The organism is Streptomyces sp. NPDC001204, assembly GCF_053598035.1.
This window is the reverse complement of the sequence record NZ_JBSFJL010000022.1, coordinates 57,406-114,859: the sequence shown is the minus strand read 5'-3', so window position 1 is coordinate 114,859 and position 57,454 is coordinate 57,406. Positions and strand designations below refer to the sequence as shown.

Here is a 57,454-nt window from a genome sequence, read left to right as displayed (position 1 = left end):
GGGCGTGCTCGACCCGGAGGACACTCTCGTGTACGACGGCGTCGACGACCCCCTGGACCGTGGCTGGTCGCCTCCGGAGCGGCCGTGGGCCGTGGAGCACACCGGCGTGACCGCCGCGGAGCGCCGGCAGGGCGAAACCCTGGACCAGCGCCTCGCCGAGGAGCTGCCCGAACCGCCCGTCTGGGACGGCGACGACATGGGCGACTGCGAGGACACCGACGGGGAACTCCTGGACAACGAGGTCGGCACCGCCCGCTCCGGCCGTCTCGTCGCCCCCGACGAGGGAGCGCACGAGGACGACGAGAGTGCCCTGGTCGCCACCGACGTGGGCATCGACGGCGCGGCCGCCTCCGCCGAGGAGGCCGCGATGCACGTCGTCGACGAGGAGACCCCGTAGGTCTGACCCGGCCGGCCGCGTGCCGTCGCCCTCTCCCCCGCCTCCCTCGCCGCACGAGGAGCACCCATGCAGCAGGACAAGCACCCCGACTACCACCCCGTCGTCTTCCGGGACCGCGCCGCCGGTTACGCCTTCCTCACCCGGTCCACCGCGACCAGTGAGCAGACCATCGAGTGGGACGACGGCGCGACCTACCCGGTCGTGGACGTGGAGATCTCCTCGGAGAGCCACCCGTTCTACACCGGCAAGGCCCGCACGGTGGACTCGGAGGGCCGCGTCGCCCGGTTCGAGCGGCGTTACGGCGGCGGGCAGGGCCCGGGAGGCGGCGGGGCCGCCTGACCGGCGACCGGCGGTGGACTGGGCTGCCCGCCCGGGGGCCGGGCGGGACCCGCGCGACGGACGGGACCGGAAGTCTGCCGACGCCCCCGGGTGCTGTGGACCGGGAGCGTTGCCGAACCGGTCCCTCAGTTGAAGTTCAGCGCGACCGCACAGCCCACTCCGCCGAGCACCATGAACGCCGGCATCAGCACCTTGAGCTCGACCCAGCTGCCCGCCCGGAACCGCATCGCCTTCGGCGGGCCGATGGGGTACCAGCGCTTGCGGCCCACCGGTATCGGCCACAGGATGGGGCACCCGGAGACGGTCAGCGCGTCGCCGATGTCGTGCATCAGCGCGCCCAGCACGATCGGCAGGCCCAGCCACAGGTACTCCTGGCCCGGAGCGGTGAACAGCCAGTCCGATCCGTTGCCGGGCTGGTCGAGGATGTCCGCCAGGATCCAGGCGCTGGTCGCGGCCAGCAGCCAGACCAGGACCGCGCTGCTGGAGCCGCGGGCCGCCCGCCACAGCAGGCCCTCGATGGCCAGCACCATGTGCACGAAGAGAATGGCCAGCACCGCCCAGCGGCCCCCGGTGATCGCCAGCACGGAGGTGCCCGCCCCGATCAGCACCGCCCACAGCCAGGTGTGCGTCAGCGTCCGGTGCCCACCGGAACGGCGCGGGTCGCCCTTCTTCCGCGTCGCCTTGTAGACGTTGTAGGACAGCTTGTCGACGATCTCGCACAGCGCGTGCGAGACCGGTCCGAAGGCCCTCGAGATGGTGGCGGCCTTGTGGTCCAGGTCCGGAGCGAGCGCGGCCCCGGCGCAGATCAGCGCACCGACCAGCAGCACCGGCCAGGGCATCGGGTGCCCGGCCGCGGCGACCGCGGCTCCGACGCCGAGCCAGGCCGCCGCCCCCGACAGTGAGTGTGCTGGTCCCATCATGGCCGTTGCCCGCCCCATTCCTCTTGCGCCGCTGTCCAGTTGACCCGGTGCGCCGATGTCCTGTCGGCGACACAGCGTAGCGGTCGTGATCTTCGGTCCGGCATCCGATTCCCGTCTCGGCCGGAGTGCCAGGCAAGATGGGGGCGTGACCCTCATCGATCAGCTCCCGCCGACCGCCGACCCCGACGCCCTGTACGAGGCCTTCGAATCCTGGGCGCGGGAGCGCGGTCTCACGCTCTATCCCCACCAGGAGGAGGCGCTGATCGAGGCGGTCTCCGGAGCCAACGTGATCGTGTCCACGCCCACCGGGTCCGGCAAGAGCATGATCGCCGCGGGCGCTCACTTCGCCGCGCTGGCCAGGGACGAGGTCACCTTCTACACGGCGCCGATCAAAGCGCTCGTGTCGGAGAAGTTCTTCGAGCTGTGCAAAATGTTCGGCACCGAGAACGTCGGCATGCTCACCGGCGACGCCTCCGTGAACGCCGACGCGCCCGTCATCTGCTGCACGGCGGAGGTCCTCGCGTCGATCGCGCTGCGCGACGGCAAGGACGCCGACGTCGGCCAGGTCGTCATGGACGAGTTCCACTTCTACGCGGAGCCCGACCGGGGCTGGGCCTGGCAGATTCCCCTGCTGGAACTTCCGCAGGCACAGTTCGTCCTGATGTCGGCCACGCTCGGCGACGTCTCCTTCTTCGAGAAGGACCTCACCCGTCGCACCGGGCGTCCCACCGCGGTGGTCCGTTCGGCGACCCGCCCGGTTCCCCTGTCCTACGAGTACCGGCGCACACCGCTCACCGAGACGCTCACCGACCTGTTGCAGACTCGCCAGGCGCCGGTGTACATCGTCCACTTCACCCAGGCCCAGGCCGTGGAGCGGGCGCAGGCGCTGATGAGCATCAACATGTGTTCGCGGGAGGAGAAGGATCGGATCGCCGAGCTGATCGGCAACTTCCGCTTCACCACCAGGTTCGGCCGCAACCTGTCCCGCTACGTCCGGCACGGCATCGGCGTCCACCACGCCGGCATGCTGCCCAAGTACCGGCGTCTGGTGGAGAAGCTGGCGCAGGCCGGTCTGCTGAAGGTGATCTGCGGTACGGACACGCTCGGCGTGGGCGTCAACGTGCCGATCCGTACGGTGCTGTTCACCGCGTTGACCAAGTACGACGGCAGCCGCGTGCGCACGCTGCGCGCCCGTGAGTTCCACCAGATCGCCGGCCGGGCCGGCCGCGCGGGCTTCGACACCGAGGGCTTCGTCGCCGCGCAGGCCCCCGAGCACGTCATCGAGAACGAGAAGGCCCTCGCCAAAGCGGGCGACGATCCGAAGAAGCGCCGCAAGGTCGTCCGCAAGAAGGCACCCGAGGGCTTCGTCGGCTGGACGGACAACACCTTCGACAAGCTCATCGACTCCGAGCCGGAGCCCCTGACCTCCCGTTTCCGCGTGACGCACACGATGCTGCTGTCGGTGATCGCACGGCCCGGCAACGCCTTCGAGGCGATGCGGCGCCTGCTGGAGGACAACCACGAGCCGCGCAAGCAGCAGCTGAGGCACATCCGGCGGGCGATCGCCATCTACCGCTCGCTGCTGGACGGCGGCATCGTGGAGAAGCTCGACCGGCCGGACGCCGAGGGCCGTATCGTCCGGCTCACGGTCGATCTCCAGCAGGACTTCGCGCTCAACCAGCCGCTGTCCACCTTCGCACTGGCCGCGTTCGAACTGCTGGACCCCGAGTCGCCGTCCTACGCACTGGACATGGTGTCCGTCGTGGAGTCCACGCTGGACGACCCGCGGCAGATCCTCGCCGCCCAGCAGAACAAGGCGCGTGGCGAGGCCGTGGCCGCGATGAAGGCGGACGGTGTCGAGTACGAGGAGCGCATGGAGCGTCTCCAGGAGGTCACGTACCCCAAGCCGCTGGAAGAGCTGCTCTTCCACGCGTACAACACCTACCGAAAGAGCCACCCCTGGGTGGGCGACCACCCGCTGTCGCCGAAGTCCGTGATCCGCGACATGTACGAACGGGCTCTGTCGTTCACGGAGTTGGTGTCCTACTACGAGCTGGCCCGCACCGAGGGCATTGTGCTGCGCTACCTGGCCAGCGCGTACAAGGCCCTGGAGCACACCGTCCCGGACGACCTGAAGTCCGAGGACCTTCAGGACCTGATCGCCTGGCTCGGCGAGATGGTGCGCCAGGTCGACTCCAGTCTGCTGGACGAGTGGGAGCAGCTGGCCAACCCGGAGGAGATGACCGCCGAGGAGGCCCAGGAGAAGGCCGACCAGGTCAAGCCGGTCACCTCCAACGCGCGCGCGTTCCGCGTGCTGGTCCGCAACGCCATGTTCCGCCGCGTCGAACTCGCCGCCCTCGACCAGGTCGGGGAGCTGGGCGAGATGGACGCGGATTCCGGGTGGGACGCCGAGGCCTGGGGCGAGGCCATGGACAAGTACTGGGACGAGTACGACGACCTCGGTACCGGTCCCGACGCCCGCGGCCCCAAGCTGCTGGTGATCAAGGAGGAGCCGCAGAACGGGCTGTGGCGCGTGCGGCAGATCTTCGACGACCCCTCCGACGACCACGACTGGGGCATCAGCGCCGAAGTCGATCTCGCCGCATCCGACGCCGAGGGCCGTGCGGTCGTCCGTGTGACCGACGTCGGTCAGCTGTGAGCCGACGTCGACCCGTTCTGAATCCAGGAGTCTCCCGCCCATGACGAACCCGGCCGAAAGGCTCGTCGACCTGCTCGACCTGGAGCAGATAGAAGTCAACATCTTCCGCGGCCGCAGTCCGCAGGAATCCCTCCAGAGGGTCTTCGGCGGCCAGGTGGCCGGCCAGGCGCTGGTCGCGGCGGGACGCACCACGGACGGCGAGCGCCCGGTCCATTCGCTGCACGCGTACTTCCTGCGGCCGGGCCGGCCAGGGGTGCCGATCGTGTACCAGGTGGAGCGGGTACGCGACGGGCGGTCCTTCACCACCCGCCGGGTCACCGCGGTGCAGCAGGGCCGGACGATCTTCAATCTGACCGCCTCCTTCCACAAGCCTGAACAAGGGAGCTTCGAGCACCAGCTGCCGCCGGCTCGCGAGATCCCGGAGCCGGAGTCCCTGCCGACGGTCGCGGACGAGATCCGGGAGCATCTGGGCACACTGCCGGAGCAGTTGGAGCGCATGGCACGGCGCCAGCCGTTCGACATCCGGTATGTGGACCGGCTGCGCTGGAGCACCGAGGACGTCAAGGAGGCCGAACCGCGCAGCGCCGTGTGGATGCGCGCGGTGGGGCCGCTCGGTGACGACCCGCTCGTGCACACCTGCGCGCTGACCTACGCCAGTGACATGACCTTGCTCGACGCGGTGCGCATCCCGGTCGAGCCGCTGTGGGGGCCTCGGGGCTTCGACATGGCGTCGCTGGACCACGCCATGTGGTTCCACCGGCCGTTCCGTGCGGACGAGTGGTTCCTGTACGACCAGGAGTCGCCGATCGCGGTGGGCGGCCGGGGCCTCGCCCGGGGCCGCATCTACAACCTCGAGGGGCAACTGATCGTGTCCGTGGTGCAGGAGGGGCTGTTCCGCAAGGTGGGCTGACCTGCGGTTTCACCAATCATCGGTCGGCCCGCGCCGCGTCGTCCGACGCTCCGCGGGCCGGCCGTTACGACGTTCTCGCCGAGAACGAAGCAGGGGCCGTGGCCCGAGGTGCACCCCACCGCGTCTCATCGCGTTTCGTTGCACCCCACAGCGATTGTGCCAATAGTGTGCCAGCGAAGACGCATGGTCTAGTCCACTTCGCCCGATGCCTCGCCCTCCCGATCGTCACTGAGGGCGTCGATGATGCGCTGCACCATCTGCTCCCGCTGGCCGTGGATGCACTTGTAGTACGTGTCCATCAGGATCGCCACGCTGTGGCCTGCCATCTCGGCCACCTCAGCGGCGGGGACACCAGAGTTCAGCCACAGGGAGACCGCGGCATGACGCAGGTCGTACGGCCTCCTGGCAAGGAGGGAGTCCACGAGATGTGGTGGGAAGGCAATGCGCCGCGCCTTGTGCCAGACATCGAGGTATCGCGTGGAGTCCAACCGGCCTCCGCTCGGGCTGCGGAAGAGCCGTCCGTCCTCCGCCGTCCCGAACTCGTCGACGTACGTCCGCAGTATCTGCACCAGTTCAGGGGACACCGGTACCAGACGTACGTCGCCGCGAGCCCGGTGCTTGAGCCCTCGCTGCTCGTGCTTTCGCCCGTCATCCGTCCACGCGGAGCCAGCGCGTGTGCTGGCCTGGTGCAGCGTGAGGAGGCCTGGCCCCTTCTTCGGGAGTTGGCAATCCTGAAGTCTCAACTCGACCGCCTCTTCAGGCCGCAGGGCCGCGAAGTACAGGGTCGCGAAGAACGGCATGAGGAGTCGCCCTCGCCCGTGAGCCCAGGTGCCGGCGTAGGTGACCGCGGTCAAGAGTTCTCTAGCCTGCCGTGGACTCACCACCACGCGTGGGTCCACCTGGCGAGTGAGTCGTGGAGTACGTCCACCAATCCTGCTGAGAGGGTTTTCCGGGAGGTCTCCCTTTTCCACCGCGTATTCGAGCGCGTTGTGAAACACAGCCCGAATCCGTTGTGAGTGGCTGGGACTCGCGGGCGCCCCGTCCAGACGGAAGCTGATGGACCGCAAGACATGACGTCCGACATCAAGGTCCTTCAAATCCGTCACGGGCCGCGAGTGTTGTGCGACCCATTCCAACGCGGCTGACACGTCGGCTTCCGGCGCTTCACTCTGCGCTGTCAGCCGGAAGGCCCAGTGAGTCAGGGCCCGACGCATTACTTGCGAGTCCGGCGCCACCACACCCTTTTTAGGCTCGACAAGCAGTTCAGTTGTTATGCGAGCCAGCGCGGAAGCCGTATTCTTACGCGTATTTGCCGCCGCACCCGGCCATTTCATTTCCGCGTAGGCGCGAGCGAACTGATACCAGGTCAGCGCCTCTGACTCCGGCTGCATCGACACAGGGAGGCCTGTTTCGCCGTCGAAGACCTCACCACGGTTCGCAGCAGCGACAAGGTTGACGCGGAAGAGCTCAGCGTGGGCGGAGGAGCGGTAGGAGGCGTAGAAGGCTTTCCCGTCAACAGCCCAACGGACCTGGTACGGCTTCGGTCGACCCTTCCTATTTTGGGTTTTCCAAAATTGGACGTTCGAGATTCGCAACTTCCACCATCAATTCAGAGGGATTGGATCCACAGGCATGAGCCCTATGTCCGCGCGAGGCGAGCGCTCAGCTCTCTAGGCTGTCGAACCAGTTCTTGAGGTCACTCCGCCGGATGCGAACTTGCCCGTTAGGAAGTCGCATCGTCTGCGGCCCCCGGCCGGTTGCCCGCCAGCGATGAAAACTCGATCGATGAATGTTTCCGCCCAGAAGTGCCAGGACTTCGGTGATGGTCAACAGGTCGTCAACGGGTTCGGCCACGTGCGGCATTCCTTCCACTGGTGCATGCAGCCGCGCGGTAGCACGCGGCACGATCCACTGCGTCCGCACGGCCCCACCGCCAAGCACAGCCGGGTGCGAACGACAACAATGGTCTGGAGGATCCCCGGTTTGGCTAACCGGTGATCGTCGTCTATGTTGCGCACCTCGACGGTGGCCAGGGTTCAAGCGGCCTCCGGGATGAACCAACGTCCTACAGCCCGTCAGCATGGCAAGGAGTCCCTCTCCCTCCGGTCGGGCAACCACCGAGACACGGCGCGGTGGCTAAGCGGGCGTGGGCCTAGCGTTGCTGAGCGTTGAGGGCCTGAGGGGTGAACCGGATCGGGACCGTGAGTTGTAGGACCGAAGCGTGCCGTTGGACAGGTGGGCTCCTTGCGTCGGAACCTCGGGGAGGCAGGGCTCGGTGCGCAGGCCAGGCAGCATCAGGACACGAGGCGACGGCTGCGTTCAGCCACTGGCCCGAATGCCCTTGCCTATTCGCTGACCAGGTTGGTTTTTGGGGACGTTGTACGTTGACATCGTCCCCGCAGTAAGTTCCAGTCCTTTGAGACCCTTGCTCGTCTGCTGTGGGCGAATCGGGCTGAGCGTCGGCGTCGGCTGTTACGTCAGGCAGCGTGTGGGTATCGACGAGTGTCGCCGACAGACGAGACCCGCGCGGCAGGTACCGCTGCCAGCAGTGGCCGATGGCGGCCAGTCAGCGTCCGCTGGCATACCATTTTGCTACCTCGGCTCGTAGTCACCCACGTCCGCGACGTCGCGGAGGTACCAGGCAGCCACGGCCCGCTTGTAGCCCTCGGGCATGTTGAGGTCCGGCACTTGGTCCGCGGCGAACATCCCGAGTTGTTTGTGCTCGTGACTGACGACGGGTGCTCGTTCGGGAGTGAGGACCGTGCAGCCGTAGGTGACGATCAGGACCCTGCGACCCGGGATGGGCTCGTAGATCCACACGCCACCGCCGATCAGTGGCCCGGCCTTCACCTCCCAGCCGGTCTCCTCCTGGATCTCCCGTTCAAGCGCCGACTCCGGGCTGCAATCGGCTGGTACGGCCCCGCCCGAACTGCCGGTCTCCAGGCGTCCACCGGGCAATTCCCACTCGTCGCGCTCGTTCTTCAGGAGCAGCACTCGGCGCTCTGCGTCCAGGGCGACGCCCTTCACGGAAACGGGCCAAAGGGGTGGCGTGTACGTCATCACGGTCCTCGTCCTGCGCTGTGCGTCCCCAGCCCAGGCCGGGGCCGAGCCGAGGAACAGGGAGTCCAGAAGCGCCACCGTGGCTGCCGGGTCGGTCGTGTGGTGCACGGTCTGGATGCTCAGTGCCTCGGCGGGAGAGGTTGCGCCTCTGCTCGCCGGGCCGCACCTCGATCACCTGAACTCTTCCGGCATCGCGTCCTGCCGTGGTTCAGGGCAGCCGTGGTCGACGTCCGACGCGGCGCATTGGTTGATCAGGCGGATTATGCGTTGTACGTCGGTTAGGTCAGGGACGACGTGGCAGGCCCCGGCGGCAGCCAGCCGGTCGACTGATGTGGTACCGGAAGCGACGCCAATCACGTGGGCGCCTCCTTCCCGTCCAGTGCGGACGTCCTCGAGAGAGTCGCCGATAATCACGGTCGTCTCCCGTGTGAAGGTACACCCATGGCGAGTGCCGGCTCGCTGCTGTGCCACGCGTACGAGGGCAGGGCGGTGGGAGTCATCGGAGGAGTATCCGCCGATGCCGAGGTCGAGATACTCGTCCAGGCCAAGAGCCTTGAGCTTGATCTCAGCGCTGCCCCGCAGATTGCCGGTGACGACAGTGGGAACCAGCCCGGGCTCTTGGTGCACGGCGGCAAGGGCGGCGGGTGCACCGGGCATGACCTGCCCGGTGCGAGAAAGATCGCCACGGTGACGCTCCAGTTGTGCAGGCATACGCTGCACGATGCGCTGCGCGAGTTCCTCGATCCGCTCGGGTTGCACTGCATTCGCGCGCAGCAGCTCCCGGACAGCGAGGGGCATCGTCACCCCGGTTCCCCGGGCGGGCAGACGCTCGGCAGGCCGGCCCACTACCTCCTCGAAGAGTTCCCGGTAGACCAGCCGGTCGGTGTCGCCGGTGTACAGGAGGGTGCGGTCAATGTCCCAGAGAACCAGAATCATGCGGCGGCTCGCTGACGCATAACGCCTTCCCCACGATCCAGCAGATCCCGGGCGATTGAGGAGGCACCGTAGGAACGCGCCTCATGGAGCATGGTGCGCAGGTGGTCGTCGAGGCGGGCGGATTGAATGCCTTCGGCGAGGGTCAGGACGTCATGGGCGGTGGCGCAGCCGGCGTCGGCGTCGCCGGCGCGCATCTGCGCGGTCGCGGCTCGGGAGAGGAACTGAGCGGTGGTTCGGGTCTCGTCCCGGCGGAGCACGTCGCGGGCCGCGGCAAAGGATTGGGCTGCCCGAGCCGGCTGTCCCAGGTCGAGGTAGCAGCTTCCGGTCTGTCCGAGGATCTCCCCTGGGCTGATCCAGTACAGCCAGTGGGGATCGTCCTCGCCCCGGCCGCGGGCACAGAGTTCTTCGGCTTCGGCAAGCGCGGCCAAGGCGTGGCGCTCTTCACGGAGCCGGGCGTGGCCGCGAGCCTGGCGGGTGAGGAGCATGGCGTTCAGGGCGGGGGCGTCGTGATCGGTGATTGCCTGGCGCGCTGTACGGGCGGCGGTGATGGCGTCGCGCGGGTCGCCGGCGGAGTAACCGTGGATAGCGAGGAAACCGAGAGCGCCGGCGCGCAGGCGGGAGTCGCCCGAAGCGTGGGCTGCGCGCAGAGCGCCAAGGAAGAGGTGCTGGGCGGTGTCGTGGTCACCGCTGTCGAAGGTGTACCAACCAGTCTGGGCTGCCGTGTCTGCGGTGACGGCAGCCAGGCGACGTCCGTAACTCTCTTTGTAGGAGCCCTGCTTGAGCAGGTGCAGGAGCATCCGCAGGTGAGTCTTCGCCGTGTGGGCGAGGTTTCCGCTACCGCTGGTGGCGTCCATCTGGCGGAGTGCGTCGGTGGTGCTTTGAAGCGAATCGATCAGGTCGTCGGTGACAGTCGTGGTACCGGAAGAAGCGGCCACGGCCTCTGCGGGAGCGATGGCGGACTGCAAGACGTACTGGGTGAGTGCGGCTCCGCTCAAGGCGGTCAGCACGCGGCGGCGCTTCATGGTGGTACCTCCGATGGCCACTTCAAGTGACGTCACCATACGATCCGCCGTCCAAGGCAGTACGGCCTCTGCGGAGAGGTTATGACCAGGTTTCGGCGCATCGCCGCGTAGGGGGGTCAGCAGCAAAGGCTGCAGGTCGGAAGGCAGGCCGAGGCCGTTGAGAAGGTCGAGAAGGGTGGCGGGGCTGCCGATCTGCTTCTGACCGCGTTCGAGGCCGGAAATGAACGACTGAGGTAGCGCCGTCAGTTCGCGCACGGCCATCTGAGATAAGCCGGATCGCTTGCGTACCAGGCGCAGCAGCTCGCCGAAATCCCAAGCGGCCAGGGCCCGGTAAACGGCTTCGTCGCGCCAGGCGCGATCGGGCACTCCCGGCGCCGTTCCTGCCTTTGCGCACAGGGCGCACAGGGTGTCGGGGTTGTACTGACTCAGCTCGGTTGCACATCTCTCGCATACGCGGCTCGGCGGTCTCATGGCGCGGCCCCCTGGGTCGAACTTCCCGACGGTCCACACGATATGCGGGATCCCGTATCTCTACAGAGATATCGCCGCAGGGATCAGTACGGGTGCGTCCTGGTCCCACACTCATGCCCACTGCGCCGACCACTCGGTCGGATGCGGTGATCACGTTGTCGCTGCGGAGAGGGGAAGGACGTGCGCGGCACCACGACGACGCGGTTTGGCCCATGCCCGTCCCGTCTTCGCCACGGCAGCGAGCGGACCACCCTCGTAGGGCGACATCCGTCGCCCGATCGGTCCTCCGTGCTCCAAGAGGACGTGATGACAACGACTGCCGAACGACCGCTTCGTTCTCCCATGACCGACGTTGCCCTATTGAGTCGTACCTTTCAGATCACTGAGCGCAGGCCAGGTCAACCCCTCGCACAGGTTGACACGTTGCAGGTCCGCAAAATGCGAAGCCTGACTCAGACTCGCCTGCACCAAAGCGGCCTGTCCCGCTTGGCGGACGACGCCGCGCTCGTCGTCTCTGAGTTGGTCACCAATGCGGTCCAGCACAGCCACGGTCGCAAGATCACTCTGACTCTCGCCCTCCGGGATGGCCACCTGGACATTCGCGTGCACGACGGGGTGCCCAGCCGCCTACCCATCGCTTCCAAGCCGGACGCTCACGCGGAGAACGGCCGCGGGCTGTGGCTCGTCGAGTCCATCGCCAGCCAGTGGCACGGCTCCTGGGGGATCAGCGACAAGGGAGCGACCACCTGGTGCGACCTGGCCCTGGAGGTGAGCTGATGGCCACCGCCTCCTTCTCCTATGGGGTTGATCGAGAGCGCCCTGCTGCTCACCGGCTGGGTGCGTCGCCACTCCCGACCCCTGCCGCCACTGCGGGCTCGCGCTTCTCGATCGGCTCCGCCGGGATCAGCGCTGTCGTGGGTGGAACCGTCTCCTCAATCCTCGCGAGGGCCTGATGACCGAACTGATACTGATCCTTATTGCTTTGATCGCCGGCCTCGCTGCGGCGGTGCACTTCGGACGCAAAGCCCGCCGCGAGCAGCGTCGTGCGGACGGTCTTCATGAGCGTGCCGAACGGCTCTCGCAGGAGCTGCGGGCGGCCGAGCAGTGCGTCGGATACGTGACGAGCACGGTGTTGCCAGCCGCCGCGACTGCGGCGCACAGCGGGCAGGAGCACCGTGTCGACTTCGTCCTCCCACCTCAGCTCGTGGGCACCCCGCTCGCAGGCGCACTCGGCACCATGGCTGATCACCTCCAGTCCGTCATCGTTCAGGTGGGGCAGCAGGCCCAAGCCGTCAGCATGCAGCAGGTCACGCAGGTCCGACTGGAAGCCGAGCGTCAGATTGCCCATTTACGGCAGGAGGCGGTGGATGTCGCCCGAGCAGCTGTGCGGGGATTCGCTTCCAGCACGGTGCAGCGGGCCTCGAAGCTGAGCAGCACGATCAGTGCCGGCGTGCGCCGCCATGTGTCGGACGAGGCGTACGCGACGCTGGTCGAGATCGATCACCTGGCCCAGCAGATGCTGCTCGCCGCCTCCGGGTACGCCGTCCTGGGCGGCGACAGGCTTTCCCGTCGCTGGCCGGTGACCACGCTGACCGACATCGTGCGTACGGCCATGGGCCGGGTCGAGGGCTATCAGCGCGTCCAGCACACCGACATGGAGTTCCTCGCGGTGGAAAGTCGGGCCGTGGAAGCGGTTGTCCACAGCCTGGCGGTGTTGCTGGACAACGCGCTGCGGTACTCACCGCCGAACGCTCGGGTGCACGTTTCCCTTGAGCACGGTGCGAACGCGGCGTTCCTGGTCGTGGACGACGCCGGGCTGCGGATGGAGGACGAGCGTCTGACCTGGGCGCGCGAGGTGATGTCGGGCAAGCAGCGCGACGACATCACCCAACTGGGCGCTTACCCCCAGACGGGGCTGCGCGTGGCGTCCGTCCTCGCCAACCAGTACGGCTTCCGCATCGAATTGGCAGCACCCAATCTGTATGGCGGGACCCGTGCGGTCATCGTGCTGCCGCAGGCCCTGTTGACGACGCCCAAGCCGCCTCAGCCGGCCCCCGCGCAGACGACGCCGTCAGCACGCCTGGCGCCTGCCCCGGAAGCCGTGCCGCTGGTGCCGACACCTTCCACGACGGCGAGTGGGCTCACCGTCCGCCAGCGCACTCCGCGCCCCGTCACCGCCTCCCCCGCGCATCCCGGCCTCGAGGTGGGACCGGGCAGCCCCGGGGTTGCCGCCGCCTGGATGGACGGCGCCCGCCGCGCCCGGGACAACCACAACACTCCCAGCACTAACGAAGGACGTTAATCATGTCGGACACGCGCTCGAACGCCTTGGGCTGGCTGCTGGACGAGCAGCTCGGTTCCGTGGAGGGCGTCAGGTACGCCGTGCTGATGAGCGGCGACGGCCTGCTCAAGGCCCGCACGAAGACCATTAGCCAGGACGATGGTGAGAAGCTGGCCGCCCTGACCGCCTCATTGCGGGCATCGGGGCGGGCTTGGGACGATTTCACCGGCGGTCAGGGCGTGCGTCAGCACCTGATCGAAAGTGTCACGAACATCGGCCTGACGACCGCGGCCGGACGGAACACGATGCTGTCGGTCGTCACGACGGGACCCCACGTCGACGTCGGCCTGATCAGCCACCACATGGCGCAGCTCGTGGTGCGCCTTGGCAAGCAGCTCGGCACCGAGGACCGCAAGCCCGCACCGCAGCCGGACGGAGGCACCGCGGCATGACCGGACCGCGGCATGACCCGGACATGGTCAGGCCCTACGTCCGCACGGGCGGGCAAATCCGCCCGGGCAGGGCTGTGCACCTGGAGAGTGTGGTCATCGCCGCGACCGGCCCCACCACCGATCTGGGTCCTGACACCCGGCGAGTGATGAGCCTGTTCTCCCCCGGCCGCGGCGGGTTGGCCGTTGCAGACATTGCCGCCGCTCTCCAACTGCCGCCCTCCACCGTCCGGATCCTCGTCTCCTCCCTCATGGACAGCGGCCACCTGGCCAGCCCAGCCGCCGTCTATTCCGACCAGCCCAAAACCGACCTCCTGCAGAAGGTGCTTGATGGACTGCGAGAACTGGTCTGACCCGCCCGCCGTCACTTATGTGCCGGTCTCGGTCACGCAGTCGGCCAAGATCGTGGTTGCGGGCGGCTTCGGGGTCGGAAAGACGACCTTCATCGGCAGCGTGTCGGAGGTCCAGCCGCTGCGGATGGAAGAACCCATCACTGAAGACAGCGTCGGAGTCGATGACCTGCGCGGCACACCGGAGAAGACCACGACGACCGTGGGCATGGACTTCGGCCGCATCCACATGGCCGGCGGCGCCCTTGCCCTCTACTTGTTCGGCCTTCCCGGCCAGATCCGCTTCCAGCCCATGTGGGAGGACCTCGCCGAAGGCGCGCTCGGCTGCCTCGTCCTGGCCGACACCCGCAACCTCGACGCCAGCCACGGCGCACTGAGCCTGCTGGAAGCCCAGGGCATCCCATACGCGGTCGCGGTCAATGCTTTTCCTAACGCTCCCGCCTACGAGGCCGCAGAACTTCGCCAAGCCCTCGCACTGGACCCGCTCACGCCGCTGACCACGTGCGACGCACGAGACCGTACCTCCTCGCTGTACGCCCTGATCACGCTCACGGAATACCTCACGGCCCACCGCGCAGCCATCCCTCTGGAGCCCACGCGATGATCCCCAACAGCCCCGTGCCTCCGGCCCCGCCGGGCCGGATCGCCCTGTATGAACCAGGCTTCGCCGCCGACCCGCACGCCGCTTATGAGCGGATGCGGAAGATGCACGGCGCCCTGGTACCCGTTGAACTCTCCCCTGGCATTCCGGCCACGCTGGTGATCGGCTACCTCCAGGCCCGTCGCATTCTCAATGACCCGATGCGCTTTCCCGCCGACCCACGCATCTGGCAACAGCAGGTGCCGGCCTCCTGCCCGGTCCGGCCGATGATGGAGTGGCGACCCAACGCCCTGCGCAGCAGTGGAGCCGAGCACGCCCGCTACCGGGCTGCCAACACCGCCAGCATCGATGCCGTCGACCAACACGAGCTGCGTGCCCTCGTGGAGAAGATCACCGCTGGGGCTGCCGCGGAGTTCCGCACCGTCGGCCGGGCAGACCTGCTCACCCAGTACGCCCGGCCCATCGCATTCCGGGTGCTGAGCGCGCTGCTGGGCTGTCCCGACGAAATCGGAGCGCGCATCGCCGACGGAATGGCGAAGGTCTTTGACGTCACCGACGCCGTTCGCGGCAACCAGATCCTCGGCCAGGCCGTCGCCGAACTCGTCGCCCTACGCCAAGGCCGTCCAGCCGACGACATCACCTCACGGCTCCTCGCCCACCCCGCGCATCTGAGCAACGAGGAGATGGCCCACCAGCTCGTTACCTTCTATGGCGCCGGCATTGAACCCCTGACCAACCTCATCAGCAACACCTGTCTGAAGATCCTCACCGACGAGGACTTTTCCGCCGGCCTGCACGCAGGTTGGTCCGCGGTGCGAGACGCGCTCGACACCGTCCTGTACACCGACCCCCCATTGGCGAACTACTGCATCACCTATCCGCCTTATCCCACGGACATCGACGGCTTCCTGCTCCCGGCCCACCAGCCGGTCGTCATCAGCATGGCGGCCTGCAACAACGATCCGGAACTTACCCGCGGCTCGACCGATGTCGCCGGTAACCGCGCTCACTTGGCCTGGAGCATCGGCCCCCACACCTGCCCTGCGCGCTCTCACGCCTACCTCATCGCCGAAACCGCGATCAGCTACCTCCTCGACGCCTTCCCGGAGATAGACCTTGCTGTCCCCGCCGCTGACCTGCGTTGGCGGCCCGGCCCCTTCCACCGTGCCTTGGAAGCCCTTCCGGTCCTCTTCCCCGCCGCACACTGAGGAGCTCACACTCATGTCCGAGCAGCCGATACTCATCCTCGACCCCACCGGATCCGACCGCCACGGCGAGCACCGGGCCCTGCGCGCCCAAGGCTCGGCGGCACGGGTCGACATCCTCGGCGTCCAGGCATGGGCCGTCACCGATCCGGCCCTTCTCAAGCAGCTCCTGACCAGCCCGCAGGTCTCCAAAGACGGCCGCGCCCACTGGCCCGCCTTCACCGACACCGTCCCCACCTGGCCCCTCGCCCTGTGGATCGCGGTGGAGAACATGTTCACCGCCTACGGCCCCGACCACCGTCGGTTGCGCCGCATGATCGCCCCAGCCTTCAGCGCCCGGCGAATCGCCAATATGAAGGACGCCATCGACCGCATGGCGACCACCCTCATCGACCGCCTGGCCACGCTGCCCCCGCACAAACCGGTGGACTTACGCGAGCACCTGGCCTACCCGCTGCCCATCGCGGTGATCGGCCACCTGATGGGCGTACCCGAGAGCCAGCGCGACGCCTTCCGTCAGGTCGTCGACGGCGTCTTCGACACGACCCTCACCCCCGCCGAAGCCGAGGCCAACACCGCCACCCTGTACGAGCAGCTGGACCAACTCATCGACACCAAGCGCCGCACCCCCGGCGACGACCTGACCTCCCTGCTCATCGCGGCCCGCGACGACGAGGGCGACGGCGGCGGCTTCACGGACGAAGAGCTGCGCGACACGCTCCTGCTGATGATCAGCGCCGGGTACGAGACCACCGTCAACGTCATCGACCAGGCGATCACCGCCCTGCTGAGCGACCCCGAGCAGCTCGGCCACCTCCGGGCCGGCCGGGCCGACTGGAGCGACGTCGTCGAGGAGACCCTGCGGCAGGAACCCGCCGTCAAGCACCTGCCCCTGCGCTACGCCCTCACCGACCTCCCCCTGCCCGACGGACAGACCATCGCCGCGGGCGAGGCGATCCTCGCCTCCTACGCCGCCGCCAACCGCCACCCCGACTGGCACGGCGCGTCCGCCGACCGCTTCGACGTCACCCGGCCCACGAAGGACCACCTGGCCTTCGGCCACGGCGTGCACTTCTGCCTCGGCGCCCCACTCGCCCGCCTCGAGGTCGCCACCGCACTGCGCATGCTCTTCGACCGCTTCCCCGAGATCCGCCTCGCCGTCCCCGCCGGCGCACTGCGACCGCTCCCCACCCTGATCAGCAACGGACACCTGACCCTGCCCGTACACCTGCGGCCGGACGCCCGCTGATCACCACTTCGGCCTGGAAGACCGTCGTGACCACCATCCCGACCACACCGCTCTGCCGGAGCCGGCCCGCGGTCTGGGTCCTGACACCTCGTCCAGAGGCTGCTCCGTGCTGACGGACGAACCGGCGAGGGACGGGCGCGCGTCCCGCGTCGGCCACGGCAGCACCTGGAACGAAAGGAAACTGATGAAGACCTCCCATGCCATCCTCGTCGCCTCCGCAGTGGGGGCCGCAGGGATCTGGTTCGCCGAACGCCGGCACCGACAGCGGCTCACGATGCACGCGGCGGAGATCCATCAGCGCTTGCTCTCCGACATCGCGACGCACCCGGAGCAGCAGGCTCTCTGGGCGCCCGGCGGCATGTCCGCCGAAGAGTACGCGCGGCTGGTCCACTCCAACCGCGTGATCAGCTTCCTGTCGGCGAAGTACCGCGTGGGGCTGCTCGACAAGGTCGCCCTGCGCGTGCAGGCCCGCGCGGTGATGCAGCGCCCCGGGTGCCGGGCGTACTGGGCCCGCTTCGGCGCCTTCCGCGAGGAGGAGGCGGCGGACCGCGTTGACCGGTCGTTCAACGCGGTGCTCGACGACGAGTACACCGCTGCTACCGATGACGCGGAGCTCATCGCCTCCTAGGACTGGAGCCTCCTCCTTCCGGCCGTGAGGACCTCCGTGCCCGTGCACGGGAAGGCCCGAGCCCCAGCCCGGAGGAGACGGCATTGTGCGCGCTCCAGCCGCGCTCCATGCCTGAGTTGCGGGCGGCCCATTCAACTGTTCGCCCTCCCCCACCACATCTATGTCCACGGACGAAGGTCGCCCGTGATGTAGGCCGTCCGCTGCCTCGCAGGCCCCAAAAAATGACCACTCTCAGGAGATTCCGCCGTGTCATCGGACAGAATCCGACCAGTCTCGCCCCAGACCCTCGCGACCCCACGCGCTCTGCTTCTCGACCTTGACGGTGTGCTGCTCGACACCCGTCCCGTCATGAAGGAGGCGTGGAAAGAGGTCCAGAAGGCTCACGGTCTCGATATCCCGTTCGCCGCGTACGAACGTCAGTTGGGACGTGAGTTCAGCGACATCATGCAACGGCTCGGGGTCATCGACATCGACGCAGCCCGCCAGACGTATGAGACCGCGTCCATGGCCGCAGCGCACCTGGCACACGAGTTCCCCGGAGTCGTGGAAGTGCTCCACGCTTTCGTGGCCGCCGACTGGCTGCTGGGGGTCGTGACGTCCAAGCACCTCGACCGCGCCGCTCCGCTCCTCGCACGGCTCGGATGCCCCTTTGCCACCATTCGTACCCCGGCCGGAGTGGGCCGGGCGAAGCCGGCACCGGACCCGATACTCCTGGCTCTGGTCGACCTCGGGGTCGATCCAGCAGCAGCCGTGTACGTCGGGGACATGGCGGTCGACCAGGAAGCGGCAGCACGTGCTGGTGTCTCGTACGTGCACGCCTGCTGGGGGTACGGGCAGCCCACCGCGCCCGCTCCAAAGGTCGCCGAGTCACCGCAGGCCCTGCTCCGACTTCTTCACCACGCGCGCTCGTCCGAGCCCTACGTCCGAGGGAGCTTGGTGTGAACACCTCCCCAAGCGACGATCTGAACCTGGCTCGCGTCGACGACGGGGGCCAGCCGATGTGGGCGCTCGTAGGCTCCAGCCGCTTCGATCGCGTGCAGACCACGCGGAGCAGAACGGTGGAGCTGGAGGCCCTGCCGGTCGACGATCAGGAACTCGTCACTCCCGTCGGAGACGTCATGTCCGCGCTGGAGAAGTACAGCACTCGCCCGCGCACGCCCGGGGGTGCCGACTGGCTCCATGTGCAGCACGTGCCTGCCCGCCGCTTTGTTTCGCAGGTCCTGCGCAAGCTGTTGGCCCTGAGCGCATGGGAGCCGTTCGCGGCGGCACCCGGCCCCGTCGGCGTGGCACCACATGAAGGGCTCGTAGGGATACGTTCGAGCAGTTCACGGGAGTATCGGGCCTACACGGTCACCTGGTCGGGTATCGCCTACCTGCTCGGAGCCGCCGCGCCGTACAACCCGTCGCGTACAGCCCAGTTGGGCGCCCTGCTGCCAGCCGACGTGGCGACCACGGAGTCGAGCCTGCTATCCCCGGAGTTGCCGCGGAGCGGCGTCGTGGCGCTGTCGTGGTCCTCCCGCCACGCCGCCACCCTGCTGCCGGTTCTCACGGAGCTGGCGCGCGAGGGGCACCCCAGCGTGCTCGTCGACCTCACGACCGATCCGGAGCAGCGGTGCCTGCCCGGAAGGAACGAGCGCATACGCCTGTGCCCGGCTCCAACTGGGCTTCTCCACCTCTCGGGCACGGTGGACGAGCTGCAACTGCCGGATGACGGGCACGTCGTCGAGATCGGGGACCACACCGTTCGGCTGGCTCGTCTTGTCCGGCTGTTGTCCGTGTTGCTGGAGACCAGCGCCGGGTGTACCCAGCCGTCCTGGCGCTCCGTGGTCCGGGCCGAGACGTGGCTCGACGGGGTCCTTGCCGCAGTCCGGCCGCACACCGTTCTGGTCAGCAACGACACAAGTCCTCTCGGAGCACTGGCCGTTCACGCGGCAGAGCGACACGGCATGAACACGGTGCACGTCCAGCACGGAGCGTGGACCAAGGAGTCGGCCGCGTGGCCCGCACTCCACAGCCGCGACATCGTCGTCATGGGCGAACGTGACGTCCCGCTCGCACGAGCCTGGGCGCGTCACCCGAAGGCCGAGATCCACGTCCTGGGCCAGCCCCGCTTCGATGCCCTGGCCGGCCTCGGCCATGAGGTCCAGCGGCGGTATTTGGAGAAACTGCTGGCTCGTGGCACGCGGCACGGTCCCGCGCACATCGCCGTCTGGGCGTGCCAGCCGTTCCGGCCCGATCGGCTCAACGAGCAGGCCGACCTCCTCCTGGACGGTCTGCGCACGGCCGGCGGCAACTGGGGGCTGGTCATCGCTCCACATCCCGCGCAGAGCAACGGCGTCTTCGCTCCCCTTCTCCAGGGCGCGGGGAGTCTGCCCGTGGTGGTGGCTGATCCGCGGGTCGGTGCACGCGGCTGCCTGGCCGGCGCCGATGCGGTGGTGAGCGCCTATTCGACGTGCGGCATCGAAGCGACGCTGCTGGGCGTGCCGGTCCTCGAAATCGGCTCGCCGGGCAAACGCACGCTCGACCTCGCCAGCCACGGCCTCGCGCAGCGGTGCAGCAGCGCACACGAGGTCGCCACAGCCCTCGCCACGCTGCACGACTGGCCCCGGCCTTCGGCGCAGGCGGCGGACGCGGTGTGCCGGTGGCGCGGCGACAGCGCCATCCAGGTCGCCCGCCTCATCTCCCATCGGGCCGAAAACCATGACGCGCCCTTTGACCACAACCACCACGATGCCCGCGGCACGGACTCCGTGCTGGCGCAGGGCGAAGGAGCTCCTACACGATGACGCACCTGACCGCCGGCAGCGTGGGCGAGCTGTTCTCCGGCGCCGTCACGCTGGCCAAGTCCGGCGAGAAAGTCAGCCCCCGTGGCATGGCCACCCGGGAAGTCCGAGACGTCCACATGCTGCTCACCCAGCCACGGGCCCGCCTGCTCTACGCACCCCCCGCCAGGATCCTGAACCCGGCCTTCGCCGTGGCTGAGACCGTCTGGCACCTGTCCGGCTCGGACGCTGCGTGGATCTTCGACTACAACGCGCGGCTGCGGCAGTACGCCGACGACGGCGTACTGCGCGGGGCGTACGGGCCGAGGATGCGGAACTGGGCCGGCAAGGTGGACCAGCTGGGCCGTGTCGTGGAGATCCTGAAGGAGGACCCCGACTCCCGGCGGGCCCTGATCCAGCTCTACGACCCGGCCCGGGACGCCGCCGGGCACAAGGACGTGCCCTGCACCCTCGGCTTCCGCTTCCACCTGCGCGCCGGCCGCCTGCACATGGCGACCACGATGCGCGGACAGGACGTGTGGATCGGCATGCCGTACGACGTGTTCTTCTACACCGTCCTGCACGAGCTGGTCGCTGGATGGCTCGACGCGGAGCTGGGCGAGTTCCACCTGCACGTGGGGTCGCTGCACATGTACGAGAACCACCTCGTCCAGGCCGACCAGCTGACCTCGCTCGCGGCGAGTCAGGTCATGCCCGACCTGACCACACCGTGGAGGGGCTTCGACGGCCTGCTCGACCAGGTCGCAGCCCGCGACGTGACCGGCCACCCCGGCTGGGACACGATGGCCAGGACACTGCGCAGCTATCGGCTGTGGAAGGACGGCCAGCGAGAGCAAGCGTGGCGCGTGGCGGACGGGATCGACGGGCCCCTCGGCCAGGCCCTCACTGCCTGGTACGGCGAGCTGCACCGACGCGCCGTCAGCTCTGCCACGCCCGCGACGGCCGGGGCGAGGTGACGACCGCCATGAAGCGCACCCCCTCGGTCGTCCTCGGCCTGTGCTCCTACACTCACGACTCGTCGGCAGCCCTGCTGGTGGAGGGTGAGCTGATCGGCTTCGTTGAGGAGGAACGCCTCTCCGGGCAGAAGCACACGAAGAACTACCCGACCCGCGCGGTCGAGTGGCTCCTCGGCCGGGCCAAGCTCACCGCCGCCGACGTGGATGCCGTCGCCTACAACTTCCGGCCCGCCCGCTACCTCGCGGAGTCGCCCGCTGCCCTGCGCCTGGCGCTCTCCACGGCGACCCGCGACCGGGCCCTGGCGAGAGCCTGCGGGTTTGCCAAGGTGGCCGTGCGCACCCAGCGGCGCACCCGCCTCATCGGCCGGCAGTTCCCTGCCGCCCGTGTCGCGCCGATCCTGCATCACCGTGCCCACCAGCTGACAGCCTTCGCTGCCTCGGGCTGGAGCGAGGCCGCCGTGCTCGTGGTCGACAGCCTCGGCGAGCGGCAGACCACCACCATCGCCCGCGGCCACGACCCACGCCGCCCCCGCACCCACACCCTGGAGGCGATCAACGATCCCGCCTCCCTGGGGTACGTGTACGGCGCTGTCACGGAGCACCTGGGCTGGCGCCGGGGCGACGAGGAGGGCACCGTGATGGCGCTGGCCGCCCTCGGCGACCCCGCCCGGTTCCGCCGCCTGTTCGCCCGGGCCGTTCGCACGACGGCGACGGGCTTCGTCATCGACCCCGTCTATTTCCCCCCGCGTGCGTTGACCTCGGGTTACCCGCGAACATCCCTTCGCTTCGTCGCCGAGACCTGCTCCGAACGGGACCCGAGCGAGCCGCTGACGGATGTCCACCGGGACTTGGCGGCTGCCCTTCAGGAACGCACCGAGTTGGTGATGGTGCGCTTGGCCCGCCGGGCTCGGATGCTCACCGGTTCTCGTCGCCTGTGCGTAGGGGGCGGTGTCGCCACGAACTGCGTGAGCATCGGCCGGATCATCGAGGCCGGCATCTTCGACGAGGTCTTCGTACCGCCCGCTCCCGGCGACGCCGGCACCGCGATCGGTGCCGCCCTCGCCGTGCACACCGACAGTCGCGGCCGACCCGTGGCCGGCGTCGCCCGCTCCTGCTACCTCGGCCCGTCCTACGAGGACCAGCCCCTCGACCTCACGCCCTGGCCCGGCCTTCGCCAGAAGAGCCTGGGCATCGAGACCGCAGAGTTCCTCGCGGACCAGCTGGCTCACGGCACGATCGTCGGTCTCTTCCAGGGCCCCGTCGAGGCCGGCCCGCGCGCGCTGGGCAACCGCTCGATCCTCGCCTCCCCCCTGGAGCCCGGCGTCGTCGAGCGGCTGAACTCCACCGTGAAGTATCGGGAGCCGTTCCGACCCTTCGCGCCCATGGTCCTGGCCGAGCGAGCCTCGGAGTTCTTCGCCCTCGGCCAGCAGGCGCCGTACATGTCCATGGCCTCCGGCGTGACGGACAAGGCGCGCGAGCACATCCCGGCCATCGTGCACACCAATGGCACCTCCCGGCTCCAGACCGTCACCAAGGCGCAGAACCCGTTCATGCACGCGGTGCTGACTGCCTTCGCTCGCCGCACCGGCGTGCCCGTGCTGATCAACACCTCCCTCAACGTCAAGGGCAAGCCGATCTGCGGGACGCCGGAGATGGCCCTGGACTGCCTGGCCAACTCCGGGCTCGACGCCCTGCTCCTCGAAGGGCGGTGGATCACCAAGTGAAGATCGGATACAGCTTCTGGGGCTTTCTCGGCAACGGGATCACCGACACCCCGGACGGGGGCCGCAGCCACCGCCGCCCCTTCATCGACGCACTCCTCGACCACGGGCACGACATCGTCTTCCTGCAGGCCGACCGCGACCGGCGCGAAGCCGGGGACGACCTCGGCGGCGCCTACATCTTCGACAGTGGCTGTCCTGAGATCGACGTCCTGTTCCTGGAATGGCGCTGGGCGATCACCGGCCGCAACACGACCGTGTGTGGGACCGAAGGGCACACCTGCGACCTGCACCGCCAAGCCCAGCTCCTCAACCAGTACACCGTACGGCGCCAGACGCCCACCGTGATCTGGGACAAGGACCGCACCCTGCGCGCCGAAAGTGTGTGGCGCCGCACGGCACGCATCACCGTGTGCGAGGCCGCTCTCGAACCGACACCGGGCGCCCACCGCCTGCTCTTCCCCGTCGCCGACCGCCTCCTCGCCAAGACGGACCCCCTCTCGCTCGCCGCACAGCCCCGGGATCTCGTGCTCAGCTACGTCGGCAACCAGTACGACCGCGACGAGCCCTTCGACCGCTTCTTCGCCCCGGTCGCCGCCCGCTTCGAGCACCTGGTCGCCGGCAAGTGGACGAAGACCGACCGCTGGCCGCACGTACGCTTCCTCGGCCGGATCCCGTTCGAGGCCGCCGCCGGCATCTACGGCCGGTCCCTGGCCACCGTTCTCATGCTGCCCGAGCGGTACGCCGTCGTCGGACAGATGACGCAGCGCATCTTCGAGGCGGTGCTCGCCGGGTGCGTGCCCCTGGCCCCGGCGGACATCCGCTACGTCGACCGGTTCGTGCCCAACGAGCTGATCGTGCGTTCCGGCCGGGACGTGGTCGAACGGCTCTCCCACCTCCGCGAAATCGCCGGCACCCAGCAGCACGCGGACCTGATCGCCGCCTGCGTGGACCGCTTGGACCTGTTCCGTCTGAGCAAGCAGGTCGACACCCTGGAGACCGTGCTGCACGGGCTCGTCCAGCCGGCCGCCGAACAGAGAGCCGCCTGATGCAGACGACTCCACAGGCTGTGACGCCTGGATCATCCGAACGTGTCCCGGCAGCCGGTCCCGCCGGACACCCGAACGTCCCTACGCTGGAGCACCATGAAGAAGGTCGCCATCGTCGGCTGCGGAGGCAGCGGCAAATCGCACCTGGCCCGCGAACTGGGCAGGATCCTCGACGCCCCGGTGACGCACCTGGACGCCGCGTTTTACGACGACGAGTGGAACACGCTGCCCATGGACAAGTTCGCCGACCTGCAGCGCGAGCTTGTCTCGCAGCCGCGGTGGGTGATCGACGGCAATTACAACTCGACGCTGCAGATCCGGCTCGAAGCCTGCGACACGGTGGTCCTGATGGACGTGTCGACCATGGCCGCGCTCTACGGGATCTTCTCCCGGCAGATCCGGCACGGGGCCGGGCACAAGGGCAACGGGGTGCACAACCGCATCCACTGGGGCGTGATCAAGTACGTCGCGACGTACCGCCGCAAGATGCGCCCCCGCGTGATGGCCAAGATCGAGGAGTTCGCCGCGGGCCGTGCCGACGTGGTACTGCTGGCCAACCGGCGGCAGATGCGCCGCTGGCTGCGGAAGGTCACCGCCGAGCAGTCCTGAGCGCCCCGCGCCCCCGGAAGGAGGGCGCGGCATGAACGACCTCAACCCGTTCCTGGATCCCGCCCGACAGCAGGAGCTATACGGGCACGCCTCGCGGCTGGCCGGGCGGACCAGTGCCCTGATGCGGGCGAAGACATCCGGCCGTCCCGTGCCCGAAACGATCGTCAGCCTGGTGCAGGCCCACCATGCGCAGCCGGATCGCCTGAACCTGGCACTCGACATCGGCTGCGGTCGCGGCACGAGCAGCCTGGTCATCAGCAGACAGCTCCGGCCGCGGCGCGTCGTCGGCCTGGATGCCTCCCTCTCCCTGCTCGCGCAGGCCCGCGAACGCACCCAGAAGCTGCCCCGCACCCCGGTGCACTTCATCGAGGGGGACTTCCACGAAATCCCCCTGCTCGCCAAGTCGTGCGACGTCGCTGTCGCCGCGTTCTGCCTGTATCACTCGCCGCGGCCACAGGAGGTCATCGCGCAGATCGCCCGGGTTCTCGCTCCCGGTGGTCTGGCCGTACTCGTCACGAAGGGACTCGACAGCTACCGCGAGATGGACCAGCTGGTCGCTTCCTCCGGCCTCGATGCGCGGGCCGACAGGCACGAGAGCCTCTACGCCGCCGCGCACAGCGGCAACCTCACCGACCTGGCCACCTCCTCACTCGACGTGGTCGCCGTACAGGACGAGGAACACGCCTTCACCTTCGGCGGCCACGACCACCTGGCGCAGTACCTGGCCACCAACCCGAAATATGACCTGCCGCCCGGCCTGTACGGCAATCCCGGAGCACTGGCCGCGCCCCTGCACGAGTTCCTCCCGGACCAGCCGCTCACCACGCGGTCCCTCATCACCTTCGTCGTCGCCCGGCCGAAGGGAGGTCCGGCATGACCCGCCTTCCGTTCACCAAGCACTACGCGACGCCGGAACGCACCGCTGCGGCCGTCCGCCACTACAGGTGGATCGCCCAACACGCGAAGCCGCTACGGCAGCCGGGCCTCAGCGTCATAGGTCCCCTCAGCCTGACGTTCGAGCGGGTCGAGGGCCGCCCGGCCGGTCCGGAGGACCTGCCCCGCGTGGCCGCACTGCTGGGCGACGCACACGGAGCTGCCTGGACCAGCGACCTGGCCCTCGCCGTGTTGCGCACCCCTCACCGTTTCCAGGACGGCACGGTGTTCGAGGACTACCTCCGTCCCCGCCAAGTGGCTCTTCGACGACGGCTGGAGCAAGGGCACCTGCCCGGCAAGGCCGGCCTGCGGGCGATGTTGGAGTTGCTGGAAAAGAGCGCCGAGGGGCCCTCCTCCTTCTACAAGGACAGCAACCCGAGGAACTTCATCGTCACCGAGGCCGACGACATCGTCACGGTCGACATTGACGATCTCACGCTCGCGCCGATGGGGTACGACCTCGCGAAACTGATCGCGGCTCTCCTGCTGACGCACGGGGCCCTGCCCCGCGATGCGATCGACACCGCCCTGGCGGCCTACAACGAGGCCGCCCAGAGCCACGACACCCGGCTCGGCACCACGGACCGCGAACGCCTCGACGACTTCCTGGCCCTGCACGCCGTCCTCACCGCCCCCTACATCGGCCGGAACGGCTACCGCTACAGCTGGCCCGCCCACCTCCGTTCCCGAGGAACCTCGTGATCACAACTGAACTCGTCTTCGTGCGGCACGGCCAGGCCCAGTGCAATGCCGACGGCCTCGTCGGAGGCCCCCGCACCTGCACCGGGCTGACCGACCTCGGGTACGCCCAGGTCGAGCAGGCGGCACGCCGCCTGGCTGCCGAGCACCAAAAGCAGCCCTTCGACGTCGTCTACACCGGCCCGCGTATCCGCCTGATCCAGACCGGCGAGATCATCAGTCAGACCCTCCACATACCCATGTACACCGATGACCGTCTCGACGGCCCCGTCCACGGCAATGCCGACGGAAAGCCCTGGTCCACGGTGAAGACCGCCGCCGACGGCGGCCCGCACGCACACCCAAACACCCCGTGGGCCGCCGGCTCCGAAACATGGAACGGCTACCTCGAACGCGCCGGCCGCCTCCTGCGCGAACTCATCGACCAGCACAAGGGGCAACGCGTCGTGTTCGCCTCCCACGGCGAGACCGTGATCACCGCCCACACCCTGCTCCTGGGCATCCCCATCGGCTCCCCCTCAGGCTTCACGGTCAACCATGCCTCCATCACCCGCTGGCAGCACCAACGCAACCGGCTGAACCAGACCCGCTGGATGCTGGACCGACACAACGACACCGAGCACCTTGCCCTCCTCGCACCGGAGGCGTCCACGTGATCACAATGTCGGACGACCCCCGGATCCAACTGGCGCACGACGCCCTCGGAGCAGTCCAGACCGTGGGGGACCCGCGGCTCCCACCCCGGGTCATACGCGTGGCTGACGTGGACGGGCGCCAGTTCTTCGCCAAGCAGCACGACGAACGCGACCGGTACGCGCGCGAACTCCGCGCCTACCGATCGTGGGGCGCCCACCTGGACGGCCATGCTCCCCGGCTGGTCGGCCGACACGATGCCACCTGCACCCTCCTGCTGACCGCGCTTCCGGGCGAGCGGGTGGACACCGTGGCGCCGGGCTCGCCCGAGGAGGAGCTGGCGCATCACGAGGCCGGCCGTGTCCTCGGCAAGCTCCACCGTGCCACCTCGATGCCCCGAGGCGGCGCGATCGGCGCTGTCCTGGCCGAGCGCCTCCAGGGCTGGATCGAGCGTGCCGTTCACGCCGGTCTGATCACCGCGACCGAGCGGAATCGCCTGAGCCATCACGCGGACATCCTGGACACCAGCCGCATGGACAGCGCGGTCTGCCACCTCGACTACCAGCCGCGTAACTGGCTGATCGGCGACACCTTCGGCATCTGCGACTTCGAGCACATGCGACGCGACGCCCGCATCCGCGACTTCGCCCGGCTCGAGTTCCGACGTTGGCAAGCCGCACCCCATCTCAGAACCGCCTTCCTCGCCGGATACGGACGCCCCCTGAACGGCACCGAACAGCGTCTCCTGGAGTCCTTCGGCGCCATCGAGGCGACCACCGCCCTGGTCAAGGGCCACACAGAGAACGACCTCGCCCTGAGCACGCACGGCCGAACCGTCCTGTCCCGGCTCACCTGACCTCCGCCCACACTCCCTCTGGAGATCCCGTGCCACAGCACGCATCGCACCCGACCACCGCTGCCCCACGAAGGGCAGTGGTGACCGGATCCGCCGGCTTCATCGGCTCCCACCTCGCCCATGCCCTCGTGCAAGGCGGCACCACCGTCGTCGGCGTCGACCGCCGCGACCCGGCCACCGACCCCACGGCCGCCGCCAACCTCGCCACCCTGCTCGGTCTGCCGGGGTACGTGCACGTCACCGCTGACCTTCTCAGCTGCGCGATCGACCCCCTCCTGATCGACGCAGACGCGATCTTCCACCTCGCCGGCATCCCCGGCGTACGCCCCTCGTGGGGACCGCAGTTCGGCGACTACCTCGCCTCCAACGTCCTGGCCACTCACCGGGTCCTGGAAGCCTGCACCCGCATCGACGTCCCGCGGGTGATCGTCGCCTCGTCCTCCAGCGTCTACGGGCCCACCGACGGCGGAGCGAGCATTGAGACCGACCGCCCTCAGCCGGCCTCCCCGTACGCGGTCACCAAGCTGGCCGAGGAACAGCTCTGCCTCGCCTACGCCGCGCGCCCCAGCAGTCCCAGCGTCGTCGCCCTGCGGTACTTCACCGTCTACGGCCCCCGACAGCGCTCCGACATGTTCACCCACCGTGCCCTGCAGGCAGCCCTGACCGGCCAGCCACTGCGTCTGTACGGAGACGGCCACCAGCGCCGGGACTTCACGTTCATCGACGACGCGGTCACCGCCACCATCGCCGCAGCAACCGTGCCGACGGCACACGGTCCGATCAACGTGGGAGGCGGAGCGACCGCCTCCCTGCTGGAAGTGATCAACATCGCCAACAGCCTCGTCGGCCGCGACATCCAGCTCCACCATGACCACGCGCGCAGCGGTGACGTCCTTACCACCCGGGCCGACCCCGGCCGCGCCCGCGAGGTCCTCGGCTGGCAGCCCCGGGTCGACCTCCACAACGGGCTGCGCGCCCACATGCAGGCTCTGGCCGCCCAGGTCCCGACGTACGGCCGAGCCGCATGACCCAGCCGGCCCAAGCCCGAAAGGAGTAGCCATGGAGAGTCCCGAACGAGCGCGGCTGGACGCGTTCTTCCGACAGATCACGACGCAGTTCCCCGCCGGCGACGCGATCACCACGCTGGTCATCACGCACCTGCTCGCCGAGCGGCCTGCGTTCCTGCGCGCCATGGCCACGACGTCCACGATCGGCGCTGTGCTGCCGAAGCCCAAGTCGATCCATCAGCCCACCCTCGACGAGGTCCGCCGCACCTTCACGGTCCATGACCTGACCCGGGAGTTGTTCGCCGACACCACCCGGGCACTGGACTACCTGGAGGACACAGCCGGTGGCCGGGACGTCGTCCTGGTGGACATCGGCGGCTACTTCGCAGCGAGCCTCGACACCCTCCTGGGGAAATTCTCCGGCCGCATCCTCGGCGTCGTCGAGGACACCGAGAACGGACACCAGCGGTACGCGGCGCTCGACACCCTGCCGTGCCCGGTCATCTCCGTGGCCCGCTCCCCGCTCAAGGACTGCGAGGACCACCTCGTGGGCCGGTCGATCGTGTTCTCCACCGAGGCCCTCGTGCGCGCCCGGGGAGACATCCTGACCAGCCGCAACGCCTGCGTCATCGGCTTCGGCAAGGTCGGCCGCGCCATCGCCCAGACCCTGCGCGCCCAAGACCTGCGCGTCACCGTGTATGACAGCGATCCGGTCAAGAGGGTGCTGGCGCACTCCCAGGGCTTCTGCACGAGCGCCACCACCACGGAGGCGGTGCGTGACGCGGAACTTGTCCTGTGCGCCACCGGCAATCTCGCCCTGCGGCACTGCGACTTCGCCGCCCTGCGCAACGGCGCGTACCTCGGATCGGTGACCTCTTCCGAGGACGAACTCGAACTCGGGAGCCTTCACGACCTCTACCAGCGCACTCCCGTCAGCGCGCAACTGACGCGATACGAGATCACCGGCCACTACTTCTACGTGCTCGCCGACGGGGGCGCCGTCAACTTCGTGCACGGCGCCGCCGTCGGCACGTACATCCACCTCGTCCAGGCCGAGATACTCGCCGCCACGGCAGCACTCAGCCACACCCGCTTCCAGCCCGGACTGCACGACATGCCGGCGGCCGACCGCGACACCATCGCCAGAACCTGGCTCGACCACTTCGAAAGGTGACCCCCGTGCCACCCTCCACCGACCACATCCGCTCCGTCACCGAGGCGTACCTCTCCCGTCATCCACACGAACGCGGCGCCCTCGCGCCGCTGTTCGCCGCGCTCACCGGCACGGACGATCCCACGAGCCGCAAGACGTTCCCCGCCCATGTGACCTGCAGTGCCATCGTCATCGACAGCGACTGGCGTGTCCTGCACATCCAGCACAAGGCTTCGGGCAGACTCCTCGCGCCCGGCGGTCACAACGAAGCGGGCGACCGGGACCTGCTCGGAGCAGCGCTGCGTGAACTGCACGAGGAGACCGGCATCCCACCGCGCGCCGTGGTTCCCCTTCCGAGCTTCGAGGACGTTCCTCTCGACATCAACGTGCACGCCATCGACTCGAACCCCTCCAAGGACGAGCCGGCGCACTACCACGTGGACTTCCGCTGGCTCCTCCGGCTCCGCACTGAGCATGCGGTGACGCTCCAGGAAGAGGAGGTCGACGACTACGAATGGCGGCCCTTCGCACAGGGCGCTTCGCCCACCGTCCGCTCCAAGCTCGCACTCCTGACCTGACCGCACGCACCTACCCGACCTCCCGGAGAATGCCGTGGCCGCCACCACAGCCGCAACGTCCAATACCGCACCACGCCGGCACATAGCCGTCATCCCCTGCCGCTGGGGTGCTTCGCGCTTCCCCGGAAAACCCCTGGCCCAACTCGGGGACAAACCGCTGCTCTGGCACGTCCACCAGCGCTGCCTGGAGGCCAGGCGCCTCGACGGGGCCGTCGTGGCGACAGACGACGAACGCATCGAAGCAGCGTGCCACCAACTGGGCATCGAGTGCATACGAACCGGAGACCACCTCACCGGCACCGACCGCGTCGCAGAGGTCGCCGAGCGCCTGCCCGCCGAGGCGTACATCAACGTCCAGGGCGACGAGCCGTTCATCTCACCCGTGGCCATCGACTCCGTCTCCGAGGCCCTGGAACACCTGCCCGCAGGCACACTCGCAGTGAACGCATACACCGAACTGGCAGACGTCACAGCCGTCCTGGACCACAACGTGGTCAAGGTCGTCATCGCGACCGAGGGCAACGCCCTGATGTTCTCGCGACAGCCCATCCCCTACCCGAGAGGAGACCGCCCGAAGTACCTGCGCCAGCTGGGCCTCTACGGATTCACCGGCCCGGCTCTCAAACGCTTCCGGCAGCTCCAACAGGGGCCCCTGGAGCGCACGGAGTGCGTGGAGATGCTGCGCTTCGTTGAACACGGCTATGCCGTATGGATGCTCCCTGTTGTGGACAGCGGAGTAGCAGTCGACACACCCGAGGACCTCGCCCGGGCCAGCATCCTTCTGGCCCAGCACACAGGAACATGACCGCGCGACACGCCCACGACACCAAGCGGAGACCACCTTGATTCCCGTCGCTGACCCCGTCGGCCTGCGTGAAGCGCTGGTGAACCGCCTCATCGAGAGCGGCCACCTGCGCACCCCGGCCACAGTGGCCCACTCGCTACGCCTCTGTCTCGAGCAGCGGCACGGTACCCGCTCGAAAGAGACCCTCGCCTTCCGCCACAGCTTCTTGCAGTTGCTCGACGAGTCGGCGCAGGCTCGCGTCGAGGTCGACCTGGTCTCTCGTCTCCACGACGATCGCTTCACGCACGTCGTCGACGAACGGCTGCCAGGTGTCGCGAACGCGCTGCGTGCACTCAGTGACGACCTGTTGTCGCTTCTCGGCCGCCGCCTTGTCCTGGTTCAGGCGCGCGCGATCCGCTCTCTGCTCGTCGACGACTTTCGCCATGTAGACGGCAAGGGGAAGCGCGGCTTCGGCGATGCCGATGTGCCGTCCCAAGCCCCCAGCCGCCTTCGCCGAACCGGCCTTCCCGCCGGCGATCGGCCCGGGTGCGTTGTTCGCGGCCTTCAACATACCGATCAACATGGTCCCGACCGTCTCGACATGTTCTGCGGCACCGCCGGGCCCTGCCGGGGTCGTGGAGGCATCCTCCCCGGACCCGAGTGTCGCGACCAGCGAAGCAAAGCCGGCCCAGGAGGGTCGGGCGCGCTCTCGCTCCTTGGCCTTGCGGATCGACTGCTGCAACCGTTGGAGGCGGACCTCGTGCTTGGTGAACCACTCGTCGAGCGTGCGCTGAATCTCGGCCTGAAGTTCACCGGGGCCGGAACTGGGCTCCCACGACCGCCGCATCACCTCCTCGATGAGACCGTCGAGGCTGGCTTGGGCGGCCCGATCGAGAGTGTCGAGTTCGCTCTCCCATACGTCGCGGCGAGCGACGCCACTGGCAGCTACTTCGGCACGCGCCGTGTAATCCGACAGTTGCCTCCGCAGTTCGGTCACGGTTTCGTCCAGGACCGCTGTCCAGTACCGTTGCCCGGCCGCGTGCCGCCATCTGGGCAGCGCCGAAAGGGACACCGCCTCGAAAGCATCCGCGAGATCTCTCATGCCGTCCCAGTCACGGAAGTCATCCCAGGTCTCTCGACTGAGATCTGTGTCCGGCCCTGCCGTCTGGAACGGGTCCTGCGAGACAACGAATACCGGTATTCTGTCGTCCAATTCAAACAGTTCCCGCAACTCGTGAACCTTGCGATCACTCAGTTCCCGGTACTCCGCGAGATCGTACTCTGGGTCCACACCCGCCTCGTCGAACCGCGAGATGACGAACCACATCGACCCTACCGGCCATCCCTGCGTGAACAGCTTCTGAAGCATGTCGCGTTCGGCGGTCGCCAACTGCGGAGGCAGTACCGCGATGCCGACGTCCGTGAGTCCGACCGCCGCCATCGCTCGGCGCGAATTGTTCTGTGCACGAATGTCGGACGCACCGACCGCGAATCCGGGAGTATCGCGGATGATGCACCCACCGACCTCGGCATCGTTGACCTCGAAGGTTTCGTGGCGTGCGCTGATCGTGAGCCAGCCGGGAACATCGCCGCCCGAATCGACGAGCAAACGGCGGAGCAGGGAACTCTTGCCGGTGTCGTAGGACCCGAAGAGGGTTACGACCGGTCTGTCCAGCTTCTCGAACGCGTCCCAGTCGTCGACGTACTGCCCGACCAGCGATCCGCCTGGAAGTCGCCCCAGCCAGTCCCGTACTGCATCGATGTCGACCACTGTTACTCGTTCCTCTCTGGGGTGCCGATCAATTCGTCCGCAGCCGCGATCAAGGCCCCGACCACCTCGGCCTGCGCTTTCACCGAGTCCATCCGTTCCCTGGTCGACGATTCGAAATCGAGGTGCTCGTCGAGCAATGTTTCGAGTTCCTTGGTCCGCTGTTCGAGGTATCCGACGGGACCTTCCCCCTGCTCACCGTGCATGATCTTTTCGACGATCCCCGCAGCCGCTTCGTCAATCACCTGCAACGCCGACTCCTGCTGGTCCTTGTGTTTCCCAGCCTTTTGGATGTCATTGGCCATCGCCGCGGCATCCACGGCGGCAGCGACGACCCCGAGGACGAACCCGACCTTGGCAACCTTGGCGCCGCCCTTCACCGCACCCCACGGCTTGAACTTGTGGCCAAACCGCTTGCCGATCGCGTAGACCGCGTCCCGAGTTCCAAGGGCTTTCGCAAGCGGCGCTGCGGCTCCTGCGACGTTGCCGGCACCCTCGGTCAGATCCTCGTACCAGGCGTTTCCCTGAGCCTTGAATTCTGCCGCCAACTCGGGCGTCACCTGGAACTCGGCAGCGCGCATCTCGCGTCCGATTGCTGATATGTGGTCGCTGTACCACTCGTCCAGTTGGCGTGCCGCGTCGGCAAGGTACCGTTCGAGATCAGCTTCGAACTGCGGAGCCTTCCACCAGGAGTCGACGAGGTTCTCCAGCTTCTGACGGTCCTTCCGACCGAGTTTCGCGACTGCGGATTTCGCCGCTACCAAGTGGCGGTCCACCATACGGCGGGCGTCCTCTCGCAGTGAACCTTCGAGGACCACGGCGTCGTTCACTGCAGCCCGGAGGGTAGCGATCACCGGTTCCGAGCGACGCAGCTCTTTCGTGCCGTCGACCTGCACCTGGTGAAGCGTGTGCTGGTGACGCTTGAGGCCGGTGACCGCCGCATCGAAGGCGGCCGAAGACGCTGCAGCGGACAGCTGCTCGTCGGAGAGTCCTGATATGGCGCTCGTCAATGCGGTCACGCCGTCCCACAGCCGATTCTCGTCGAAATCACCGGGTTCTGCCGTTGCATCCCCTCCCACCAGGCCGAACGGATCGCCGGACAAGCAGTGGATCCTGTCGATCTCGACTTCGATGGAACGAACGGCGAAGGCTGCACGTAGTTCCTCGCGTTTGCGGTTCTGCAGGTTGAGGAATGCCTCGGGTGCAGTCAGCGGATCCACGCCCAGTTCGTCGCACCGATTGACGAGGAACACCATCCGCCCGCCTTTTGCGGCAATCATCTCCGAGCCGCGCGAGAGCTCTTCCAGTATCGAGGTGTTGCCCACCAGCAGATTGATGTGGACGACGACGAACACGAGAGCAGCCTCGGCGATCGCCTCGAATGCGGCGGTGTCGTGCTCGTCGTGTCCACTCTGCAAGCCCGGTGTGTCCACGAGATCGAACCGGGTGAACTGGTAGCGGATCGCGGCTGCGGTCGCGGGCACCGCCCGGATGTCGAACGCAGCGTGCGGTTGCCGGCCGCTGTCCACCATGATCCGACGGATCAACGACGACTTTCCCGAGTTGTAGTCACCGAGAACGGCAAGAGCTGGTCTTGCCCCAGCGACGCGCCAGAAGGTTCGTGCGATATCGAACAGCGCCGGGTCGCGTCGGGCCGCGTCCTCGAGGTCGCCTCGCCACGAGTGGATGTTTGCCGTCGACGGTGCGCTCCACGCCGCAGCTATTGCGCGCGTCAGCCGGCTGCGGTCCTCCTCCCGGCGACTCGAGTACGCCTCGTGGACGGCATGGTCGATCTGCGCCGACTGGTGGTCGACGCCAGACTCGAGCCAGTCCTCACCCAGCAATGCCCGGGTCACTTCGGTCGGGGATTCCCCCATCCGACGCTGCGCCCGCAGCAGGACGTCGGTCACAGCGGGTGCGGTCTTGATCGAACCGGCGTAGGTCTGCAGGCTGTCGATCAACCGCACGATCCGGCTGCGCGCCATGCGAAGCTCGATCGCAGCGCGGAGCGAATCACCGACCGCAGGAGCCAACAACGTCCACGCCGCTTCCCGGCTCTCGCGGACGAGGGCATCCTCGTAATCGACGAACGTCTGATCCACAGCGCGATGGCAGTCTGCAATTGCCTGGGCCTTCGCTTCTCGTGCTCGTTCCGACTCCTGCTGGCTCATCTTCTTGCCGAAATGCTGCTGGAGCTGTCCTGCGATCCCGACGCCCGCGGCAGCCACGCCCAGTACCCAACCCGCGGGGTTCCAGAAGAGGGCCAGCGCAGGTCCCGCAAGGGCGACCGCGATGCCCGCCCCCCTGGCGACATCACCCTTCACACCGCCGCCCTCGTCGCCGAGGATCATCGCGGCGTGCGATATCGCCGTCCCGTTGTCGAGGGACTTATGGTCCACCGCGGCTTCAAGCTCACGCTGCAGGAACGCCCGGCGATCCGCCCAAACGGCTTCCGCCGCAGCGGAAATGGCACCTTGATCGAACACAACCTTCGTGAACTCCGACTCGTCGATCGCTGTGTGCTCGTCGAATGCCCTCCGGATCAGATCATCCGCGTTGGCCTTCGCCTGTCGGCGGCATCCCGCAAGGTGCGAGGCAGCGAGGTGCCGGACGAAGCGGTCCAATGCCCCTTTGGCCGGCAACGTGTACGGGCGGCCCCGTGCCTGCTCGGACACTTGGAGCAGATCCGCGCTGAGAGCCACATCGTGCAGCCACATGGCACGTTCGGCGTCTTCCGGATAGCCCAACACGGCGAACAGTGACTCGACCTCGCGTTCGAGGGATTCCGCTTCCTGCTGGATCTCGACCGCCAAGTGCTCGAGTTCGCCGATCCCTCGGCGGCACCGTGATCGGATGTCCTCGCGCAGCGCGGTCAATCGGAGCTCGGCGCCGCCTTCCGCGATTGAGGTGGCTATCAGGCGCTCTAGTGTCCCGAAGTTCGACCAGCGATCGAGGTAGTCCTTCCCGAACTCCTCCCGTTCGTGGTGGAAGTTCTCCGGGGCTGGGCCGTGGAAGGGGGTCGTGGCGCGCGCGAACAAGGCCCGTCGGCTGTGGATCGCGACGACCGGCGTGTTGGGCAACCCAATCTGTACGAGCTGGGTCCGAATGTTGTCGGTGTGCTGGCGAACCGATTCGGACAGATTCCTGCGGCGAGCCTCGGGAACTTTCGCGGGGTGGCGCCAGCGCGAGTTGCGGACGTTGAGGACAGCCACCACCGGCTTTCCGTGGTCGCGGATCCAGGCCGCGATCTTCTCGAACTCCATCTCCTGCTGAGACTGGCTGTCGAAGCACAGAAGCACGATGTCGGCGATCTCGACGGCCTCGCGGGCCTTGGCCTCGAGATCCTCGCGGCTCTCGGTCCGTCCCCAGCCGTTAATCCCGGGTGTGTCGAACAGCCGGCAATCCCGCCACTCGATTGGACGCACCTCGGTGGTCCAATCACTGACACCCGGTGAGACATACTCCCCGTCGAGCTGGCCGAACGCCGACAGCAGGGTGCTCTTTCCGACGCCGGTGCGTCCGAAGAACGCGATGTTGAACGACCCGAGCGACTCGCGCTCACGGTCGAGGTGACGTCGCAGTTCCCCCGGAAACCCACGAGCGAAGTCGTCCAGTCGGATGATCAGGCCAGACGAGGACGACGCGACGCGCTGCCCTTGCGCAAATGCGCCGACCAGGTCGTCCGTGATGTCAGCCAGGCGCGTCAGTTCCGCGTGTCCCTGCTCGACGGCCGATCGAACGGCCTCCTCGAGCGACACCACCTCTGTCGTCAACTCGTCATCACTTTCCGCCGGCAGACCGGTCATGGCGCGACGGTGATGCTCGTCGAGCTGTCCAGGGCCTGGCGGGCGACCTTCACGGACTTGCTGGTGAAGTCGGGCATGGTCGATCCGGCGGCCTGTGGCGCGGCGCCTTCGTCCGTGGCGGGGCAGGTTTCCTCGAGCTTGACCGTGGCGAAGTCGACCTTGGTATCGGTCGGGTGTTCGCCCTGCATCGAGGTCTGCGAGCAGACCTTCCAGTTGCGGTCGAAGGCCTGCATGCCGCCGCGCCCGAGGGCGTCGTGCGAGGTCAGGCTGTAGAAGCCGGCGGCTTGAGCCTGGTCCTGCGCGGACTGCAGGCCCTTGCCGATCATGTCCGGCAGGGTGGCCGTCTTCTTGTCGTCCGTGGCAGGCGCGTTGCCGGCGGCCGGCGGCTGGTCGTTGGCGCTCTGCACACTACTGGGCTTGCTGCTAAAAGTGTCAGTGCCCTCGCAGGCGGTGAGCATGGGCGCGGCGGCCGCGGCGATGGTGCGGGTGTACATGATCCCCCCTGAGCGGTTTTGCTGCTGAGGGACATCATGCGACATGTGTGGCCTGAGTGAAGGCACTGTGAGGCGTTGTCACGTTGACGGCGGGGTGGCCGGTCGATAGTGCTTCGGAGCGTGCTGGGGCACGCTGCCAGGTCCTCACGGCGAGCTACGGGCCCAGCGCCCAGGTCGTGTGCCCGCATTGCCAGGCGATCGCGCGTCAGAGCCGCTAGCCTGTCCTCACCGGCCCGGACAGGGCGCGCGCAGACGACCAAGAGGCCCTACCCCAAGCGGGGTAGGGCCTCTTTGCGTTGGGAAGGCACTCCGACGCCCCCCTCATCCAACGCTCGGCTGACCTGCGGGAACTGCCCGGCCCCCTGCCGCCGGCACCGCGGGATGGGTCCTCTGGGAACGCTCTGGGAACGGAAGGACGGAGAAAGGCAGTGAACGATCAACAAGGCCCGGCACGGCACTCGGCCTCTGACCTGCACAGACGGGGAAAACGGAAGCAAGATCAGGAAACACGAGCGCACCGCTGGCAGGACTGAAAACCGAGCGCCACCAGTTCCTCCCCGGTGTCGACCTTCAGGCCGCGTGCGCCGAGGACGCGGTGCCCATCAAGTACGACGAGACGGGCGAGATGATCTCCTGCATCTCCGCGCCCTCGATCATCGTCACCCAGCTGGAGCAGCTGGGCGCCGAGCCCGGCCGTAAGGTCCTGGAGGCCGAGGCCGCCACCGGCTACAACGGCAGCCTGCTGGGCCAGCTTGTGGCCCCCGGCGGCCACGTGTGGACCGTAGACGTCGACCAGGACCTCGTCGACAACGCCCGGAAGAACCTCGCCCAGGCCGGTGTCTCCGGCGGCTAACTTCGGCCAGCTGCGCCGTCTCCTCCTGCGCGATCCCTGAAATGGACCTGCCCTCGAACACAGCCGTAAAGTCGGGAATGCCTGATGCATTACAGCGTTGGCGGGCTTGCCGCAGAATATAGGTGACGATCGGGATTTCCTCCGCACCTGCTTTTCATAACATTCAGATAACTGTCGAGAGTGGGATGCAGGTCACATTCCCGGTTCACGCGCCCCGCCCGGACCCCCCGCAGCGCGGATCAACTGCCCCACTTTTCCACGTAGTTGCTGACATGCGTGCGACCTCCGGGTATTGAGCATCCTTAGCCAGAAGAATGGGAACTGTCAGTTCTCACCGGCAGGATAACCACGGGCTTTGTGTTCCCCTGTCCCCCGCTTTTCCGTTTAAGGTCACCGGCATCACCGCGCCAGCGCATTTCCGTGCTGGCGAGTTCGGCTAGTTGACTCGCGTGAAGGTTCGTCATGTCTCGCTTCGTACTGATCACTGGTGGCGGCGGTCTTGGGAGCCAACCAGTCCGGCACGTTCCGGGTGGTCAAGCGGGCGATGCAGAGCATGCTGTGGGCCAAGTGCGGTCGGGTCGTGCCCATTTCGTCCGCAGTCGCGCTCACGGACGAGGCCAGGCGGGCGAGCTACGGGGCCTCGAAGGCCGGTGCAAGCGGCTTCGGCAAGTCGCTGGCCAAGGAGATCGACTCACGGGGCACCACGGTCAACATCGTGACGCCGAACCTCACCGACACGGGGGCACTGGTCATCGTGGGTGTACCGGCCCACGCCATAGCAGTTGGGCAGCGGGATAAGGCAAGGAGACTGTGACGCGCGATGTGGTCGAAGCTGCGCGACGGCCAGGGCAGGACTCCGTTCGTCCGGGAGTCGACGTGTTCGGGCCGCCAGGTGGTCAACCGGCGTGCGATCCGTCGGGAATGCCAGGAGCTGCTGGCTCAGATGCCAGTGCCGCAACCCTTCACCCTGGACGGTTTAATCGCTGGCATCGAGTCCGAGCGCGGTCGGCGGATCAAACTGGTGGCCATCCCCGACCACCTGCTGACGAACACCGACGTGTGCGGTCTGTGGCTCCAACTGGACGACGTTCCGGTCGACTTGATCCTGTATGTGGAAGGCACCACCGCCTTCCACCGCCAAAGGATCATCCTCCACGAGCTCGCCCACCTGTGGTGCGACGACCCGACTGAAGCCAGCTTTGAGCAACTCATCCGGCTCCTGCCGGACTTTCCGCCCCACGCCCTGCAGCGCCTCACCAAGCGAGGCCGGATCATGGCCCGGCACCGCTACGACTCCCACGCCGAGATACGCGCCGAGATGCTGGCCGATCTGCTCCACCACGAGGCGTACGACACCGACTACATCGAGGACTCCACGCTCCGGCACCTCGATGAGGACCTGTCCCGCCTGACCTTCCTCTCCCGCACCCGCCCCCACACTTCCCGGAAGAACCGTGTCCATCGCTGATGCGTTCGTCTCCCTGATCATCGGGCTCCTGCTGCTGCAGGCCGCCGTCCGTCTGCCCGCGGCGTTGCGCGGTCGGCGACGCGAGCGCTCCCTGTGGGGTGCTTTCGCCGCGTTCGCCGTCGCTTGGTGGTTACGCACCGACACCGGCCGCGCCGTGATCGATCCGCTCGGCGTCAACGACTTGCCTACCCTGCTCAAGCACGTGTTGGCCATCGCCGGGATCTGCGTCCTGCTGACCTACGTCACCGACGTCTACCAGGACGAGGACGCCACCGCCCGTCACATCAAGATCACCTCCGTGGTGCACCGCGCTGCTGCCCGCGCCTCGCTGGCGACCGTCCTGTGCCTGACTGCCGTGTTCTTCCTGGTCTTGGACCGCTCGAAGACCGGCGCCGACAGCCCACACTTCATGGGCCGACACATCGGCGAACCGGGCCTGGCCCTGTACCTGGGTCTGTTCAACATCTACACCGCCGCAGCCGCCGCCGTGTGCGCCTATCAGTGGGGTCGCGCCGCGCGCCTCGCCCGACGCCGGAGCCTGCGGACCGGGCTGACGATGATGGCCGTGGGCATGGCCCTGTTCGTCGTCTACGCCGTGCTGCGCTCCGTCTACCTCGCAGCGATCACCTTGCACCCGGCGACCGCCGCAGCCGGCACCGTCCAGGAGCATGTCACCGACATCGTGCTGTACGTAGGGTTCGCACTGTGGCTGCTCGGTTCCGTCACGCCCGCCGCTCATGCGCTCGCCACCCGGATTCGCGCCATCAAGGCCATCATCGGCCTGCATCAGCTGTGGCGTGATTTGGTCCTGGCCATCGACGGCATCGCACTGCACCAGCCGAGCTTGCTGTTGGGCGGCCACCGCGCCGCCGCGTTCATCAACGCGATGCGGGACATCTTCTCCCACGACGCCACTCCGCAGATCCGCCTCGGCCGCTATGTCACCGAGATCCGTGACGTCACCCACGAGCTGCGCCGCCGTGCTCCGTCCGATCTCTTCCAGCGCGCCCGCCGGCTCGCCGACGCCGAGGGTCATACCGGCCAGGATGCTGATGCCGCCGCTGAGGCGTACTGGCTCAAGGCCGCACTCACCACCGTAGACGCCCCTGCCGGAGCACCGGTCGCCTTCCACACCGTCGGTGACGACTTCGCCTCGGAGGTGTCCTGGCTTCTGCGGGTCGCCCGCGCGTACCGCAAGGCCAGCCCTCACACCGTAGCGATCCTGGAGGACCTGACTCCCTCCCCCGCAACCCACACCGCAAAAGGATGACTATGAACGCTCTGACCGCATCAGCTGCCGCCGTGTTCTTCAACCACGACGGCGAGGTCCTCATCGTCAATCCGACGTACAAGGACTACTGGAACCTGCCCGGCGGAGGCATCGACATCGACCAGGGCGAGACCCCGCACGACGCGGCCGTCCGCGAGGTCCGCGAAGAGCTGGGCATCACTCCTCCCATCGGCCGCCTGCTGGTCCATGCCTGGATCACGATCGCAGACAAGGGAGCCCAAGCGCTGTATATCTTCGACGGCGGCATCCTTACCTCCGACGACCAGGCGGCGATCACACTGCAGGAGAGCGAGTTGAGCGAGTACCGGTTCTGCCAGCCCCACGGCATGGAGGACGGTCTGATCCCGCCGCACCTGGCCGAGGTGTGGCAGCAGGTGCTCCTCGCACACGCCGAGAACCGGACCGCTTACGTCCCCGTGCGCCTATGACCAGCAGTTGGCCCAGCCACGCCGCCAAGAAGCGGCCGGCCGCACGGCACCGATTGCTGAAGCGTCGGCAGGTCTATCCGGAGGTGGGGTGGTCGCGGTGCGCGACGGCTTTCGCGCGAGCCTTGGCGACTTCCTTGTTGATGAACGCCAACAGCTCTCCCGACAGTCCTTCTTCCGCACCGCCGCGGGCAGCGATCGCGGCAACCTGGTTCCTAAGTACCAGGGTCTCCGCTATGACCCGCTGAACGCCGGCATCGCCGGATCTGAAGAAGAGAGGCGTGGTGTCGAGGGCCTCCGCGAGTGCGCCGAGGACCTCATCGGATGCCTCCGCCACCGTGCCCATCCTCAGCCCTCGCACCAGATCCTCCGTCAGGACCTGCGACCCGGCGCTGCTGTTCCCCCGATCCGCGACCTCGGCATCCGAAAGTGGCTTGGGCAACTGCTCCAGTAGGTACGCAATCTTTCCTTCGAGTGTGGTCGGCAACATCGTGCCACCACCTGGAACATCCTCTCCGGGCTCCAACTCGTCCGGCTCGGGCACGTCATGCCCGAAGGAACGCTCCTGTGCCCGCCGCAGCGCCGCCACGCTCACCCCATAAGCGCCCGCGAGGAGCTCCTCATACTCCTTCGCCAACCGCCGCTGCCCGTTCTCCGCGGCAGCCACCGGCCCGGGCGTCCTGGTCCTGGTCAACTCTCGGGTTGCGCTTTGGGAGTAGCCGGCATCGGCTCGCAGATCCGCAAGATCGGGGCGCCCCTCTCGCGGGAACAGCGCGTCCAAGTCCCGCTTCACGGCCTCGGCCAGCCGTGGCAGCTTCTCCGGGTCAGGCACGGACCGCCCCGTTTCCCAAGCGCTGACACGGGCAGCACTGACACCGACAGCCTGCGCGACAGCGCTCTGCTTGAGATTTTCTTCCCTGCGCGCAAGTAGCAGGCGCTGGGCGTCGAACCGGCGGACCGGCATCCAACATGTCCTTCCTGGTCCGATGAGGCGTGCGGCGGCACTCCACCCACTTGATCAATAAGTCAAACGAGGATAGTTTCGTTCCGTCGATCGAGGTGGGCTGTTAGCTTACCTCCGTTCAAGCCGCTGCGCGCATCGAGGCGAAACGTCTCTGCGCCCCACACCGAAAGTCGCCGCATGCCCTCCTTGGCCCACCCCGCTCGAGCGCCTCACCTTCCACGACTTCTACAGAGTTTGAGAACCAAGTCTGGATCTTGACGCAGGGTCGTGCGTATGTTCGTCGTCCCCGGGCCGACCGCCCGGCGCGACGAACGTGAGGAGCAGTGGCATGCGCACACTCCGGGCCACGTAGGCCCGCAAACAGCGGCGGCGCCCGAGAGCGGCAACTCCCGGACGCCGAACGCTTCAACGGCACTAACCGCCCCGGCAAGGGCGGAGATCGCCACCATCACCACGCTGATCCCTTCCACGGGGCGTCTCAGCGTGGCAACACCGAAGGAGATTCTTGCATGCGCTCCGCCCTGCGCAAAAGGCCCAACGGCCTGGCCTGCGCGGCAGCCGCCCACTTGCCCGCCTCCACACGCCGCCGATGTGAACACGTCCCGGCCGCCGGGCCGGCGCGGCGCTTCCACCTGATGGCCGGGAGCGGCCGATGAGCGTCGAGGCCCGCGAATGGGTGTGGGAGCACAGCTCCAGCCGCGGGACCGCGCGCCTGGTCCTGCTGTCGATCGCCGACCGCGTACCGGACGAGCAGTGCGCTGCCTGGGCCTCGCTCTCCAGCCTGGTCGAGCGCACGAACGCGAGCCGGACCGCAGTGCGCGACGCGCTCACGGCGCTTGTCCAGAGCGGCGAGCTGAAGGTGCTGGACCATCTGCAGGGCCCGCAGCGCGCCACGGCCTACCGCTTGCCGCGCGCCGCCGCGTGGCTGGCCAAGGTCGCGGCAGCCACGCGGGAGGACCCGGACGCGTACATCGAGCCGCCGACTGAGTCGGATCTGGTGCCCGAGCTGGACGAGAAGCGGCTTTGGCGGCACGGGATCTGGCCCAAGGAGGGCGCGGAGTCCGACCCCTCCCGCCGGAATCCGACCGGTGCGGAATCCGGCCCCTCGCGACGGAATCCGACCCCCCGACGTGCCGGAATCCGCACCCCGCAAGGTGCGGAATCCAACCCCCAGAACCGTAGAGAACCGAAGGTGAACCGTAAAGGCAGCAGTAGTGGTGCTGCCCTCACCTCGGCCGGCGAGTGGCAGGTCGACCCAGCCACCGAAGCCTGGGCCCACCAGCAGGGGCATCTCGCCCGCCTCGGCGAGGACGGCCTGCGCGCCGCCGACGCGAAGTGGCGTGCCCACCGGGCCGACTGGAAGCCCCGCTCGGCAAGCGCCTGGGCTGCCGACTGGCGCTCCTGGATCGCCCGGGAGCACGCCCCCGGCCGCCCGAACCTCTACGCCCTGCCCGGCAGCGGCCCAGCCCCCGCAGGCGGCATGACCCGCGCGGAGGCCCACACCGCCGCCCTTGCCGCCGCCCTCGACGAACTGACCGGAACGGAGTAGCCGTGGACCGCCGCGAAATCGCCGCCCTGCTGGCCTACATCGGCCGGCTCGACCCCCGCACCATCCGCACCGACCAGGGCGAGGCCCGCGACCAGCTCGCCCAGTGGCACGAGCTGCTCGCCGACGTGCCCCTGGCCACACCGCACGGCTGGGACGCCTGCATCGCCGCCCGCCGGCACATCCGCCTCTCGCCGTACCAGATCCTGCCCGCGGACATCGCCCGCCCGTGGGAGAGCTACCGGCGCGACCGCCTGGACCGGCACACCGACCCCACCCCGTCCGCCGACCCCGACGACCAGGCCGCCTGGACCGCCGAGCTGGTCGGCACCCGGCACGCCGTCGCCACCGGCACCGCGCAGCCCGCGCAGTACCGGCAGATCACCAGCCGCCGGATCGACCCGGAGCTGGAGGCGCGGCTGCGGCAGGTCGGCTCCTGCATCCCGCCGGAGGCCCGGGCCGCCCTCGCGCCCTACCGGCCCGCCCGAGCGGCACGCGAGGCGGCCATCGCCCAGGGTCAGCCGGACGCGCTCTCGGTCCGCTGCGAGTGGTGCCAGGCCCCGGCCGGCGAACCGTGCCGCCGCCGGCGCATCGGCCCGGACGGCGCTGCACGCGGCAACGTACCGCGCGCCACCCCGCACCACTGCCGCCTCGACCTCGCCGCACAGCAGGCACAGCAGCCCGCGGTGGCCTGACCGGCCCGCCTGGTGGTGCACCCCGTCCGGCGCACCCGCGCAGCACCACCGTCCCGCCCCTGTTGCGGCGCTCTGCCTCAGCGCCGCAACAGACACCCGACGCCGCGTCCGCCCACTGCCGGCTCCGACCGACCGACACGGCAGCACATCGGAGACCACCTTGCGCTACATCACCACCCACGCCGCGCCCGCCACCGGCCTGCGCGGCATCGGCGACACCAGCTGGCACGCCCGCGGCGTGTGCCACGGCATGGACCCCGAGGACGCCGACGCCACCTTCTTCCCGCTGCCCCGGGACTATGAGGCTATCGCCGAGGCGAAGGAGCTGTGCGGCCTGTGTCCGGTCCGCCGTGACTGCCTCAACTACGCCCTGGAGAACGCCCTCAGGGAAGGGATCTGGGGCGGGCTGACCGAGGCGGAGCGGCGCCCCTGGCACGACGGGCTGCCCCAGCGCCTCGATTACGGCCGCGTGATCGCCTTCTTCAACGGACGCGACGTGCACCTGACCGAGGCCGAGCGCCGGGTCGTCATCGACCACGCCTACGTCCGGGGCTGGCGCCCCGACCGGCTCGCCGCCGCCTTGCAGATCAGCCACAAGCACGCCCGTGACCTGCTGCGGCAGGCCGCCAACAAGGTCTTCGACCGCGACCGGACCCTTGGCGTACCGAGGCGCAAGAACAAGAAGAAGGGGACGCAGACCGCCCCGGCGACCAGCCGACCTGCGTCCGCCAAGTCCGGCACGAAGCAGCCGGTATGCCAGCCGGCGAAACCCACCTCGGCGCACGCCTCTCACGGAAAGGCAGCATGACCCACCCCACCGTTCTGTCCCTCGGTGCCGTCCCGGACCTGCCCCTCCTCCTCGCCATCGGCGTCCCCGTCACCACCCTGGCGCTGGCCCTGACTGCCTGGGTGATCCGGCACCGGGGCGTCCGTCCGCAGAAACGTCTCGGCAGCCCGGCGGTCAAGGTTGCCGCGCTCGCCGCGCTCGGCTGCACCGCCTACAGCGCGGACACGAGCTGGCGGTTCGCCGCCGACTACCTCGACATGGCCGGCACCGCCGAGCGCGTCGGCATGTTCGCCGCCGCCGAGCTCGCCCTCTTCGCCACCGCGCTGATGGCCCGGCAGAACCTGGCCACCCAGGGGGCGCCCGGACTGCCGGGCACCCTGGTGTGGGTCATCACCGGAGTGCAGGTGATCCCCGCCTACGCCGAGAGCGGCCCCGTCGGCGGCACCGTCCGTGCCTTCGTCGGGCCGGTCATGGCGGCGATGCTGTGGCACCTGGCCATGGGCATCGAACTGCGTCTGCGCACCCCCGGCGCCGCCTCCCACGGCCTGATCGCCACCCTCGGGCGTGAGGCACGCGAGCGGCTGCTGTCCCGCCTCGGTATCGCCGCCCGGGACCGCGACGCCGCGCAGATCACCCGCGACCGCGCCACCGCCCGCGCGGTCGCGCTCGCCGCCCGTCTCGCCGAGCGCACCCCCAAGCAGCAGCAGAGCCGGCGTGGCCGACGACTCACGCGACGGCTGTCGAAGGCGATCGGCCGGGCCTCGGTCGCAACGGACCCTGCCCAGCGCGCCGAGCTGCTCGACCAGCTCGCCGCCCGTCGGCACGCGCTCGCGCTCGCCACGGTCCCCCTGCCCTCCCCCTGGTCCCCGCACCACGACGACACGACGACCGTCACGGTCCCCGCCCCGACGGCCTGGAGCACCACGGTCCCCGCCGACGGTCCCCGCACCGCCTCCGGACTCACCGGAGACCGGGGACCGTACACGGAGAGGGGACCGGTCCCCGGAACCGGGGACCGTGACGCGGGGGCCGAGGCGGTCAAACCGGAGTCCGAGAAGGGACCCGTCAGCCGTGTGGGGACCGACCTCGCTGCGGCGAAAGCGCCTGCTCAGGCCCCTGAAGCGCGCCGGGGACCGAGTGACGCCGAGTCGGGGACCGACCCCACCGGGGACCGGGGACCGACCACCCCCGACACGGGGACCGACCCCACCGGGGACCGGGGACCGACCACCCCCGACACGGGGACCGACCCCACCGGGGACCGGGGACACAAGGTCCCCTTCCGACGGAAGCCGACAACGAAGCCCAAGGGCACGGGAAGGCGCAGCAGGTCACACGGCCAGCAGGCGCAGCGGCCCTCGCAGGAACAACAGGCGGCCGCGAACGACCTTGTACGACAGGTCCTTCCCCACGTCCCCGCTCTTCTGGAGCGGGACGGCAACGAGGCCATAACTCGGGTCCAGCTGCGGGAAATCCTACGGCGTGAGGGCCTCACGGGTGGTCGGAACGACCGACTGAGCCTCGTCCTGCAGCAACTGCGGAGCGAGGCGACCGCTACGAAGACGAGGAGCACCGCCCGATGAAGACCTGCCGCCGCTTCACTCTCATCCGCCGGGATTTCGAGCGGGAGATCGATTTCCTGAGCGCCCACTCGGAGCGGCATGCCGGCAGGCCGGCAGCGAAGGCCAGCGCGAAGCACGCTCTATCGGCCAAGCAGCAGATGGCCAAGGCCCTCAGTCGACACGTCGGGCACTGCCCCGAGTGCGGCTGACACGTACAAACCCACAGTTCAGGGCCCAATAGAACAGCCGGTGGCCCGGTCCAGCGCTGGGCCACCGTCCCCATCCAGGAGGCGCAGCCATCGACCGTCGCATAGCACGCTCATCTCCTCCGACCACTGCCGAGGCCAGTGCCTGGGCGGGCGTCTTGGTCCGCCGACGGCTCCTGCACGCGGCAATCCTCGCACCGAACGACCAATGGCTCGTCCAGCGCAGAGCCAACGGGCCCGTCCGCGTCCTTACGGGGCCGGACGACGTCGTCGAGCTGGCCGTCGCCATCCAGCACCGCACCCGCTCCACGGGGGCCGGAACCCGATGACGAACCCGAACGAGAACCGCACCGCCCCGAAACCCGCTGCCGACCTCAACTCGGTCTCGGCGCGAGCAAGTTGGGGCGGAAGCGTAGCTTCCACCGAGCCCGCCCCCGAGGGGGCGGGAGAGGACCTGCACCGGGGGGCGCAGGTCCTGGAGGCTTCGACCGAGGGCGGATCGAAGCCGGGGCAGGAGGAGAAGCCGTCGCAGCGCCGCAGCCGCCGCGAGCGCAGTGCCCACGCTCGCCAGCGTCCGCGTCAGCCGCGTGAGAAGAAGCGCCTACACCAGCCCAACACACGTTTCAATGACGAAGAGTTTGCCCTGATCAAGTCCGCCGCCGCCCGGTGCAATCTGTCCGTCGCCGGGTTCCTCGCCCGTGCCGCGCTCGCCGCAGCCCGTGACCTCGACCGCACCAGCGCCGAGATCGCCGATGAGCGTGAAGTAATCACGGCCTTGTTCGACAGCCGCCGCAGGCTCGGCTGGGCCGGCAGCAACCTCAACCAGGCAGTCAAGGCCCTCAACTCCGGTGCCGAAGCACCCCAGCTCGAAGCAGCGGTCGCCGCCGTCCAACGCGCCGCCGAGACGGTCCGTGAAGCCTCCGAGCGGTTGATCAAGCAGCGTGCCTCATGATCCCCAGCGTCAATAAGTCCGGCTCCAGGACGATCGGCTTGCTCGCCTACCTCTATGGCCCGGGCAAGCACGAGGAGCACACCGACCCTCACCTCGTGGCCTCGTTCGACGGCATGTCGCCCGACCCTGGACGCGACCCGAAGGCCACCCTCAAGGACCTCCAGCAGCTCCTCGACCAGCCGGTCCGGGCGCTGCCCAAACACGCCCGTCCGGCCAAGCACGTCTGGCACACCTCGGTGCGCGCGACCGCCGATGACCGGATCCTCACCGACGAGGAGTGGGGCGACATCGCCCGACGCATTGTGGCCGCCACCGGTATCGACCCCGGTGGCGGCCAACCCGGGTGTCGCTGGGCCGCCGTACGGCACGCCGACGACCACATCCACGTCGTCGCCACCTTGGTCTGCGAGGACGGCAGCCGCCCCGACGACTTCCGCTCCGGCAAGCGGGCGCAGGCCGAATGCCGTCTGATCGAGAAGGAACTCGGCCTGCACCAGGTCGCACCCGGTGACGGGACCGCCGCGCAGCGTCCGACCAGTGCCGAGCGCCACAAGGCCGAGCGCCAGGGCCGGGACCGCACCGCGCGGGAGGAGCTGCGTGAGACCGTGCGGCGCGCGGTGGCCGGCGCGACGAGCGAGGAGGAGTTCTTCGACCGGCTGGCCGCCGCCGGCCTGCTGATCCGCAAGCGCGCCGCTCCCTCCGGTGATCTGCTCGGCTACAAGGTCGCCCTGCCCGACGACCGCAACAAGGACGAGGGGCCGGTGTTCTACCCCGGCGCCCGCCTCGCACCGGACCTGTCCCTGCCACGCATCCGGGAGCGCTGGTCCGCAGGCAGGCCCGCGCAGGACGACCCACCAGCCGACCGGACCGGCTCGGCAGCCGCGACCAGCCCGGCCGTCGCGCGCCGAAGAGCGGCCTCGGCAGCATGGACCGCGTTGCTGGTGATCGAGCACGGTGAGGACGCGGTCGCCGCCGCGCACATCGCCGCCGCCGGCGAGGTCCTGGACGCACTCGCGAAGACGTCCGCCGCCCACACCCGACGCGAACTGCGAGAAGCTGCATGGGCGTTCGAGCGCGCCTCCCGGTCCCATGTCCGTGCCGAGCGTGGGCACGACCGGGCCCTGCGGCAGGCCGCCCGCGACCTCATCTACGGCGGCCCGGCCCTCGGCCGCGGCGAAGACGGAGCAGCCACGGCCATGGCGATCGACATGCTCTTCTTCCTCATCACCGCCACCGCCCACTGGCACGCCAAGAAGAACCACGCCCAGCAGGCTGCCGCAGCGCACCGGGCCGCCGAGCACCTGCGCGCCGCCTACCAGGCCGCAGCAGCAGCACCGCTTGGCGCCCTGTACCAGCGGGGACAGCGCCTCAACCGGACGCTACGGCAGCGGCAGACGACCATGCTGCGCGAAGCAGTGCCGGAGCTGGCCGAGCAGATCCTCGCCGAGCCAGGCTGGTACGCACTCGCTGCCACTCTCGCCGACGCAGAAGCCGCCGACCACGACCCTGCTGCTCTGCTCACCGAAGCGGCGGGACAACGCGAACTCGACACGGCCGCGTCGATCAGCGACGTTCTCGTGTGGCGCCTGCGCCGGGCCGCGGACCTGCCTGCTGACACGACCGGCATAGCGCACGACGAAAGCGCGGCAGAACATTTCACGCACCAGCCCAGGCAACGTGGTCCCCGTCCAGTGTCACGCTCCCACTCAGAAGCCGCGCCGACCAGGGATCGACGATAGGCCGAACCACGGCCTTGCGGCATCGAGACGCACCAGGCCGACTGCTGCCTGGTCACGACTGTGGACTTTGTGAATTGAAGCAGGCCCGGGGGTTAAGAAACGATCATGACGCGTGCAGAACGAGACGAGGGAGGACGTCAGGGTGTTTCACCGGATACGCCGCTGGCGAGCGGCGGAGACCAGCGAGCTGCAGCACCGCAGCTACGAGGCATACCAGCGGATGGCCGGCCAGGTTCCACCGGAGGTCGAACGGCTGCGGGCCACGCAGCAGCCCACTGAACCAGCACCAGCGGTGGACGACTTCCTTCCTCCCGAGCTGCGCGTGCCAAGCCACGACCAACTCGACGGCCGGATGATGCCCTGGACGCAGCCGATCGTCCTCGACAGCGAGGTCGTTGCCTGCGCCGAGTGCGGCGCGTACCGGGACTGGCTCATCCTCTCCACCCGCGACCAGATCTGGCTGCGCTGCCGCCAGGGGCACCAGCAGCGGGAGACCCGCCTCGACACCGCCTGGTACAACCGGCACGCTGGCCCCGCGGACGCGCACCACGAAACGTTCGAGGACTGCCTGCGGCACCTCGGCCACTGACCGCCACCCCTGCAATCCCACGGGCCCACGGGCCCGCGCTGCCCAACCGTTGCCCAGTAGCAAAGGGGTCAGCTCCGCCATGCACGTTCGCGTCGCCACCACCGCCCTCGGTCTCACCGCCGTCACCGTCCTCGCCCTGCCCGCCTGCTCCACCGACACCCTGGTACCTGTAACAAGCTCACAGAAGGCCGTCGCGTCGGATGATCCTGCGGTCAGCGGCTGGTCGCGGAGGCGATGGCACTGCGGATGGCCATGTCCACGGAGCGCTCGCTAGTCAGTTCGTCGTAGTAGCGCGCGCTTCCGGGGTGTTCCCGCAGTACAGCGGCGAGGATCTGAGCGGCCTGGCCGCGCAGTTGGCGCAGCCAGTCCCGGGTTGCGATCTGCTGGTCGAACTCGTTGGACGCCGCGTCCCAGGTGCACATGCCGCGGGCCGCATCCTCCAGCAGATCCCACTCCTCTTCACGGGCGGCGTGGCGTGCGACGCCGCGCAGCCACGCGATGGCCCGCTTGAATTCGTCCCACTTGGGCCAGCTGGTGCCGTCGCCGTGCACGTGCCCGGTCATCGCCTGGACCAGGGCGTGGGCTTGTTCGGTGTTGGCGAGCAGGAGTGGTGCGGCGATGTCCATGCCCAGGCGCGGCAGGGCGTCCAGGTACAGCTCGTAGTCGCCGCCGTGGTCGGCAACGAGCGCGAGCAGCCGGCGAGCTGCCTCGGCGTCCCCCTCCTCGGCTCCTTGCAGAAGCTGCTGCGCCCGCGCAATCGGCAGCTCCAGGGGCGAGGCCATCTCGCGCTCGGCCAGGTCGAGGAATTCGTCGATGGTCTGCGGGCGGTTCGATGGCTCACGGAAGGTGCACTGCCTCACGACCGCACGCCAGGGACTGCCGTGCGGCGGAAGCAGGGGCACGTTCGCCTCGGGTTTGGTGCCCGTCAGCAGCCAGCCGATGACCCTTCCCAGGCTGTAGATATCGCTGGAGGGACTCGCGTTGTGCGGATCGACGGACAACTCGGGGGCACCGAACTCGAGCGTGCCGATCTCCCGGCCGGTGCGCCCGGGGCTGGTTGTCTGACCGCGGGGTCGGCGCACGATGCCCCAGTCGCCGAGGACCCACCGGCCGTCGAGATGCAGGATGTTGGCCGGCTTGATGTCCCGGTGCAGGTAGCCGAGACGGTGGGCGTCGGCCAGGGCAGCCGCGACCGCGTCCACCAGGGCCCGCAGTTCGTCGCCGTCGTGCTGCAGTTCCTGCTGGCGTTGCTCGGCGGTGCCTTGGGCCAGCGGCATGACGAACCACTCGGCTCGCGAGCTGAAGTCGAGGACCGGCATGACGTGGCGGTTGCCGCCAAGCATCTGGGCGGCCTCGATCTCACGCCGCATCCGCGCGGTCAATTTCTCGCGCAGCGACTTCGACTTCTTGAACGCAACGACAGTGTTCGTCGGTTTGTGGACGGCCTCGTGGACGACGCCCATGCCGCCCTTGTCGCCGCCTGGAAGAGGGAACTTCTCCAAGGCGTAGTCGTTGCGCTCGCCGCGGGCCTCCTGGCGTACCGCGGCGTACGGATCGGCGGCGTGCGCCGGCGGCTGCTCCTCGACCGCGTGCGACCCGGCAGGGAAGTGGCCGGTGATTTTCATCAGGACGGGGTGGATGGCGCCGATGTCGTTCGTCGGCAGCGCGCCCAGCAGGTAGGCGGGCCCGCCCTCCGGGCTCTGGGCCAGGCCCAGCACCTCGCCGAGCTGTACCTCGGCGGTCGGCTCGCTCTTGCGGGCTGCCGCGTCGAGGGTGTGCAATTCCACGCCGATGCCGGAGCCAGCCCGCCCGGCCACCAGGACGGCATTGCTGCCGCCACGCGCCACGTGCCCCGGGTAGGACACCGGGGTCAGCATCCAGTCCTCCCGCCCGCCGGCGCTCGTGCTGACGGAGAGGTCAACGACGGCGCTGTGCCCGCCGGCAGCAAGGAGGAAGCGCCGCCCGTCCAGCCAAGCGGCCGACCGCACCGCCGCGTCGAAGGCGATGGAAAACCGCTGCTGATCGCCTACCTTGTCGCCGAGCCGGGTCAGCGCGAGAGTCGAGCCGGTGGCAGCGCCGAGCGTCGCCCCGGATCCGGACAGCACCCACACACCCCCATCGGGGCCGATCAGCAGGCTGGCGTTCGCCTCGAACCCACCGCCCACCACCCGCAGCACGCCGCCATGCCACATCACCACCGCCGGCCCGCACAGCACACATACGGCTCCATCCGGCAGCACGACGGCGGCACCGTGCACGTCGGGCAGCGGCAGCCGCCACCGAAGCCCGCCCCGCTGCAGATCCACCTCCGCAAGCCCGCACTCGGTGGTGACCAGCGCCCGCTCCGGCGACTCCCAGGCAAGGCCGCTCGGACGCAGCGGCCAGTCTTCCCTGGCCAGAACCACGGAGGCCACGATGCCCGGCGCCGTCCGGGACGGCACGGTGACCGGTCCGGACGGACGGGACGACAGGGACAGCAACGGAGCCGATACCTCCGGCTCCTTCAACAGGATCTCCTGCAGCGGCGTGTACGGCGGCCGCGGCGCGCGGAAGGCGGCACGGATCAGCGTTGCGAGCGGGGCAAGCCCGCACACGGCTGCCTCCAAGTAGTCCTGGTCCAAGAGCACGCCCTGCATGCCCAGGGCCGCGCGCAGGGCATCGTCCACCGCACGGCCGGGAGTCCGCGCGCACACAAGAACCCAGCGCACCCCCGGCCCAAGACCCCGCTGATCGCGAGCCCGCACTGCGGCCCGGGCGGCCTCGGGCACATCGGGTCCAGAAGCCGACAGCACGGTGATCGCGTAGTCGCGTCCGTCGAGTTCGAAAAACACGGCCGGTTCATCCGGCACGCGGTAATCCACCGTCGCTTCCTCGTCGGTGCGCCGGATCAGAGCCACAACCACGTCGCCAAGGAGTCGGTGCCTGTCCGACTCGGACAGTTCAGTGCTGTGGCACTGCCCGTACTCGGCCAGCAGCTCCCGTATATCCTCCATCGGTCCACCCCGTGCATCGTGCCCACCGGGCATCACGCCCCGAAGGACCGATTGTTGCGCACAGACAGAACACGACGCATGGTGATCACGGAGTTTCGTCCACCTGGGCGTCGGGGCCGGCGAGCATGACCGGTCCCGGCGGCCCCGACGGACGGAAGCACCAGACGAGCCCCGGAGAGGCGCCACGATCGCCTCGTCCTCGCCGATGGCCTGCCACGGCTGGCCGGGCGCCTTTGGAGGCTGGGCGACCATCCCGGTTCCCAGGCGGTGCTGAGCGGCCAGCGCGCGTTCTTACTGGTACACGCTTTCGTCGACCTCGTCGAAGATGCGCTGCAGGGCTTCGACAGCACGGTGGCATCCGTCTGCCGAGAGCTTGCTGGCCACAGCCGCGACGATGAATGCCGCGCCGGCATCGAGCGCTCTGCGGGCGAGGGCCATTCCGAGGACGATCGTGTCCGGCTGCTGCAGCCTATGCAAGAGAAGGAGCCGAAGCGGCTCCACAGTGCGGCCGGAGTAATTGTCAAGACCTGTGGATCGGTGGCTATCTGCCGGTCTGCCCTTGGTGTCGTTGTGGCCGCGCAGAAGTTCTCAAGTGAGGCCCTCGAGGAAGCCCGAGAGCGCGGTGTGCAGGATCTCGGGCTGTTCCAGGTGCAGGTCGTGGCCGGTGCCGGGGATGCTCATGGCCATGGTGGCGGGTCGCTGCCGGAGCATCTCGTCGGCTTCCTGCGCGGGGATGAAGCTGGATTGGGCCAGGACGACCAGGGTGGGGGCAGGCGACCTGCCCCCACCCGTGCCGGAAGGAACGCCGGGCGTTCTCCGCCAGCGAGCGGACCATCACGTCCCGGTCGAAGCGGGGCCACCATCCGCCCTCGCGTTCTTCCAGCCCGGCCGCCCAGCCCGCGCCGACCGGTCCGCCGCCGAGGAATGCGGCTACCGCTTCGCGTGAGGGAAACGGTGTCGGCCACGAGTCGAGCCATCTGCCGATGTCCGCGGGGCCGTTCGGGTTCGGACCGCCGGGGCCGGCCTCGACGAGCACGAGCGCGCGGACGCGCCCGGGATGTGCGGCGGCGGTGAGCATGGTGGTGTGTCCGCCCAGCGACTGGCCGACCAGGACGGGCCGCTGCAGCGCCAGCTGATCGACAACGGCGATGACGTCGGCGACGTAGGCGGCGCGGGAGGCGTCCTGCGGGTGGCGCTCGCTGGCGCCGTGCCCGCGCTGGTCGACCGCGACGACTCGATACCGGGAGCTCAAGCGCCCGGCCAGCACGTCCCATTCACCCGCGTGACCGGCCAGGCCGTGCAGCAACACGATGGGCTGTCCCGGCCCGCCCCAGTCCCGGCAGGCAAGCCGGACGCCGTCTCGCACCACCACGTGTTCAGACCATGTCACATTGGCCCCCAGGGAATCGGCTGGCCTCGATCATGCTGCAACCGCCTCGGGGCGTTTGACGAGCCGGCCGCGTTCAAAGCGGGCGCCTGCCCGGACGAGGGCGACGAGGTGGGGCGCGTTCACGGCCCGCCACCGGGCCTGGGCGGACTCGACGAGCTTGAAGACCATCGCCAGGGCTGCGGTGCGGGAGCCGGCGCCGCGAGTGACCTTGGTCCGCAGCCGGACGGTGGAGAACGTGGACTCGATGGGGTTCGTACCAAGTATGAAAGTCGTGGGTGCCGCTGTCCGTGTCCTGGTGACCGGGTTTCGGCCCGGTTGTACGGTGCGACCGTCAGGACAAGGGGTGCCCGGGGAATCAGCATGGGCAGGCCGATCTTGAACGATGGACTGCGAGCCCGCCTTTGTAGATGGCCGCCCCTGCGACTTGCCTGGCTGCGTCGTGAGCGCGATTCCGTAGGTGTCGTTTCGCCCAGCTGACTCCCGCATCAGGTTCAAGTCGGCACAGGGAGGCGGACAGTGGGGCGGTTCATCGGTTTGGACATCCACCGCGACTTCGCGGGTCGCGGCGGTCGGGGACGGGCGACCCGGCCCGCCATCTGCGGCACCACGACCACGCCCTGAGGCTGGACGCCCACGACGGCACCGCCACGTTCGGCCAGGACGCCACATTCCACCGGACCCCGGGACTGGCCGACCCCACCTGGTCCTCGTTTCGTGCGCACAACTCCCCGGACCGCTACATCCGGCACGCCGGTGACACCCTGCGGGTCGACCCGGTCGCCACGGCGGCGGAGCGTAATCAGGCCACGTTCCACGTCGGTCACTGACCCACGACCCCGTGTGTGGACCGCGTACTCGCTAATGTCCGCCCGGAACTGGGTATGCCAATCAGGAGCACACGCCATAGGGATACGCCGACCGGCCCCGGACCTCACGGGCCGGGCCGGCGCCGTTCGTGAGGAGAACACTTGCCGATGATCTGCCGAGCCTCTCACCGGTGCGAGACCTGATGTCCCAACCGAGCGGAGCGAGCCCCGAGACCGAGGAGAAGGCCGTGGAGACGGCCTGGCGGATTCACGGGGCGGTCGGGGAGTGGACAGCCCGGGTCGATGCCAAGGCCGCGTTCGCGCTCACCCTCGAATCGGCGGCCGCGGCCGGGATCATCGCACTCTCCGGAAACGGCAACATCTTCGGCGATCTGCGCGGGTGGGGACCCCGTTGCCTGCTGTGGGCCGGCAGCACGCTCATCCTAATCGGGGCTGTCTTCGCGGTACTCGTCGTCGTACCCCGTCTTCGTGCCCCCAGGATGCAGGCCGAGGCCTCCGACAACTTCGTCTACTTCGGCCACCTGATGCACCGTGAGGCGGCGGAGTTGGCGGAGTCACTGAGGCGCACCCACACCCTGCTCCCAGTCCTCAGCCGTCAGCTCATCGTCATGAGCAAGATCGCCTGGAGCAAGCACCGGCACGTCCAGATGTCGCTCGCCTTCTTCGCGCTCGGCTTGATGCTCGTGGTCATCGCCGCAGTACTCGCCTGATCGCCGGCGATGACCGCGCCACCCGGAGCACGACACAGCCAGCTCAGGCCCCGGTGTGCAGATGCGCCGCCCAGAGCGACGGCGCCCACGGGCGTTTCGCCCTCCCCTGGTGCAGGCCGAGGTGCAGCGCGTGCGCCGCGCTCTCCGTCCGCAGGCCCGCGCCGTCGTCTCCCGCCAGCCGGGTGTAGAAGTCGACGGCGATCTCTCCGGCCATCGTGTCGTCGACGGGCCAGAGGGTGCCGATCACGTGGCGGTAGCCGCAGAGCATGAATCCGGCCGTGATGTGAACGGACTCGTCCGCCAGCCTCTGGTTGGTCAGCGAGGTACTGCACGCCGAGAGATAGGCGAGTTCGGCACCCGCGATGTGCCGTGAGGAGATCGCGTCGACCGTGAGGCGCGCCGTGCCGCTGCCACCCCCGTCGCCGTACCCGTCGCGGTCGCTCAGCAGGAGTCCGCTGCGCCCCGGAGAGCCCCACTCGCTGACGGCGTGGCAAGCGAAGTGCACCACCGGGTGGGCGGGCAACGCGTCCAGCACGGTCCGCGGTGTGTTGTGCGGAGGCCCGATCCGGGTCGCGCCGGGCAGCAGGCCGACGATGTGTTCGGTCTCGGTCTCCACGTGCCGCAACGGGCGGGCCGTTCCGGCCGGCTGTGCCATCTCGACCAGCAGGGCGCCCTGTCCGCTCCTGGACGCGGCGGCGCCGGGCAGGCGCCTCGCGTGGGCCAGGGCCCGGACGGTCGGCGTCCAGGAGGAGACCGCGCGGTCCATGACGGTGCGCGCGGTCCCGCCCCGCGCTCCGCCCTCCTGGTGGTGGCCCGAAGCGTGCCAGGGCAGAAAGGCCGTGACACCGGCCGGGCACCACCAGATCCTCGGCCACTCACCGGGGTCGTCGTCCGGCCGAAGGGAGCGGGTGAGGCCGATCCGCTCCAGCACGGGCCCCGCGACATGGTCCCACTGCCACTCCAGCAGCTCGACCAGATCCCGCATGCGCCGCTTGGCCTGCGCGTAGTCGGTCACCGGCGGGGAGCCCGGCACTCGTCCCCCGAGGAGCCGGTCAGCCCAGTCGATCACTCGGTTCTCGGTCACTTCGGGGAGGCCGACGACGATGACAGGGGAGTGCGGATCCGAGGTGAGTACCAGGGCGTCCCCTCGG

Annotated in this window: 54 protein-coding genes and 2 pseudogenes (2 of these 56 running past the window's edge); 41 read left to right on the top strand and 15 right to left on the bottom strand. The window is 68.7% G+C overall.

Annotation, left to right across the window (positions count from 1 at the left end; all coding sequences use genetic code 11):
• Positions 1–397: the 3' portion of a DUF5709 domain-containing protein gene (locus ACWC91_RS27310; protein ID WP_225078462.1), read on the top strand. It extends 68 nt beyond the left edge of the window; only the last 397 of its 465 coding nucleotides appear in the window; the start codon falls outside the window, past its left edge; the stop codon is at positions 395–397.
• 66 nt (positions 398–463) lie between these two features.
• Positions 464–736 (top strand): type B 50S ribosomal protein L31, encoded by a 273-nt coding sequence (locus ACWC91_RS27305; RefSeq protein WP_450640052.1) that lies wholly within the window; start codon positions 464–466, stop codon positions 734–736.
• 125 nt (positions 737–861) lie between these two features.
• Here the strand turns inward: ACWC91_RS27305 and ACWC91_RS27300 are convergent, their stop codons facing one another.
• Positions 862–1,656 (bottom strand): metal-dependent hydrolase, encoded by a 795-nt coding sequence (locus tag ACWC91_RS27300; protein ID WP_225078460.1) that lies wholly within the window; start codon positions 1,654–1,656, stop codon positions 862–864.
• Between the two features lie 145 nt (positions 1,657–1,801).
• On the opposite strand from ACWC91_RS27300, the gene ACWC91_RS27295 reads away from it, so the two are divergent.
• Both ACWC91_RS27295 and ACWC91_RS27290 read left to right on the top strand, forming a co-directional pair.
• Positions 1,802–4,315, top strand: a complete 2,514-nt coding sequence (locus ACWC91_RS27295; protein WP_450640054.1) for a DEAD/DEAH box helicase — start codon at positions 1,802–1,804, stop codon at positions 4,313–4,315.
• Positions 4,316–4,355: 40 nt separating this feature from the next.
• A complete protein-coding gene (locus tag ACWC91_RS27290) occupies positions 4,356–5,225 on the top strand; it encodes an acyl-CoA thioesterase (RefSeq protein ID WP_450640056.1) in 870 nt (289 codons plus the stop codon).
• 188 nt (positions 5,226–5,413) lie between these two features.
• On the opposite strand, the gene ACWC91_RS27285 is transcribed toward ACWC91_RS27290, so the two are convergent.
• The 5 genes from ACWC91_RS27285 to ACWC91_RS27265 form a co-directional block, all read right to left on the bottom strand.
• Positions 5,414–6,025, bottom strand: a complete 612-nt coding sequence (locus ACWC91_RS27285) for a tyrosine-type recombinase/integrase (protein ID WP_450726074.1) — start codon at positions 6,023–6,025, stop codon at positions 5,414–5,416.
• Between the two features lie 862 nt (positions 6,026–6,887).
• On the bottom strand, positions 6,888–7,079 hold the full coding sequence (locus tag ACWC91_RS27280) for a helix-turn-helix transcriptional regulator (RefSeq protein ID WP_361416057.1): 192 nt from the start codon (positions 7,077–7,079) through the stop codon (positions 6,888–6,890).
• 738 nt (positions 7,080–7,817) lie between these two features.
• The gene (locus ACWC91_RS27275; protein WP_390876879.1) at positions 7,818–8,393 is read right to left on the bottom strand and encodes an NUDIX hydrolase; all 576 of its coding nucleotides are present in this window, start codon (positions 8,391–8,393) and stop codon (positions 7,818–7,820) included.
• Between the two features lie 63 nt (positions 8,394–8,456).
• Entirely contained in the window at positions 8,457–9,221 is a 765-nt protein-coding gene (locus ACWC91_RS27270; protein ID WP_390876878.1) for an HAD family hydrolase, read from the bottom strand.
• Positions 9,218–10,714 (bottom strand): helix-turn-helix domain-containing protein, encoded by a 1,497-nt coding sequence (locus ACWC91_RS27265; protein WP_390876877.1) that lies wholly within the window; start codon positions 10,712–10,714, stop codon positions 9,218–9,220. Before ACWC91_RS27265 ends, ACWC91_RS27270 begins: the two co-directional genes overlap by 4 nt.
• 438 nt (positions 10,715–11,152) lie before the next feature.
• On the opposite strand from ACWC91_RS27265, the gene ACWC91_RS27260 reads away from it, so the two are divergent.
• The 22 genes from ACWC91_RS27260 to ACWC91_RS27155 all read left to right on the top strand — a co-directional run bounded on the left by ACWC91_RS27260 (position 11,153) and on the right by ACWC91_RS27155 (position 31,259).
• Positions 11,153–11,491, top strand: a complete 339-nt coding sequence (locus ACWC91_RS27260; RefSeq protein ID WP_390876876.1) for an ATP-binding protein — start codon at positions 11,153–11,155, stop codon at positions 11,489–11,491.
• A 175-nt stretch (positions 11,492–11,666) separates the two neighbouring features.
• Positions 11,667–13,016, top strand: coding sequence for a histidine kinase (locus tag ACWC91_RS27255; protein ID WP_390876875.1), 1,350 nt, complete (start codon positions 11,667–11,669; stop codon positions 13,014–13,016).
• Positions 13,017–13,018: 2 nt separating this feature from the next.
• Positions 13,019–13,447: a roadblock/LC7 domain-containing protein gene (locus ACWC91_RS27250; RefSeq protein ID WP_361416045.1), complete on the top strand. Its 429-nt coding sequence runs from the start codon at positions 13,019–13,021 to the stop codon at positions 13,445–13,447.
• Positions 13,444–13,797 (top strand): DUF742 domain-containing protein, encoded by a 354-nt coding sequence (locus tag ACWC91_RS27245; protein WP_384439400.1) that lies wholly within the window; start codon positions 13,444–13,446, stop codon positions 13,795–13,797. Before ACWC91_RS27250 ends, ACWC91_RS27245 begins: the two co-directional genes overlap by 4 nt.
• The gene (locus ACWC91_RS27240) at positions 13,775–14,398 is read left to right on the top strand and encodes a GTP-binding protein (protein ID WP_390876874.1); all 624 of its coding nucleotides are present in this window, start codon (positions 13,775–13,777) and stop codon (positions 14,396–14,398) included. Before ACWC91_RS27245 ends, ACWC91_RS27240 begins: the two co-directional genes overlap by 23 nt.
• Complete coding sequence (locus tag ACWC91_RS27235) at positions 14,395–15,603, top strand: cytochrome P450 (protein ID WP_390876873.1); 1,209 nt, start codon at positions 14,395–14,397, stop codon at positions 15,601–15,603. Before ACWC91_RS27240 ends, ACWC91_RS27235 begins: the two co-directional genes overlap by 4 nt.
• Before the next feature lie 13 nt (positions 15,604–15,616).
• Complete coding sequence (locus tag ACWC91_RS27230) at positions 15,617–16,849, top strand: cytochrome P450 family protein (protein ID WP_390876872.1); 1,233 nt, start codon at positions 15,617–15,619, stop codon at positions 16,847–16,849.
• A gap of 184 nt (positions 16,850–17,033) precedes the next feature.
• Positions 17,034–17,477: a DUF6082 family protein gene (locus tag ACWC91_RS27225; protein WP_390876871.1), complete on the top strand. Its 444-nt coding sequence runs from the start codon at positions 17,034–17,036 to the stop codon at positions 17,475–17,477.
• 246 nt (positions 17,478–17,723) lie between these two features.
• The gene (locus ACWC91_RS27220; RefSeq protein ID WP_390876870.1) at positions 17,724–18,419 is read left to right on the top strand and encodes an HAD family hydrolase; all 696 of its coding nucleotides are present in this window, start codon (positions 17,724–17,726) and stop codon (positions 18,417–18,419) included.
• On the top strand, positions 18,416–20,263 hold the full coding sequence (locus tag ACWC91_RS27215) for a hypothetical protein (protein WP_390876869.1): 1,848 nt from the start codon (positions 18,416–18,418) through the stop codon (positions 20,261–20,263). The genes ACWC91_RS27220 and ACWC91_RS27215 overlap by 4 nt, the downstream gene beginning before the upstream one ends.
• Complete coding sequence (locus tag ACWC91_RS27210) at positions 20,260–21,216, top strand: thymidylate synthase (protein ID WP_390876868.1); 957 nt, start codon at positions 20,260–20,262, stop codon at positions 21,214–21,216. The genes ACWC91_RS27215 and ACWC91_RS27210 overlap by 4 nt, the downstream gene beginning before the upstream one ends.
• Positions 21,217–21,224: 8 nt before the next feature.
• Entirely contained in the window at positions 21,225–22,940 is a 1,716-nt protein-coding gene (locus ACWC91_RS27205) for a carbamoyltransferase family protein (protein WP_390876867.1), read from the top strand.
• A complete protein-coding gene (locus ACWC91_RS27200; protein ID WP_390876866.1) occupies positions 22,937–23,986 on the top strand; it encodes a glycosyltransferase family protein in 1,050 nt (349 codons plus the stop codon). The genes ACWC91_RS27205 and ACWC91_RS27200 overlap by 4 nt, the downstream gene beginning before the upstream one ends.
• Positions 23,987–24,082: 96 nt before the next feature.
• Complete coding sequence (locus tag ACWC91_RS27195) at positions 24,083–24,595, top strand: P-loop NTPase family protein (RefSeq protein WP_390876865.1); 513 nt, start codon at positions 24,083–24,085, stop codon at positions 24,593–24,595.
• Positions 24,596–24,626: 31 nt separating this feature from the next.
• Positions 24,627–25,472 carry a class I SAM-dependent methyltransferase gene (locus tag ACWC91_RS27190; RefSeq protein ID WP_390876864.1) on the top strand — a complete coding sequence of 282 codons (846 nt, stop codon included), beginning with the start codon at positions 24,627–24,629 and terminating at the stop codon, positions 25,470–25,472.
• Positions 25,469–26,230: a phosphotransferase gene (locus tag ACWC91_RS27185; RefSeq protein WP_390876863.1), complete on the top strand. Its 762-nt coding sequence runs from the start codon at positions 25,469–25,471 to the stop codon at positions 26,228–26,230. Before ACWC91_RS27190 ends, ACWC91_RS27185 begins: the two co-directional genes overlap by 4 nt.
• Positions 26,227–26,883, top strand: coding sequence for a histidine phosphatase family protein (locus tag ACWC91_RS27180; protein WP_390876862.1), 657 nt, complete (start codon positions 26,227–26,229; stop codon positions 26,881–26,883). Before ACWC91_RS27185 ends, ACWC91_RS27180 begins: the two co-directional genes overlap by 4 nt.
• Positions 26,884–26,981: 98 nt before the next feature.
• Positions 26,982–27,716, top strand: coding sequence for a phosphotransferase (locus ACWC91_RS27175; RefSeq protein WP_450640065.1), 735 nt, complete (start codon positions 26,982–26,984; stop codon positions 27,714–27,716).
• Between the two features lie 77 nt (positions 27,717–27,793).
• Positions 27,794–28,744 (top strand): NAD-dependent epimerase/dehydratase family protein, encoded by a 951-nt coding sequence (locus ACWC91_RS27170; RefSeq protein ID WP_390876903.1) that lies wholly within the window; start codon positions 27,794–27,796, stop codon positions 28,742–28,744.
• Positions 28,745–28,775: 31 nt separating this feature from the next.
• On the top strand, positions 28,776–29,897 hold the full coding sequence (locus ACWC91_RS27165; protein ID WP_390876861.1) for an adenosylhomocysteinase: 1,122 nt from the start codon (positions 28,776–28,778) through the stop codon (positions 29,895–29,897).
• Between the two features lie 5 nt (positions 29,898–29,902).
• The gene (locus tag ACWC91_RS27160; protein ID WP_390876860.1) at positions 29,903–30,454 is read left to right on the top strand and encodes an NUDIX hydrolase; all 552 of its coding nucleotides are present in this window, start codon (positions 29,903–29,905) and stop codon (positions 30,452–30,454) included.
• A 34-nt stretch (positions 30,455–30,488) separates the two neighbouring features.
• Positions 30,489–31,259, top strand: a complete 771-nt coding sequence (locus tag ACWC91_RS27155; protein WP_390876859.1) for a 3-deoxy-manno-octulosonate cytidylyltransferase — start codon at positions 30,489–30,491, stop codon at positions 31,257–31,259.
• Positions 31,260–31,395: 136 nt separating this feature from the next.
• Here ACWC91_RS27155 and ACWC91_RS27150 read toward each other — a convergent pair whose 3' ends face one another.
• The 3 genes from ACWC91_RS27150 to ACWC91_RS27140 are packed head-to-tail and all read right to left on the bottom strand — an operon-like array spanning position 31,396 to position 37,306.
• Complete coding sequence (locus tag ACWC91_RS27150; RefSeq protein ID WP_390876858.1) at positions 31,396–33,009, bottom strand: GTPase domain-containing protein; 1,614 nt, start codon at positions 33,007–33,009, stop codon at positions 31,396–31,398.
• A 2-nt stretch (positions 33,010–33,011) separates the two neighbouring features.
• The gene (locus ACWC91_RS27145) at positions 33,012–36,812 is read right to left on the bottom strand and encodes a GTPase (protein ID WP_390876857.1); all 3,801 of its coding nucleotides are present in this window, start codon (positions 36,810–36,812) and stop codon (positions 33,012–33,014) included.
• Positions 36,809–37,306 (bottom strand): hypothetical protein, encoded by a 498-nt coding sequence (locus tag ACWC91_RS27140; protein ID WP_390876856.1) that lies wholly within the window; start codon positions 37,304–37,306, stop codon positions 36,809–36,811. Before ACWC91_RS27140 ends, ACWC91_RS27145 begins: the two co-directional genes overlap by 4 nt.
• A gap of 520 nt (positions 37,307–37,826) precedes the next feature.
• Here ACWC91_RS27140 and ACWC91_RS27135 point away from each other — a divergent pair.
• The 5 genes from ACWC91_RS27135 (at position 37,827) to ACWC91_RS27115 (ending at position 41,346) form a co-directional block, all read left to right on the top strand.
• Positions 37,827–38,159, top strand: coding sequence for a class I SAM-dependent methyltransferase (locus ACWC91_RS27135; protein WP_390876902.1), 333 nt, complete (start codon positions 37,827–37,829; stop codon positions 38,157–38,159).
• Positions 38,160–38,646: 487 nt separating this feature from the next.
• A complete protein-coding gene (locus tag ACWC91_RS27130; protein WP_390876855.1) occupies positions 38,647–38,973 on the top strand; it encodes an SDR family NAD(P)-dependent oxidoreductase in 327 nt (108 codons plus the stop codon).
• 129 nt (positions 38,974–39,102) lie between these two features.
• Positions 39,103–39,627, top strand: a complete 525-nt coding sequence (locus ACWC91_RS27125; RefSeq protein WP_450640070.1) for a hypothetical protein — start codon at positions 39,103–39,105, stop codon at positions 39,625–39,627.
• Entirely contained in the window at positions 39,614–40,897 is a 1,284-nt protein-coding gene (locus ACWC91_RS27120; protein ID WP_390876853.1) for an MAB_1171c family putative transporter, read from the top strand. Before ACWC91_RS27125 ends, ACWC91_RS27120 begins: the two co-directional genes overlap by 14 nt.
• Before the next feature lie 2 nt (positions 40,898–40,899).
• The gene (locus ACWC91_RS27115; protein ID WP_073947177.1) at positions 40,900–41,346 is read left to right on the top strand and encodes an NUDIX domain-containing protein; all 447 of its coding nucleotides are present in this window, start codon (positions 40,900–40,902) and stop codon (positions 41,344–41,346) included.
• Positions 41,347–41,419: 73 nt separating this feature from the next.
• Here ACWC91_RS27115 and ACWC91_RS27110 read toward each other — a convergent pair whose 3' ends face one another.
• Positions 41,420–42,307, bottom strand: coding sequence for a helix-turn-helix domain-containing protein (locus ACWC91_RS27110; protein WP_390876852.1), 888 nt, complete (start codon positions 42,305–42,307; stop codon positions 41,420–41,422).
• Between the two features lie 652 nt (positions 42,308–42,959).
• On the opposite strand from ACWC91_RS27110, the gene ACWC91_RS27105 reads away from it, so the two are divergent.
• From ACWC91_RS27105 to ACWC91_RS27070, 8 genes are all read left to right on the top strand, one after another.
• Positions 42,960–43,856, top strand: coding sequence for a helix-turn-helix domain-containing protein (locus tag ACWC91_RS27105; RefSeq protein ID WP_390876851.1), 897 nt, complete (start codon positions 42,960–42,962; stop codon positions 43,854–43,856).
• A 2-nt stretch (positions 43,857–43,858) separates the two neighbouring features.
• Positions 43,859–44,548, top strand: a complete 690-nt coding sequence (locus ACWC91_RS27100) for a zinc finger domain-containing protein (RefSeq protein WP_390876850.1) — start codon at positions 43,859–43,861, stop codon at positions 44,546–44,548.
• 160 nt (positions 44,549–44,708) lie between these two features.
• Complete coding sequence (locus ACWC91_RS27095) at positions 44,709–45,356, top strand: WhiB family transcriptional regulator (RefSeq protein WP_390876849.1); 648 nt, start codon at positions 44,709–44,711, stop codon at positions 45,354–45,356.
• Positions 45,353–46,918: a hypothetical protein gene (locus ACWC91_RS27090; protein WP_390876848.1), complete on the top strand. Its 1,566-nt coding sequence runs from the start codon at positions 45,353–45,355 to the stop codon at positions 46,916–46,918. The genes ACWC91_RS27095 and ACWC91_RS27090 overlap by 4 nt, the downstream gene beginning before the upstream one ends.
• Positions 46,915–47,106 (top strand): hypothetical protein, encoded by a 192-nt coding sequence (locus tag ACWC91_RS27085; RefSeq protein WP_390876847.1) that lies wholly within the window; start codon positions 46,915–46,917, stop codon positions 47,104–47,106. Before ACWC91_RS27090 ends, ACWC91_RS27085 begins: the two co-directional genes overlap by 4 nt.
• Before the next feature lie 322 nt (positions 47,107–47,428).
• The gene (locus ACWC91_RS27080; protein ID WP_390876846.1) at positions 47,429–48,055 is read left to right on the top strand and encodes a plasmid mobilization protein; all 627 of its coding nucleotides are present in this window, start codon (positions 47,429–47,431) and stop codon (positions 48,053–48,055) included.
• Positions 48,052–49,794 (top strand): relaxase/mobilization nuclease domain-containing protein, encoded by a 1,743-nt coding sequence (locus tag ACWC91_RS27075; protein ID WP_390876845.1) that lies wholly within the window; start codon positions 48,052–48,054, stop codon positions 49,792–49,794. The genes ACWC91_RS27080 and ACWC91_RS27075 overlap by 4 nt, the downstream gene beginning before the upstream one ends.
• A 142-nt stretch (positions 49,795–49,936) precedes the next feature.
• Positions 49,937–50,383 carry a hypothetical protein gene (locus tag ACWC91_RS27070; RefSeq protein WP_390876900.1) on the top strand — a complete coding sequence of 149 codons (447 nt, stop codon included), beginning with the start codon at positions 49,937–49,939 and terminating at the stop codon, positions 50,381–50,383.
• 212 nt (positions 50,384–50,595) lie between these two features.
• On the opposite strand, the gene ACWC91_RS27065 is transcribed toward ACWC91_RS27070, so the two are convergent.
• The 4 genes and pseudogenes from ACWC91_RS27065 to ACWC91_RS27050 form a co-directional block, all read right to left on the bottom strand.
• Entirely contained in the window at positions 50,596–53,376 is a 2,781-nt protein-coding gene (locus tag ACWC91_RS27065) for a protein kinase domain-containing protein (protein ID WP_390876844.1), read from the bottom strand.
• A gap of 291 nt (positions 53,377–53,667) precedes the next feature.
• Positions 53,668–53,814 (bottom strand): hypothetical protein, encoded by a 147-nt coding sequence (locus ACWC91_RS27060; protein WP_390876843.1) that lies wholly within the window; start codon positions 53,812–53,814, stop codon positions 53,668–53,670.
• Positions 53,815–53,964: 150 nt separating this feature from the next.
• Positions 53,965–54,766: pseudogene (locus ACWC91_RS27055) on the bottom strand (alpha/beta fold hydrolase).
• 30 nt (positions 54,767–54,796) lie between these two features.
• Positions 54,797–55,021: pseudogene (locus ACWC91_RS27050) on the bottom strand (IS256 family transposase); the annotation flags it as partial.
• A 218-nt stretch (positions 55,022–55,239) separates the two neighbouring features.
• Here ACWC91_RS27050 and ACWC91_RS27045 point away from each other — a divergent pair.
• Positions 55,240–55,593: an AbfB domain-containing protein gene (locus tag ACWC91_RS27045; protein WP_390876899.1), complete on the top strand. Its 354-nt coding sequence runs from the start codon at positions 55,240–55,242 to the stop codon at positions 55,591–55,593.
• A gap of 182 nt (positions 55,594–55,775) precedes the next feature.
• Positions 55,776–56,303, top strand: a complete 528-nt coding sequence (locus tag ACWC91_RS27040; protein ID WP_390876842.1) for a Pycsar system effector family protein — start codon at positions 55,776–55,778, stop codon at positions 56,301–56,303.
• A gap of 43 nt (positions 56,304–56,346) precedes the next feature.
• Here the strand turns inward: ACWC91_RS27040 and ACWC91_RS27035 are convergent, their stop codons facing one another.
• On the bottom strand, positions 56,347–57,454 hold the 3' portion of the coding sequence (locus ACWC91_RS27035) for a CHAT domain-containing protein (RefSeq protein WP_450640077.1). Its footprint extends 3,851 nt past the window's final position; 1,108 of the gene's 4,959 nt are visible here — the last part of the coding sequence; the start codon falls outside the window, past its right edge — the gene reads right to left on this strand; its stop codon occupies positions 56,347–56,349.

What these genes read in the sequence shown, in the direction of transcription:
- ACWC91_RS27305 (WP_450640052.1), top strand. Translation starts at nt 464, where the DNA reads ATGCAGCAGGACAAGCACCCCGACTACCACCCCGTCGTCTTCCGGGAC.
- ACWC91_RS27300 (WP_225078460.1), bottom strand. Translation starts at nt 1,656, where the DNA reads ATGATGGGACCAGCACACTCACTGTCGGGGGCGGCGGCCTGGCTCGGC.
- ACWC91_RS27290 (WP_450640056.1), top strand. Translation starts at nt 4,356, where the DNA reads ATGACGAACCCGGCCGAAAGGCTCGTCGACCTGCTCGACCTGGAGCAG.
- ACWC91_RS27285 (WP_450726074.1), bottom strand. Translation starts at nt 6,025, where the DNA reads ATGCCGTTCTTCGCGACCCTGTACTTCGCGGCCCTGCGGCCTGAAGAG.
- ACWC91_RS27270 (WP_390876878.1), bottom strand. Translation starts at nt 9,221, where the DNA reads ATGATTCTGGTTCTCTGGGACATTGACCGCACCCTCCTGTACACCGGC.
- ACWC91_RS27265 (WP_390876877.1), bottom strand. Translation starts at nt 10,714, where the DNA reads ATGAGACCGCCGAGCCGCGTATGCGAGAGATGTGCAACCGAGCTGAGT.
- ACWC91_RS27260 (WP_390876876.1), top strand. Translation starts at nt 11,153, where the DNA reads ATGCGAAGCCTGACTCAGACTCGCCTGCACCAAAGCGGCCTGTCCCGC.
- ACWC91_RS27255 (WP_390876875.1), top strand. Translation starts at nt 11,667, where the DNA reads ATGACCGAACTGATACTGATCCTTATTGCTTTGATCGCCGGCCTCGCT.
- ACWC91_RS27250 (WP_361416045.1), top strand. Translation starts at nt 13,019, where the DNA reads ATGTCGGACACGCGCTCGAACGCCTTGGGCTGGCTGCTGGACGAGCAG.
- ACWC91_RS27245 (WP_384439400.1), top strand. Translation starts at nt 13,444, where the DNA reads ATGACCGGACCGCGGCATGACCCGGACATGGTCAGGCCCTACGTCCGC.
- ACWC91_RS27240 (WP_390876874.1), top strand. Translation starts at nt 13,775, where the DNA reads ATGGACTGCGAGAACTGGTCTGACCCGCCCGCCGTCACTTATGTGCCG.
- ACWC91_RS27235 (WP_390876873.1), top strand. Translation starts at nt 14,395, where the DNA reads ATGATCCCCAACAGCCCCGTGCCTCCGGCCCCGCCGGGCCGGATCGCC.
- ACWC91_RS27230 (WP_390876872.1), top strand. Translation starts at nt 15,617, where the DNA reads ATGTCCGAGCAGCCGATACTCATCCTCGACCCCACCGGATCCGACCGC.
- ACWC91_RS27225 (WP_390876871.1), top strand. Translation starts at nt 17,034, where the DNA reads ATGAAGACCTCCCATGCCATCCTCGTCGCCTCCGCAGTGGGGGCCGCA.
- ACWC91_RS27210 (WP_390876868.1), top strand. Translation starts at nt 20,260, where the DNA reads ATGACGCACCTGACCGCCGGCAGCGTGGGCGAGCTGTTCTCCGGCGCC.
- ACWC91_RS27205 (WP_390876867.1), top strand. Translation starts at nt 21,225, where the DNA reads ATGAAGCGCACCCCCTCGGTCGTCCTCGGCCTGTGCTCCTACACTCAC.
- ACWC91_RS27195 (WP_390876865.1), top strand. Translation starts at nt 24,083, where the DNA reads ATGAAGAAGGTCGCCATCGTCGGCTGCGGAGGCAGCGGCAAATCGCAC.
- ACWC91_RS27190 (WP_390876864.1), top strand. Translation starts at nt 24,627, where the DNA reads ATGAACGACCTCAACCCGTTCCTGGATCCCGCCCGACAGCAGGAGCTA.
- ACWC91_RS27185 (WP_390876863.1), top strand. Translation starts at nt 25,469, where the DNA reads ATGACCCGCCTTCCGTTCACCAAGCACTACGCGACGCCGGAACGCACC.
- ACWC91_RS27165 (WP_390876861.1), top strand. Translation starts at nt 28,776, where the DNA reads ATGGAGAGTCCCGAACGAGCGCGGCTGGACGCGTTCTTCCGACAGATC.
- ACWC91_RS27145 (WP_390876857.1), bottom strand. Translation starts at nt 36,812, where the DNA reads ATGACCGGTCTGCCGGCGGAAAGTGATGACGAGTTGACGACAGAGGTG.
- ACWC91_RS27140 (WP_390876856.1), bottom strand. Translation starts at nt 37,306, where the DNA reads ATGTACACCCGCACCATCGCCGCGGCCGCCGCGCCCATGCTCACCGCC.
- ACWC91_RS27125 (WP_450640070.1), top strand. Translation starts at nt 39,103, where the DNA reads ATGCCAGTGCCGCAACCCTTCACCCTGGACGGTTTAATCGCTGGCATC.
- ACWC91_RS27115 (WP_073947177.1), top strand. Translation starts at nt 40,900, where the DNA reads ATGAACGCTCTGACCGCATCAGCTGCCGCCGTGTTCTTCAACCACGAC.
- ACWC91_RS27110 (WP_390876852.1), bottom strand. Translation starts at nt 42,307, where the DNA reads ATGCCGGTCCGCCGGTTCGACGCCCAGCGCCTGCTACTTGCGCGCAGG.
- ACWC91_RS27105 (WP_390876851.1), top strand. Translation starts at nt 42,960, where the DNA reads ATGAGCGTCGAGGCCCGCGAATGGGTGTGGGAGCACAGCTCCAGCCGC.
- ACWC91_RS27090 (WP_390876848.1), top strand. Translation starts at nt 45,353, where the DNA reads ATGACCCACCCCACCGTTCTGTCCCTCGGTGCCGTCCCGGACCTGCCC.
- ACWC91_RS27085 (WP_390876847.1), top strand. Translation starts at nt 46,915, where the DNA reads ATGAAGACCTGCCGCCGCTTCACTCTCATCCGCCGGGATTTCGAGCGG.
- ACWC91_RS27080 (WP_390876846.1), top strand. Translation starts at nt 47,429, where the DNA reads ATGACGAACCCGAACGAGAACCGCACCGCCCCGAAACCCGCTGCCGAC.
- ACWC91_RS27075 (WP_390876845.1), top strand. Translation starts at nt 48,052, where the DNA reads ATGATCCCCAGCGTCAATAAGTCCGGCTCCAGGACGATCGGCTTGCTC.
- ACWC91_RS27065 (WP_390876844.1), bottom strand. Translation starts at nt 53,376, where the DNA reads ATGGAGGATATACGGGAGCTGCTGGCCGAGTACGGGCAGTGCCACAGC.
- ACWC91_RS27060 (WP_390876843.1), bottom strand. Translation starts at nt 53,814, where the DNA reads ATGGCCCTCGCCCGCAGAGCGCTCGATGCCGGCGCGGCATTCATCGTC.
- ACWC91_RS27040 (WP_390876842.1), top strand. Translation starts at nt 55,776, where the DNA reads ATGTCCCAACCGAGCGGAGCGAGCCCCGAGACCGAGGAGAAGGCCGTG.